Source organism: Peribacillus alkalitolerans, assembly GCF_010882125.1.
GTDB classification, from domain to species: Bacteria; Bacillota; Bacilli; order Bacillales; family DSM-1321; genus Bacillus_BN; species Bacillus_BN alkalitolerans.
In genome coordinates, this window is the sequence record NZ_JAAGVZ010000016.1 from 1 (window position 1) to 57,671 (window position 57,671).

Genomic DNA, 57,671 nt, shown 5'->3' on the forward strand with positions numbered 1-57,671 from the left:
TCCAAAAACGACTAAACCATCGTGCTCCGATTGAGTATCGAATCACGATGGCTGCATAGTCTTTTTTAGAGCTGTCTACTTGACGGGGTTAAGTCCATTCCTGGGGACTTTTTTGTACTTTGAACCGTCAATGCTTGGCGGTAGCCAAGTTACTAATATTATCTTGCTAATATATAACGACATGAATAGGAGATCCGAAAGCTCGCCTTTTTAATAGTCGATGCCCTAGCTTGTCTAGTGTTAAGGTTAAATATTATAAGAATGGTTTCAATGGGTACATGTTTAAGTTGGATAGGACATAAATATGGATAAATAGGGTATAAGGATGTTTACTAATAAACGTAAGAAGCACTCATTAGATAGGGAAAAAGTATCATCTTTTAAAAAAGTGCAATAATCTCTTTTGCATTCCTGTTTTGTTTTATAAGATGATATTACTATAATAATTAATCGTCGATAAGGACTATTGCCTAACGAAAGGAGGAAGCAAATTATTTATGAGACAAAAAGCACGAGTATTTACCAATAAGTTTCCCATCTCCCTAATTCTTTGCTTCCTCTTTTGTTCTTTATTTATAACTGGCTGTGAGTCTAAAACAGGTGGAGAGACACATCGTGAAAACAAAAAAAACGAGAGGGCAGGACATTCTGGAAAATCTTTATCTTCCACAAAAAGTATTAAATTGGTAGGAAAAGAATATTTTGAGAAATCAATTGACTGGTTAGATGATGAAAGGATACTATTTCTCTCTTCAGACGGAAATTCCTCATTTTTGAAATCCTTTCACCTTTATAATGGAGAAATAGAGGAAATAATGGAAACTCATAAACCAATTTTTGATGTTTCTGTAGATCCATCAGGGAAGTATCTTTTGGTGGTACAGTCGTCAGTAGCTAATCAGATGGAACTATCAATTATCACAGTTGAAGGTGAGAAGGTATATACGGTCACCCTGCCTGGTGTAGATTTAATCCATGAATGGAATTTTCATGAGAACGGTAAAGTGTATGTAGGTAGTTTCTATGAAGATTGGTCCTTTAGAAGTTACATTATTGATGTAAATAAAAAATTGCTTGAAGAGTTGGTAATTGATCAACCATTTGCACGTTGGACTGGGGAGAATGAATTAAGTTATATTAATTGGGATTTAGAGAACCCTTCAATATCGGCTCCGCTGATGTCCATAAATAATAGTGGAAAGAAAACTAAGCTACTTGATTCAGTCGTGTCTTTCACTCTAAGCAAAAACATCATAGTTACTGTAAATGAAAAAAACAATGAGGATTCGGCTACTTTTGAAATATTTAATCAAACATTTTCGCCAATAGCTTCGTTTTCATTACCCGTTTTAAAAGGCTATTCAGAATGGATGATTCCTTCAATTGAAATTGATGAATCATACAACAAAGTCATTACAATCGCACCCCATGAAACGGCTATTGCTGATACTTACAAAGATGGTTTTTCATTGATTCAATTCAATTGGAAGGAAGGGAAGAAGAAAGTCATCTTGGATAATGTCGATTTTTCAAATATTGCATGTGCACCAAGTGGGGATTTATGCTTAATAGGAGAGCAATTGGAGTCTGTAGTTGATATTTACGAGTCAAAACAAAGTAAGATTTATTTAGAGTAGTCTAGACGTATATCTTACGAAAATAAAAAACCATTGGCACTGGCCAATGGTTTTTATCATTTTATTAGTGTGCTACCGGTATTCCGTGGTGAATTGCAGTCATAACTGTGAACCAGCCAAATACAGCTAATGTTCCAGCAGCGAAAACCAAACCAAGGAAGTTTTTGTTTTTTAACGTACTAATAGTACCGAATGCTGCAAGGATTGTAACAAGTCCAAAAATTACTACTAAACCCATATATATAGCCCCCTCACTTATTATTTTGATCGCCTTTTTAAATCTAAGTTTAATCAACTACTAAATATGTAGTAAAGATAGCATACAATAACATTTTATAGGTTTTTAGTACATTTGTCGAGGTTAAAAAATGACACTTCTATGTCATAAACCCGAAGGTTTTTTCATGCATTTTGCCATTATTTTGTTAGTTGTATAAACTGGTTCAATCATCAAAATTGTATAATCCTATAATATTGATACAGTTTTACTTAGCTATCCTTACCTATATAGTTTTACCAACTTCGTACATAAAACATGCAAGCTTCATGAAATAGCCAGTGCTTTTAGTGTAAAATAGGAGGTAATAATAATTAAATTGGAGGAAATTAAATTGAATTGGAAACAATTACCTTTAGGTCCCTTACAAACAAACTGTTATATATTATGGAATCAAAAAAAAGAATGCCTTATTTTCGATCCGGGTGGAGATGGAGAAAGACTGATTTCATTTTTAAAGGGTAATCAACTACAACCATTAGCGATTCTATTAACACATGCACACTTTGATCATATCGGTGCATTAGACAGCATTAGATCGCATTACAACATATCGGCATATATTCATAAAAAGGAAACATCTTGGTTGAGCGACCCTGCTTTGAATGGATCAAAGTTTTTTGGTAGTGTGATTTCTGTCCAAGACGCAGAGCAGGTTATTAAAGGTGAAGGGAAATTAAATATTTCCGATTTTGAATTAGAAGTATTGGAAACGCCTGGACATTCACCTGGAAGTATTTCTTACTATCATAAACCAAGTAAGGCTGTTTTCTCTGGTGACGCCCTTTTTTCTGGTAGCATTGGGAGAACTGATTTAAGGGGCGGGAATCAAAGTCAATTACTAGAAAGTATTCATTCTAAGCTTTTAAGCCTTCCTGAAGATACATATGTATTATCAGGACATGGTCCAGTTACGACTATTTCTGTAGAAATGGATCATAATCCTTTCTTGAATGGTTTTTAATTTATTACAATGAAAAAAATCATAAGTGATTTACTTTCGCAGAGTGAGGGGAATACCATCAGTTTCCAGAAATTTATGGAGACAGTTCTATACCATCCAAAAAAGGGTTATTATTCAAGAGCTGAGAATAAAATTGGTTCTGACGGTGATTTTTATACAAGTAGCAATGTTGGTGACATCTTCGGAAGGTTGTTGGGAAGATGGTTTCTCCAAATATTTGAAAAAACTTCCCTTCCCTTAGAAATTTTAGAGATAGGAGGGGGAACTGGTAAGATTGCTGGTGATTTGCTTAGTTTTATCAAGGAGCAATCCCCTGCAATTGCCAATAAGCTTCAATATACGATTGTTGAAAGAAGCCCTTTTCATCAAGATCTCCAAAGACAGAGGCTAAATGATTTTAAGAACGTCCGTTTTGTCCAAGATATTGAAAGCATTAATGATTTCGATGGGATCGTTTTTTCTAACGAATTATTCGATGCCTTTCCAGTTCAAATTATTGAGAAAAAGAATGGACAACTGTTCGAATTATTCGTTGGAATGGATGAGGATTCTTTTATTGAAAAACTGAAAAAACTTGAAGACGAAACTATCCTTACTTATTTGCATAAATACAACGTCAGGTTGAATGAGGGACAAAGGTTAGAAATACCTCTGATGATGGAACACTACTTTTCGAGCCTCTTAGAAAAACTTAACCATGCGGTCTTGCTTACTATTGATTATGGGTACACCTCTGAAGAATGGTCTCTTCCTGAACATCGACAGGGTAGCATTAGGGGTTTTTATAAACATAAGCTGATTGAGCATCCGTTTTCTAATCTTGGGGAAATGGACTTGACCACCCATATTCATTTTGACACTCTATTAGAAATTGGAAAGGAAAAAGGAGTCCATTCAGATAGTTTATTGGAGCAATCGAGATTCCTTCTCCAAGCAGGCATACTAGAAGAATTGCAGGAATGCTTTGATCCAAATCCTTTTTCAGAGATAAGTAAAAGAAATAGAGCAGTCCGAAATATGTTGTTGCCTGGGGGGATTAGTTCTTATTTTAGAACACTCATTCAGGTGAAAGACTTTCCCATTGACGTGGATAACCTTTTTTTCAACAAATCTTGGCTAGATACAAAAATCCCTTGAATCATTTGATTCAAGGGATTTTATGTAGGATATTAATGTCCGCCTGCTCCTGGCACCATCATAAATGTTGTCCAATAAGTAAATCCGGCGAAGAAAACAGTTAAATAAGCACCAAAAACGTATATATACATACGTTCAGATAATTTTAAGTAGCTAAGTAGAATAAAGAATCCTGTTTGGCCAAAGAAAATTAATGATGTTGTATACATATCGCCAAGATAAAACATAATCGCAAAGATACCTGTCCAAAACCCAAGAACTCTGTACATGCGCTCCATTATGTATCCCTCCTTTGTTCCCATTGGTTCATCACTAAATAATTATAAATTAGAATATAAGCCTGTGTAAAGAATAGATTGTTTCTACTTTGTGACAACTGCAAGATATGTGCAAGTATCACACCCAGAAGTCATGTTATCCTTCTCGATTAACTCTACATTTTCGAATAACACTCCGAACATCCCTCTTAAGAAGGAATTATGCATCTTACAAGTGGTATTGTATTGATCGATTGCCACTTCTTTGAACGGACAGTTATGAATTTGAAAGAAAATTTTTGTTTCTTCTTCATCAATCGTGAAATCTGGATAAAACCCTGATATTGTAGAAGCATTTTTTAGTATGTTCAGTTTTTGTTCAAAAGATAACTCATTATGTGTAAAAGGTAATGAATTTAATTGTTGATAGATCAATTCCTCCCCAAACCTTTTACCTGTTTCATACAGGGCTTTCATCCCTGCTTCCCCAAGTGAAGCCATTGTATCTAATGCGATTCTAGCTAATAATTGGTAATCACGATATGGAAAATGCAATTGGATCACGTCGTCGGATAATCGATATTGCCGACTTGGTCTCCCACCTTTTCCAGTTTTCTTCGTTTCTGACACAAGCATGTTCACATCTTCAAGTTTGGATAAATGCAAACGAGCCACGTTAGGGTGAATATCAAATGAATCCGCAACTTCCTGTACAGTCACTTCCTGATGTCTTTCAGTAATGTATTGATAAATATAATATCTTGTTGGGTCGCTTAAAACATTGGTAATCTTTAATGTTTGTTCCAATTCATTCACCTCTGACCGATATTTTGGTTTCATTATAATACAGCCATTTATACATTGGAATGTGAAAGACCGGTACAATTCGTTCATAATCACGATTGTTCACAAATATGTAAAAAATGGTATAAAATAATATACAAAAGTTATACAAATCAAGAGCAATTGATTTAAAAACTTTAGGTGCTGTTGGAGGGAAAATGGTTTTTGAGTATTGGACTCTATTTAAGTGCATATCAATTTTGAAGAATTAAAAAGAATTCTGGAGTAATCTTGACAATCTTTTGTCGGGTTTATTTTATATAAGTTTATATGTACGAGCGGGATAGAAACTTAGGCAGTTTTTTTTGAAATATTTTTGAGAGAAAGAAGGAATGTTGTAGAATGAAGTCGAATTAAGTCTTTGAAAAATATAAAAGAGGTGATGCCCTTGAATTCTACCGAAAAACTGGCGGAAAAAATCTTACAGTATGCTATGAGGTTTTCTGCTTCTGACATCCACATCTTTCCACGAAAAGGAGACCCCTCCATCCAGCTTCGAATCGACAATCGTATTATCCCACTTGATTTTTTAAAAATTCCCAGTATCGAAAGACTTGTTTCTCATTTTAAATTTCTTGGTTCCATGGATATTGGCGAAAAGAGGAGACCCCAATCAGGTTCTTTTACTTACCAATTAGATGGAAAGAGCATCGGCCTTCGTTTATCAACTTTACCTGCATTGAACGCCGAAAGTCTAGTCATTCGACTGATTCCCCAGCAAAATATCATGCCTATCAAGCAACTAACCCTTTTCCCAAATGCCGCATATAAATTAATGTCACTAATGAAGTATTCTCACGGTTTAATTATCTTTACTGGACCGACTGGTTCTGGGAAGACAACCACATTGTATTCGCTTTTGCATTATGCAAAAGAACACATCAATCGGAATATCATTACCCTGGAAGACCCGATTGAGAATCAAACGGATGAAGTATTACAGGTTCAAATCAATGAAAAAGCAGGTATAACCTATTCTGTAGGTTTAAAGGCTGCACTTCGTCACGATCCTGATATTATCATGGTGGGAGAAATACGTGACGCAGAAACCGCCAGAATTGCAGTCAGGGCAGCGATGACAGGTCATCTTATATTGACTACAATGCATACGAGGGATGCAGCAGGTGCAATTTATCGATTGATTGAATTCGGTGTAAGCTGGCAGGAAATCGAGCAAACCTTAATAGCAGTAACAGCACAACGTTTAGTCGAACTGAATTGTCCAATATGTGGAGAGAATTGTTCACACTTTTGTACATTTCACAACAGAGAAAAAAGGGCTGGTGTATATGAACTTCTACACGGAAAGACTCTTTCTTCTGTTTTTTTAAAGGCGAAAGGAGACATTGATATTGTGGCTCCTAGGGGTTTAAGGGAAGAAATGCAAAAGGCTGTCGCACTGGGATTTATTCCTGAAAAGGAATATGAAAGATGGGTAATTAATGATTAAGAAGACAAAGTGGAAAATGGAGCAACAATCCAATTTCCTTATTCGATTAGGGGAACTATTGGAACATGGATATAGCCTTACAGAAGCAATTTCATTTTTATCGACCCAAGAAAGTGCTGAAAAAAAGATTATATTGAAAAAAGGTCTATTAATGTTGAAACAAGGGTATTCCCTCTTGGAAATGCTGGAGGTTACAGGCTTTAATAGGAAATTAATCTCCTATGTACACTATTCAGAACAATACGGAAATCTACCACATGCGTTAAAAGAAGGGGGTACTTTTTGGAAGAATCGTTGTGAAGACTTAAAAAGATTAAAGAAAGTATTTTTATATCCTCTATCCCTATTCATTTTTTTACTTTTCATTCTTCAAATCGTCAACCGTGTTATTCTGCCTAAGTTCTCCGTTTTATTAAACAGCTTAACTTCTTCTGATAATCCGATTCTTGTACTGTTACTTTCATTTCTCAATATCGTTACCTACATTCCATATTTGTTAATCATATTGTTTTTAATCAGTTTGATTTTTTATAAAATTTGGTATTGTAAGTTGATGCCTGAAAAACGAAAAAGGTGGATTTTAGCCATTCCTTTATGCGGTCAACTACAAAGATTGTTGGATACTTATTTTTTATCAGGACAATTAAGCAGTCTTTTATCTGGGGGGCTCTCCATATTAGAGTGTATGGAGTTGCTACAGGTGGAAAGTAGACAACCGTTTTTTACATATATCGGTGAACATGCTTATTCACGTCTATTGCAAGGTTACGAGTTGGGGCAGGTGTTTGATCAACTACCATACTTTGAACAAAACTTTGGCAGTGTCATAGCAAATGGCAACAAAAACGGTAAGTTGGATAAAGAGTTGTTCCACTATAGTCAATTATTAATTCATTTAATAGAAGAAAAAATAGCCATGTATATTCGCTTCTTGCAGCCAATCATTTTTATTTTCATTGGTCTCATGGTCCTAGTGATATATTTGGCGGTATTATTGCCAATGTTTTCAATAATGGAAGCAATCTAAAGGAGAAAAAAGATGAATGAAAAAGGTTTTACACTAATTGAAATGCTAATCGTTTTGTTGGTTATTTCTATATTACTAATTATTACTGTGCCTAATATCGTAAAACAACAAGCTTCTATACAGGAAAAAGGGTGTGATGCTTTTGTGAAAATGGTTCAAGCACAAGTACAGGCTTATCAGTTGGACAATAATAAATTACCTACATCTCTGGATGAATTGGTTACAGGAGGATATATAATCCAGAAATCATGCCCAAATGGAGATTCCCTGGCACTGAGCAGTGAGGGAGAAATCAGCGTTGCTCCATAGAAGTAATGATCCTGTATCAATAAAAGATTCTAAAGGATTCACATTAATTGAAATATTATTCGTAATGATCATCTTTATCACAATATCCTCAATCACCATCGCATTTACTCCCCATGTAATCACTAAGGAACACGCTCCTGATTTTCTAAGACAGTTGGAATCAGATCTGTACTATATCCAACAATTCGCAATCAACCATCAGCAAACGGTTAATTTAACCTTGGACCTTACAAATAATCGATATTTCGCCTCAACACCTTCAGGGGGGAAGTTAGTGGAACAAAAAGTTCCAACAGGTATAAAAATCGAGTATGGCTCATTAAATACTTTCACACTTTTTATTACTTTAAATGGAAACTTTACTCATTCTGGTACTTGGCTTGTAAAGGAAAAAGGGAAAGTTTATTGTTTTTATTTTCTAATCGGAAAAGGAAGGTTTTATTTTAATGAACTCTAAAGGATCAATACTGCTGGATGTATTAGCGGGCTTCTTTACTTGTTTACTGATAGCTGCCTTCCTAATTCCAATGTTGGTTAAAGTGGCAGGAAGCGCTAATGATGCGAATAAACGGCTAACTGGTATACATCTTTTGTACGAGCGATTAAAAAATGATGAAAGCCAAGTAGATCCATTAGAAATCTTTATTCATAGAAAGGGAGCCGTCTATAAATATACGTTACAAATCTATTCGGGAAATCCCGGATATATGGAGGGATGTATCGGGTATGTGGATTCGAGGAATAACCAACAAAAACTATGTGATATCACTCCGAAAAGATAGAGGGTTCACGCTTATTGAATGTTTGATAGCTTTATTTTGTTTATTGATAATAGCTACCCTTTTTTTACAGACTGCAACTACCTTCCGTCTACTGAATAAGCCAAGTCAAAGTTTTCAATACCAAGAATGGGAAGTGTTTTTGAATCAACTCAAAAAGGAGGTTCGTAATGCAAAATCCGTTACTATACAAAATAATAAGCTGAATCTTACATCTGAAAGCAGTCTAATTTTAATTGAAAACTATCAAAACAAAATCAGAAGAAGGGTGAATGGACAAGGGCATGAAGTAATGCTTCAAAATATTATTAATGCTCACTTTGAAATCATGGACTCCATTATTTATATCAAAGTTCAACATGAAAATGGTTTTGAAGAGGGGATCATCAGATTTTATGTTCAGTAAAAGTGTAGGAAATCTCAAAAATCAATCAGGTGTGGTTTTTCCATATCTATTATTGTTGTTGCTTCTAATGTGCTTACTAGTAGAAAATAAGGTAAGACAGTATGTTTCATATCGGAATTTTATAGTCGAAACAGAGTCCAAGTTAGTTGTTGAGCATTTACTTTATATGGCTAGTCACGATCCAGCCCATTATGAAAACATTCAACCAGGTATGAAAGGTAAATGGGATTATCCAGGCGGGGAGGTTTACTTTGGAGTTGAGTCTATAACTCATGGTAAGGCACAAATGTTGATAATTGCATCATCTCATATGGGTGGGAAAGCACAAGCCCAGTTTGGATATGATATGATAGAGAAAAAAATCATCAGTTGGTCGGAAAGATGATAAGGGGTCGGAAACATGAAGACAATTTATTTGACGGGTTTTATGGGAAGTGGCAAAACTTCTGTTGGGAGAGAACTTGCACGATTGCTTCAAACTAATGTGTATGATACGGATGTGCTTATAGAACAGCAGGAAAAATGTTCGATAACAGATCTTTTTTCTGAAAAAGGGGAAGACTATTTTAGGGAACTCGAAGGAAAGATGCTAAAATCGCTACCTACGCAAAATGGAATAGTCACTACAGGTGGGGGCATTGTTTTAAATCATTCAAACCGACAATGGATGAACGATAACGGTATGTGGGTGTACTTGCATTGCGATCCTTCAGTTATTGAGAAGCGATTGGAAAAGGACGAGTCGCGACCGCTTATTGCAGGTGAAAAAAGAAACAAACTAAGGGATCTTTTTGAACAAAGATTGCCTATCTATATGGAAGCGCCTATTATCCTTGATACTACCCATTTATCGATTGAAGAAGCTGCTCAAGGAATCATCACTCGTATAAATCTGTAGTTCCTAGTCAATACTGCAAATGGGTGATGTAAATGAAAACGAATGATTATGTAAAATATTTGACTCAACAATTTGTTAAGTATTACGATCAACCAAAAGACGAGAGGAAAAAAATTCGATTGGAACGAAAAGAAGGTAGACCTGATCTTGTATACCATTGGTTTGGTTTCATTCCCTTTGCGTTTTCCATGCTGTTTAAGAAAAAAGCTTCTAACAATGATAATTGTTAGAAGCTTTTTCAATTGAATTATGAAGTCAAGGAAATACGTTCATTGGATAAATAGAACATACCACCATTAATCACAGAAATTTGTATAGTCGGTGCATATTGTTCCTTTAAAGCATCTTTTTCAGTAAGGTACGTTTCACCTTTGTCTTCCATATCCGCATAGAAATGTTCAAGCAATTCTAAGTCACTATCCCATCGTAATATCGCATTTTCTGCCCATTTATGGTCTTCGTCCTCTAACTGTAAACGAACATATCGATCTAATCTACTTAGTCCACTTTTAGGCATAATTAATGGGGAAAGGGTGAATGATAAGTCAGGAATCTTAGGGGTCAAGGGTAGCTTTACAACTTTCTCGTGAAAGCCCTCCATAATCTGACCAGAAATTAAATTGACACCTAAAGAAAATAATAGTTCTTTTTTGCGATCGCATTGGAAAGATACTTTAATGTTCGCATTCAACCAAGGGTGAAGCGGAGTTTGTGTTGAACTTTTACTACCCGGATTTTCATAGAGTCTGATGTAACTACCTAAATTCTTGGCGGATTGAAAGATTTGATGAAGTCTTGGCGATCCAAAATGAATGACTTCTCCTTTTACATCTTCAGGAACGGAAGTCGGATCGGTAATGAGTGTAAGTCTATTAGGATTTGGGATACCGCCTGTTTTTTCAAGGTAGTGCCAATAAAAAGGACGGTTCATGAGAGCCTTGTCCAAATCAATGGTCAATTGAACGATCATGTATGAAGGGGTGTTCTCCACTATCTCACAAGCATTGCTCTTGAAATATTGAAGTAGAAATTGATGGATTTCATGTTGCTGCACGAGAGTTCCCCTCCTTCATTTCTTGGGCCATTTCAATAATTGAAGACAAGTTTTCCATTTTGATTTTCATTTCTCCTTCACTTCTAGAGGAACCCACTATATCAATGAGATAATCTTCAAGATTGGTTAAATCTAATCTTGTTAAAATATCGTCAAGTTCACCAACAACTTTTTCAAATAGATTGATTTTCTCGTATAAAAGTTTTAAAACATGGTCTTCAATGGTTCCTTTGACCGCAAAATTATAAATGTGGACATCTTTTTCTTGACCAAGACGGTGGACACGGCCAATTCTTTGCTCAAGCCTCATCGGGTTCCATGGTAAGTCAAAATTAATGATATGGTTACAAAATTGTAGGTTAATACCCTCTCCTCCTGCTTCTGTAGCGATAAGAACTTGAATATGCTTCTGGAATAGCTCTCTCATCCAGTCCTTTTTCCCACGTTTAAATCCGCCTCGGAAAGGGACGGAGTTGATGCCATGTTGCTTCAGGAACCATTGTAAGTACATTTGGGTTGCTCTGTATTCTGTAAAGATGATCACTTTATCATTAACCCTTTGGATTAACTCGAGGGCTTTTTGGGCTTTTGAATTAATGGATACCTTATCTACTAATCCTACAAGCTCCTGTACTGTATCCTTCAGTTGAATAGAGGGATTTTCTGCTCTTTCAAGAATGTTTTTTAAGGTGTAAAAAACGGCTTCTCTACTACTGCAAGCCTCTCTTTGTAAGGTTAAGGTAGAGAAGGTGCTGCCAATTGATTCATTGCTATATGGTTTGAATTTTGAAATAGCATCATATAACTGTCTTTCTTCTGGTGTGAATTCTATGACAATGGTTTCAACAATCCGTTTTGTCCATTCAATCCCTGTATCTCCACGTCGATTCCGGATCATGACCTTATTTACTAATTCCTTCAAATATGCATCCTCATTGATGTTTCTGCCTTTTCCTTTAAACTTCTCAGAAAAATAGGACGCATTGCCTAAATGTCCAGGTTTGAGCAAAGATACAAGGTGAAAAATTTCCTCTACTTTATTTTGGATAGGAGTAGCTGTTAGCAATAGGCAAAATTTCTTCTTTAAGCCTTGGACAAATTCATAGTTCTTAGTTTTGTTATTTTTTAGTTTATGTGCTTCATCGATAATGACCAAATCATAGTTTTGATTATAAATAATATCTTTGTGAGGATTACGTTTGGCTGTATCAATTGATGAGACGACAACATCACATGCTTCCCAAACATAGCTTTTTTTCTGTGCAACAGCAGGAATGAAAAATTTACTGTTTAACTCATAAGCCCACTGAGATACAAGGGATGCAGGAACAAGGATCAATATTTTTTTTACTAGACCACGAATCATATATTCTTTTAAAATCAACCCAGCTTCAATGGTTTTCCCTAATCCAACTTCGTCCGCTAAAATCGCTTTGCCGTTCATCCTTTCTACCACTTGTTTAGCAACTTCCAACTGGTGAGGTAAAGGGGTGAGCTGTGGTAAGTGCGAGGGAGCTAACAATCCCTCAAAGGATGGAACCAGTAATTGTTGCTCAATGTTATATGCTAGCTTAAAAACATCCCAGCTACTCCAAGGTCCATCATTGGAAATTTTCTCGTGAAGGCCATCTTCCCATGAAGAATCATATTCTACCTGAATTTTCATAACTGTACTCCTTTACATCATTTCATAAGTAGTGATTTGATGAACAATCGGATTATGTTGGTTAATAGACAATGAATAATAGAAATTCCCCTGATTTATCATTAAAATACGAACAATAACTGTATTTTTTAGTAAAACAATAAGTTTTTTATCTAAATCTACATAAAAAGATTGCAGACATTTCTTAATTAGTGATAGGATGATAATAGATTCATTAATAATAAGTAGTATCACCAATTTACAAGTAAATATAAGCGAATGAAGGCATGGGGAGAGACTACATGATGTGGCGCCGAAGGAGCAAGCAAAACTGCGAATCTCTCAGGCAAAAGAACTCTTGCTGGACGCGACTCTGGAGAGTGCTTCCTAGGGAAGCCACCAAAGGGGAAAGCTCATGATTTAACATCATGGGTAAACTTTCAGGTAACAGGACAGAGATGCACTTTTTCAAGGCGCATCTCTGTCCTTTTTTGTACTATTGAAGCTTGCTTGCTGTAGTCTACACTGTAGAGTGCGCAATCAGGATAGTAGTATATAGGCAACTTGCTAGCCAAGTTTTCTAACGAAAAGAGTCCCTTGAAAAAGTGAAAGGTGAATTTTTGGATTTTTTCGTACTATCTGAAAGCAATCTTGCACATCTTAGGAGCAACCTGACTTAGGAGTCGCAAGTTGGAAGATAGTATAAGTGCAACTAGGCGATCGCCGGCACAATGGCTTGGCACTAGCCAAGTTTTCTAAAAAGCTGATGATGAGGGGGCATTGTTTTGAGCGAACTAAAAAGAACACCTTTATATGAGGTATACAAAGAAAGTGGTGCCAAAACTATCGACTTTGGTGGATGGGATCTTCCAGTTCAATTTGCTGGGATTAAGGAAGAGCATGAAACAGTTCGAACAAAAGCTGGACTATTCGATGTATCACATATGGGTGAAATCGTAGTTAAAGGTTCCGATAGTTTAGCATTCTTGCAAAAAATGGTGACCAACGATGTTTCAAAACTTAAAGATGGTGGAGCACAATATGCAGCCCTTTGCTATGAAAATGGTGGAACTGTCGATGATTTAATCATCTATCGCAAATCTGAAAATGAGTATTTGTTGGTTGTGAATGCCGCTAATACGGATAAGGATTTTGAATGGTTGAATCAACATGTCGAAGGAGATGTTGAACTCACAAATATCTCTCAGAATATTGCACAAATCGCTCTACAAGGGCCATTGTCCCAGGACATCCTTCAAAAGCTGGTAAAAGATATAGATTTAAGCGAAATTGGATTTTTTAAATTTAAAGATTTAGTCAATGTGAATGGAGTAATTTCCCTTGTTGCTCGTACAGGGTATACAGGTGAGGATGGCTTTGAAATTTATTGCAACTCGGAGGAAGGGCCTAAATTGTGGAGAAGCCTTCTAGAAGCGGGTAAAGAAGAAGGAATACTCCCAATTGGTTTAGGTGCCAGAGATACTTTACGCTTTGAAGCTAATCTTCCATTGTATGGGCAAGAACTATCAAAGGATATTACACCAATCGAGGCTGGTATCGGCTTTGCTGTAAAAACAGATAAAGAAGCTGATTTTATTGGTAAAGATGTGTTGAAAGCTCAAAAAGAAAATGGGGCTCCTAGAAAGCTAGTTGGAATTGAAATGATTGATCGAGGAATTCCAAGGCATGGATATCCGGTATTTGTGAATGGAGAAAATATTGGTGAGGTGACCACAGGTACACAATCACCGACTTTGAAAAAAAATGTCGGACTTGCGCTGCTAAATCGTGAGTATACAGAGCTTGGAACCGAAGTCGAAGTAGAAATTAGGTCTAAGAAATTAAAAGCACTGGTTGTTGCCACTCCATTTTATAAAAAGCCTAGAAAATAGAAAGGGGCCTCTCAAATGATAAAACATCGTTATTTGCCGATGACAGAAGAAGATAAGAACGAAATGCTCCAAGCAATTGGAGTAGATTCTATAGATGAGTTGTTCGAAGATATTCCTGAAAGTGTACGTTTTAAGGGAGAATATAACATCAAATCAGCGAAGTCAGAGCCAGCCTTATTAAAGGAACTATCAAAACTGGCTGCCAAAAATGCTGATACAAAGCAATATACTTCTTTTCTTGGTGCAGGAGTTTACGATCATTACATTCCAACAATCGTAGACCATGTAATTTCTCGTTCGGAATTTTATACTGCTTACACGCCTTACCAACCAGAAATTTCCCAAGGGGAACTACAAGCGATCTTTGAATATCAGACTATGATTTGTGAGCTTACAGGTATGGATGTGGCTAACTCTTCTATGTATGATGGTGGGACAGCCCTTGCGGAAGCTGCAATGCTGAGTGCTGGGCAAACGAAAAGAAAGAAAATTTTAGTTTCTGCTACAGTTCATCCTGAATCAAGAGATGTTCTAAAAGCGTATGCTGATGGTCAGTATATTGAAGTAGTGGAGATTCCATATAAAGATGGAACAACAGACCTAGAAGCATTGGCTGGGGAAATGGGTTCAGACGTTGCAGGTGTGGTTGTTCAATATCCTAACTTCTTTGGTAGAATTGAAGATTTGAAGTCCATTGAAAAAATTGTCCATGACCATAAAGCGTTGTTCATCGTTTCAAGCAATCCTTTGGCACTTGGAGCATTAACACCTCCAGGAGAATTCGGAGCTGATATTGTGGCAGGGGATGCACAAGTCTTTGGAATCCCGCAAAGCTTTGGAGGCCCACACTGTGGATACTTTGCTGTCACGAACAAGCTGATGAGGAAGGTTCCAGGTAGATTAGTAGGACAAACAGTTGATGAAGACGGCAAGCGAGGTTTCGTATTGACCCTTCAAGCCCGTGAACAGCATATCCGCCGTGACAAAGCGACGTCTAATATCTGTTCAAACCAAGCCTTGAATGCGCTAGCTGCTTCAGTTGCCATGACAGCCCTTGGTAAAAAAGGTGTAAAAGAAATGGCTACTCAAAACATCCAGAAGACATTTTACGCGAAAAATGCTTTCGCTTCAAAAGGAATCGAAGTAGTCTTTAATGGTCCATCATTTAATGAGTTTGTTGTTAAGCTACCGAAAAGCATCAAGGAAACGAATGCATCGTTATTCCAAAAAGGCATTCTAGGAGGCTACGATCTAGGTCAAACTTATCCAGAATTGCAAAATCATATGTTAGTTGCTGTTACAGAACTTCGCACGAAGGAAGAAATCGATTTGTTCGTAAATGAATTGGGGGATGGACATGAATAAGCAAGATCAACCTTTGATTTTTGAACTAAGCACACCAGGTAGAATTGGATTCAGTCTTCCAGAAATGGATGTCGAAAATGTAGACCTTTCTGAAATCCTGCCAACTGAGTTTATTAGAGAACAAGAAACAGCTCTTCCAGAAGTATCTGAATTGGACATCATGCGCCATTATACGGCATTGTCCAAACGTAACCATGGTGTAGATTCAGGGTTTTATCCTCTAGGATCTTGTACGATGAAATATAACCCAAAAATTAATGAAAACGTTGCTCGTTTCAGTGGCTTTGCTAATATCCATCCACTTCAAGATGAAAGTACAGTTCAAGGTGCACTTGAATTAATGTATGATCTTCAAGAACACTTAAAAGAAATCACTGGCATGGATGAAGTGACATTGCAACCTGCAGCAGGTGCTCATGGTGAATGGACTGGGTTAATGATGATTCGTGCCTTCCATGAAGCAAATGGTGATTTGAACAGAACAAAAGTAGTTGTTCCTGACTCAGCTCACGGAACAAACCCTGCCTCAGCTACAGTTGCAGGCTTTGAAACAATTACGGTTAAATCTGATGAAAATGGCTTAGTCGATCTTGAAGATCTTCGTAAAGTGGTAGGTCCTGATACTGCTGCACTGATGCTAACTAATCCTAACACTTTAGGTTTATTCGAGGAAAATATTCTAGAAATGGCTCAAATTGTCCATGATGCTGGTGGGAAGCTTTATTATGATGGAGCTAATTTAAATGCAGTATTGTCAAAAGCCCGCCCAGGGGATATGGGCTTTGATGTGGTCCATTTAAATCTTCATAAAACCTTTACTGGCCCTCATGGTGGTGGGGGACCAGGTTCTGGACCAGTGGGTGTGAAAGCTGATTTAATTCCTTTCTTGCCTAAGCCAGTTCTAGTGAAAGAAGGAGAAGTATTTACATTCGACTATAATCGCCCTCAAGCAATCGGTCGAGTGAAACCATTCTACGGAAACTTTGGGATTAATGTCCGTGCATACACTTACATTCGTTCCATGGGTCCAGATGGATTGAAAGCTGTTACTGAATATGCAGTGTTGAATGCAAACTATATGATGAGAAAATTAGCTCCTCATTTCGATTTGCCATTCGATCGCCATTGTAAGCATGAGTTTGTATTAAGTGGAAGACGCCAGAAAAAACTTGGTGTTCGTACTCTAGATATTGCAAAACGTCTGTTGGATTTCGGATATCATCCGCCAACCATTTACTTCCCATTGAATGTTGAAGAGTGTATCATGATTGAGCCTACTGAGACTGAGTCAAAAGAAACTCTTGATGCATTCATTGACGCTATGATTCAAATTGCGAGGGAAGCTGAAGAGAATCCTGAAATCGTACAGGAAGCTCCTCACACAACGGTCATCAAGCGTCTAGATGAAACCTTGGCTGCTCGTAAACCAGTGTTACGTTATACAAAAGAAGCAGTATTGACTGAAGTATAATACTAATGAAAGAGGCCGACAAAAATGTGGCATGTTCACATTTACTTGTCGGCCTTTTTTATTATTCCTCACTAAGTAAATGCCTAGTAAATCGTTCTGGGGCATTTAGAAAGTCTCGAGTCAATTGTACATGTTCTAACTCGTCATAGGTAAGTGGTAGGATATCTTGGTCTTGGAAGGAGTATATTGAGGCACCAGGTAATGCCATCAGGATAGGAGAATGAGTGACAATGATAAACTGGCTGCCTTTATTAACATATTCTAATATCAATGACATGAACGCCAATTGCTTAGCTGGAGATAATGGTGTTTCAGGCTCATCCAAAAAATAAAGCGAATTGGCTCTTAAGCGGGAGTGAAAAAAGTCAAGGAATGATTCTCCGTGTGAACGGGTTTCTAATCCGTCACCATACAAATGATTTAATTCTGCTAGTGTTTTTAGGTGAGGGGAACTGGCTAACTGTTTTGCTAAGATCGATTTATTTGAGTAGGTACCTTCAATGGCTTCAAGTTCCATCTTCGCTTCTCGCTTCATGTCTTTAAGTCTGCGAATAAAGGATATGAAGTCATCAGATCGAAGAAAGAATCCATTATTTGATTGATGCTTCCAACTTAATTTTACATGATTAGATAAAGTCAAAACCTCTTTATAATGATCAGCGTCATTCCAATCACTTCCTGCTATTATTCGTGCCTTTGATTTTGCTGCGAGCGTATGTAAAATGGTTGATTTTCCTGAACCGTTATCACCTACAAAAACAGTTATAGGCGAATTGAATTCAAATCCAGTCCATTGATTTAAGATTGGAAGGCTGAATGGGTAACCTTGTTTGTCGGGATGGGAATAGATTGCACTTTTAAGAATCATAATTCACCTGCTCTCATTTTTGATTTGATTATAAAAAAAGGAATCCATAAAGGACTCCTTAATTTTTTGCTTTGATTTTACCAGACCATTGTTTGAATCCACCCTTTAAATGGAACAATTGACGGTAACCTTTGCGGTGTAACATTTGAGCTGCTCTACCACTACGAATTCCACTTTGGCAATAGAAGAAAACGGGCTTATCTGAACGGATTTCTTTCAATCTCGTTTTAAGTTGGGATAATGGGATGTTTCTTGCACCCAGAATATGACCAGCTTCGAATTCGTTTGGTTCACGGACATCGATTAACTGTGATTTACGGTACCCTTCAATGAATTCGTCTTGTGTCAATGTTTTTACGACACGCTTTTGATTCCACCATGTAAAAGCCACATAAGCTATAATGGCAAAAATTACGACTAAAAAGAAATACAGATTCGACACACTGAATAGCTCCTCTCATAACCATAAAAACAGAAAATAATGATTGAAGAATGGCTTGGCCATTTTTCAGTCTAACAATCATTATTATATAATTCATTGACTACAATATCAAAATTAATTTTTGAATTATTTCACAAGTGTTTTTCACTTGCTTTCATTCTAATCTTTGATAATCTAGTACACATACTGAAAAACTTTATACATGAATGAGGGATAGCTTGTGAAAAAGGAAACTTGGGGTTTTATAGATTCAGGATTCAGTTCACCTTCATATAATATGGCTTTGGATGAAATGTTATTGAACTGGCATAGTGAAGGTTTAATTCCACCTACTATTCGATTTTACGGATGGAACCCTGCCACCTTATCGATTGGATATTTTCAAAAGGCTGAAAAAGAAATTAATCTTGAACGGGTGAATGAACTAGGATTGGGATTTGTTCGAAGAGCGACTGGAGGAAGAGCAGTCTTGCATGAGCATGAGCTTACATATAGCGTAATCGTTTCGGAAGAACATCCTGACATGCCGAAGAATGTAACAGAGGCGTATCGTGTCATATCGGAAGGGATATTGAAGGGTTTCCTTAACTTAGGGTTGGATGCTTACTTTGCAGTACCAAATACCGACGAAGACAAGGAAGCGTTAAAATCACCAAGATCATCTGTTTGCTTCGATGCTCCTAGTTGGTATGAATTAGTAGTAGAAGGACGAAAAGTTGCAGGTAGTGCACAAACTAGGCAAAAAGGAGTGATCCTTCAACATGGTTCCATTCTTCTAGATATTGAGGATGAAAAGCTATTTAGCTTATTCAATTTTCCAAACGAAAGAGTAAAGGAACGCATGCTTAAGGGCTTTAAAGAAAAGGCAGTTGCCATGAATGATTTAACAAATCGGAAATTTGAATTAGATGAAGCTAAGAAGGCATTTAAAGACGGATTTGAAACAGGATTGGGGATCAATCTTGAAGCATTAACATTGACACCTGAACAAGTCGAAGCAGTGAATGAACTTGCAAAAACAAAATATGAAAGTAACGAATGGAACTACATGAGATAAATTGCGACTAAAGTGTGTGAACTATATATAGTTTAAGTAATTTATTTATCGACAAATCACTCATTTAGATTTGTCGATTTTTATTTAATAAATAGGTCTTTTGTCACTTGAGACAATTGTTGGATATTATTGGTTATTTATGTGCAAGTGAAAAATTTTTTTTGTTTTTTCAAGAGTTCAGGTTTGGAGTTCAATGATAGCAAGGCTCATCGTTCTCCCCAAAAAAGCAACCTTTAAAAATAGGTGAATTTCGCCAAAATCTCTAGTATTTCGATATTTTTCTCCTGTTTTCTCATTCCTTCAATATGTTTTTTGTTTGACAAAATATTTTTCATTTCAACATAAACACAATATATAGTATTGTCGAAAATAATTGGTACACTATATATTGATTTTAAAATGTTTAATGTGATAAGTTAAGGGTATTATTTTTACACCTATGCTTTTTCATATAAACAAGCACAGGACGTTCTAGTGTTCTAAAGGAGAGGAAACAAATGACTGTTACGTTAAAGCAAACGATGAAACCAAATATTGAAAGATTGAATAAGGATATCTCACTATTCCCTCAAGTCCACCCAATAACCAACGATATGAAGCTAACTCATAAGGGTGTTTCAAGACTTGTCATGATTGATCGCTACTCATTCAAGGATACGGAGAAAATCACTTTAACGAACGGAGATTTTGTTGTACTGACAATCAAAGAAGATCCAAAATTCCCTGCCAGGGGCCTTGGCTACATCCAAGAAATCGATTGGGAATTGAAAAAGGCAAAAGTATTAGTTGAAGACGAGTATCGAGGGGTATTGGACAAGCCAGAAGAGGTGGAAACTGGTATCATCAATCGGTCTCTTGATGTAATCGAAAAGCCACTGGAAATCTACTACGAACAAATTGCAATGCGAAATGCAACAGGCCTTGCATCTGTCGAGGAGACAGAAGAGAAGCGAAAAGAGTGGTTTGAAAAATTCTATCAAGAGTTAGTCCAGATGAATTTTGTCCCAGCAGGACGTGTTTTGTATGGAGCGGGAGCAGATACGGATGTCACATACTTTAACTGCTATGTAATGCCTTTTGTTCAAGATTCAAGAGAAGGGATTTCTGACCACCGAAAACAAGTGATGGAAATCATGAGTAGAGGTGGAGGCGTAGGAACGAATGGTTCTACACTTAGACCCCGCAATACACTTGCCAAAGGAGTCAATGGTAAATCTTCAGGCTCGGTTTCATGGCTAGATGACATTGCCAAATTGACACATTTGGTTGAACAGGGGGGATCCAGACGCGGTGCACAAATGATCATGCTCGCTGACTGGCATCCGGATATTGTTGAATTTATCATTTCAAAGATGCAGAATCCTCGCATTTTGCGATTCTTAATGGAGAATACAAAGGATGAAATGATCCGCAAGCATGCATCCGAAAAATTGAAGTTCAATCCATTGTCAGAACAGGAAAAAGCAATGTACCAAGGGATTTTAAATTATCGCCACATTCCTGGACAGGGTGGATTCAATGAGAAAATCTTTATGGATGCGGAAGAAAAGTTAGCCACTGGAGGCACTTATAGTGTTCATAATTCAGAATTTTTGACAGGTGCAAATATCTCTGTATGTTTAACTAATGAATTTATGCAAGCCGTTGAACAAAATGGTCACTATGAGCTCCGTTTCCCTGATGTGGAGAGCTACGATGCTGATGAGATGTTAGCTTATAATGAAAATTGGCATGAGGTTGGAGATGTACGTGAATGGGAAAAGCTTGGTCATAAAAATCGCGTATACCGTAAAATCAAGGCTCAGGAACTTTGGAACTTAATCAATATTTGTGCAACATACTCTGCTGAACCGGGAATCTTCTTTATCGATAATGCTAATGAGATGACAAATGCAAAAGCTTATGGTCAACAAGTAGTTGCAACGAATCCATGTGGAGAGCAACCATTGGCTCCATTCTCTGTTTGTAACTTGGCAGCGGTCAATTTAGCACAAATGGCAAACAAAGAGGACAAAACTGTCAATTTCGAAAAGCTTAAACGTACTGTAGAAGTTGGAGTTCGTATGCAGGATAATGTTATTGAAGCTACTCCATACTTCTTAGAAGCAAATAAAAAACAAGCACTCGGTGAACGCAGAGTTGGTCTTGGTGTGATGGGATTGCACGACCTCTTGATTTATTGTGAAACAGAATACGGTTCTGAGGAAGGAAACAAGCTGGTAGATGAAGTGTTTGAAACGATTGCAGTTTCTGCTTATAAAGCTTCAACTGAATTAGCGAAAGAAAAGGGAAGCTTCCCATTCTTAGAAGGCAAGGATGAAGATGAGACAATGCATCTTCGAAACAGATTCATAAACACAGGGTTTATGAAGAAAATGCCTGAAGACGTTCGAGAAGCAATTCTCCAAACAGGAATCCGTAACTCCCATCTATTGACTGTTGCACCAACGGGTAGCACAGGAACTATGGTTGGTGTATCGACTGGTTTAGAACCTTACTTCTCCTTCACATATTTTAGAAGTGGTAGATTGGGCAAGTTTATCGAAGTAAAAGCGGATATCGTTCAAGAATACTTGGATCGTAATCCAGAAGCAGATCCTAACAACCTACCTGATTGGTTTATTTCAGCCATGGAATTATCACCTAATGCACATGCTGATGTACAATGCATCATCCAACGTTGGATCGATAGTTCAATCAGTAAGACGGTAAATGCTCCAAAAGGTTATACAGTGGATCAAGTTCAAAAAATTTACGAGCGCTTGTATAAAGGTGGGGCAAAGGGTGGTACGGTTTATGTAGATGGAAGCCGTGACTCTCAAGTCTTAACTTTGAAAGCAGAAGAAAATACCTTTGAACAAGAAGAATTACCTTTAGATTTAGATCAAAAAAAGGTTGTCTTGGTGGATACAATCAATGAACTTCGCAGCACAAATGTCACGATTGGTTCAGAGGTAGGCAACACATGTCCTGTTTGTCGTAAAGGGACTGTAAAAGATATGGGTGGTTGCAATACTTGTACAAATTGCGGTGCTCAATTAAAATGTGGATTATAAATTAGTTTCAAGGGTGTTTTAAAAGCGAATAAGGCTTTTAAAACACCTTTTTTTGTTATTGTTTACTTGCACTTCCAAATACATTTTTAATGATAGTTGATAATCGAAGCACAATAAAGAAGGTCATCCAAAAGTAGTATCCAAAAACAAAGCTGGAGCTTGATGAAGAAAATCGCAAATATAAGTGGGGCAGGTATGGGATTGGAAAGTATGTATATCAAGATGTAGATGCTAATGAGATTGAACAAACCATAAGAGGATACATTGCTCATTTTTTCCCGAATGCTGAAGTCCAATATTTTACTTAAAACAGGAGCTAAATTCCTGTTTTTCTTTTTCTAGAGGGTTATATTTCCTTCTTTCCGCGATTAAAGATGTATCAAGACCGGAAAGAAGGGGATGATCCACTATGCAAATTGACGGAGTTTTTTCCGGAGGTGGAATTAAAGGCTTTGCATTGATTGGAGCCTATCAAGTATTAGAAGAGAGAGGATATTCATTTGTCAGAACAGCTGGTACGAGCGCTGGATCAATTATTGCAGCCTTCATTACAGCAGGATATACAGGGAAGGAAATTGAGAAAATTATGAGCGACGCTGAAATGGATGCATTTCTCGATTCTAGATTCATATTAAAGATTCCATTATTTAGATGGCTATTGTTGTATTGGAAAATGGGTTTGTTTAAAGGTGATTTCCTGGAATATTGGATTAATGATAAACTAGCGAAAAAAGGAATCTCAACATTTGGAGATCTACCGAAAAATAGTTTACGGATAGTCGCATCCGATATTACGAATGGGAAGTTGCTTGTGATTCCTGATGATTTACCAAATTACGGCATCAATCCATCTACCTTTTCAATTGCGAAAGCAGTCAGGATGAGCTGTAGTATTCCATATTTCTTTGAGCCCGTCAAATTGCGTACACCATCCAACGAAAATTTAGTTGTTGATGGAGGAGTTTTGAGTAATTTTCCAATGTGGTTGTTCGATAAAGAAAATGTGAAAAAAGTCAGGCCCGTAATAGGCATTAAGTTAAGTGGGGCTGATCATGAAAGACCGACTAAGGAGATAGATAATGCGTTCGAGATGTTCGGTGCCTTGTTCGAAACGATGAAGGATGCACATGATTCTCGTTACATCTCACGCAAACATGAAAAAAATATCATTTTCATCCCCATTAAAGGAATTATTGGGATAGAACTTCATATGTCCGATGAAAAGAAAAATTTGTTAATTCAACAGGGTAGACAAAATGCAGAAGCTTTTCTAAGAAAATGGGCTTACTAATAAAAAAGAAAAATCGGGCTGGTTAAAAAAATGCCCGATTTTTCTTTTTGCCTTTTTTTCCTTCTATAACAGTCAAATGTGTATCCGATTTGTTTTTGTTTTTTAATTTCCGTGCTTTTTGAGCAAGTGAGAAACTTGCGACCGTATTGGTTTTCTTTTCGTTTTCTCGTTGTTTCAGTCTTTTTTTAGAATTCCGCACTGCTTTCGAATATGCCTTTTGATCTCTTTTATCAGGTTGATTCTTTGTCAATCGTTTAATGACAAAAACAATCACACCCGCTACAATTGCAAAGATAAGCAAGCCCTTTAGAGCTCCGATTGGGTCAGCAAATAATTTGCTTCCAATGCCGATTATTCCTAAAACAATCAAGCTGTATACAATCAATGTAACTGGACGTATCAACAAAGCCACCTCCTTAAGAGAATCGTAAGCAAAGTATAATGTAAGCTTCCTAGAATTAGCCTCAAAGGAAGTTTCTAAGGCGCTATTGCGTTTCTAACAAGTTTACCCAAATTTCTATTTTTTTACACAATCTCTTCTTCGTCTTCGCCTTTTTTTGCTTCTTTTTCAATATCTAGAAGCTTTTCAAATGAAGCGATTGCAACTTCCACTTGATCATCTGAAGGCTGTTTTGTAGTCAATAACTGTAGCCATAACCCAGGATATCCAAGATATTTTAATACAGGGACATCACGAAGTTTGTTTGTCATCTGAAGGACCTCAAACGATATTCCTAATACAACAGGTATTAAAGCGAGACGATTAACTACACGTAACCATAGCGGATCAGTGGGTACTAACATATAAACAAAAAATCCTACGATAACGGTAAATAGTATGAAACTACTGCCACAACGATAGTGCAATCTTGATTGAGCCTGAACATTTTGTACATTCAAGGCCAACCCATTTTCATATGCATTTATGACCATATGTTCGGCACCATGATATTGAAATACCCTTTTAATTAAAGGTGTAAGAGAGACGAAGTAAATATATGCCAATAAAAGCATAAGTTTAAACAAGCTCTCAACAAAAATTTGTTCTAAATCACTGCTGAAAATTGGTTTCGTTAAATTTGCAAGAAATACAGGTATCAACGTAAAGAGAAATTTCCCAAACAAAAATGAGATTACACCAATTGCCGCAACACCTAAAATCATCGACAATTTAGAGGTTTCTTTTTCTAGAACCTGTTCCTCTTCTGTTGGATCTACGTCAAAACGCTCTGTTGAGAATGTTAAATGTTTAGAACCATTTGCGCTAGCTTCCACGATTGCAACGATTCCTCTTAAAAAAGGAATTTTTTTCAATGGTGTTAATATTCTTGAACTTTGTCTAGGAAGCTCATAATATTCTATGCTGCCGTCTTTCCTTCTAATCGCGGTAACGGTATGTTGTTTTCCACCAAACATTACCCCTTCGACAACGGCTTGACCACCATAAACAGGCTTTGTTACCTTACTCATCCCTACACCAACCTATGCTGTTATTCACTGCAACTTTTCCATAGCTTTTATTTTTCTAGAGTTGCTGTGTCTCTTATTCCATATTTTACAGAAAGCCCTTAGAGTTGTCACTTAGCAGTCTGAATATATTCTGCCAAGGAGAAGGAATAATAAAGGAAGGAGGTGCCAAAAATGGACAAACAAGAATTAAATCAAGATGATGGCATGCAGGATAACGAAGGTAATAGTAAAGAGAAGAAAGTTGAACAAGATCACTCAGAAAAACCACAATCTGCGTTATTCAATGCAATGTTAATTGGTTTTTTCGGAGGGGTTCTATGGAGTGCTATTGGCCAATTTACCTATTACTTTAATTTTTCTGAATTTGGACCAAAAATTATAGTGCCAACATGGTTACCAGAAAGCTTTAGTAAGGGATGGGGGGGTGCACTAGTTTCATTTCTTATTATTGGAGTAATTTCAATTATTGTTGCATTAGTATATTATGTATCGCTTCGAAAGGTGAATACTATTTTCGCGGGAGCAGGTTTTGGAATAGCGATATGGGCCATTGTTTTTTTTGCGATAAATCCTTTCTTATCGAAAATGGATAAAGTAGGAAATATGGAAACGAATACTATTATCACAACGCTTTGTCTATACCTATTATATGGAGTTTTTATTGGGTACAGTATTTCCTATGATGAATATGAACGGAATTTTTATAATAAAAAACAAATCAATCAAGAAAAGGATCAATCTTCGTAATGATTGGTTGATTATTAAAAAAGTAGTAAGAATTTTTAAGTATATGTTAGAATGAGTGTATTGGCGCTTGCTATATAAATTAATGGATTAGGTGAATTAAATGGGGAAAATCATGCTTATTAATGGTCCTAATCTAAATATGCTGGGTAAAAGAGAGCCAGACCATTATGGTAGTAAAACTTTATTGGACATAGAAAAGGAAGTTGCTATACTTGCGTCTTCACTTGGACATGAATTGGAATGCATTCAATCCAACCATGAGGGTGTTATCATCGATCAAATACATAAGAGTGGCTCGAGCGGGTTTGGTGGAATAATTTTGAACCCAGGTGCTTTCACACATTATAGTTATGCGATTAGAGATGCAATTTCTAGTATAAATACACCTGTTATTGAGGTGCATTTGTCAAATGTCCATGCTCGTGAAAGTTTTCGTCATACCTCTGTAACAGCTGCTGTTACAAAAGGACAAATTGTAGGTTTAGGGGATTATGGGTATCAGCTTGCATTACTAGCTTTAGATAGGATAATAAGGGGGATTCATTAATGGAGAAACTAGAAAGACTACGCGCTTCATTAGAAAATGCAAATGTAGACGGTATTTTATTGACAAGTAAGTACAATCGAAGATACATAACTGGATTCTCAGGTTCTTCTGGTGTTGTGTTGATTTCTGCAAACGAAGCAAAATTCATTACGGATTTCCGATATGTTGAACAGGCAGAAGAGCAGTGTAAAGGATTTGAAATTGTCCAGCATACAGCTGCTATACATGAAGAAGTGGCTCACCAAGCGAAAAAAATGGGAATCAATCGACTTGGTTTCGAACAGGACCATGTTACATTCGCGACTTTTAATCAATATAATAATGCTTTTGAGGGTGACCTTGTGCCGTTATCAGGTGTAATTGAGAAGTTGCGCTTGATTAAGACACCATCAGAGATTAAGATATTAAAGGAAGCTGCCCAGATTGCAGATGCAGCATTTACGCATATACTTGGTTTTATTAAACCAGGACTGACTGAGCTTGAGGTTTCCAATGAGCTTGAGTTCTTTATGAGGAAGCAAGGAGCAACGTCTTCATCTTTTGATATTATTGTAGCTTCTGGACATCGTTCCGCACTTCCACACGGTGTGGCAAGTGACAAAGTAATTGGTACAGGAGAATTCGTTACTTTGGATTTTGGAGCATATTACAATGGATATGTTTCGGATATTACACGTACTGTCGCAGTAGGTGTGCCGTCAGACGAGTTAAAGAAGATTTATGATATCGTTTTAGAAGCACAATTACGAGGAATGGCTGGTATTAAACCAGGTATGACTGGTAACGAAGCTGATGCATTGACTCGTAATTTGATTGAAGAAAAAGGCTACGGTAAGCATTTTGGTCACTCTACTGGTCACGGAATCGGACTTGAGGTTCACGAAGGACCATCACTTTCATCGAAGAGCGATACGGTGCTTGAACCAGGAATGATTGTTACGGTTGAACCAGGAATTTATATCCAAGGTTTAGGTGGAGTCCGGATCGAGGATGACACAATCATCACGACTGAAGGCAATGAATCACTTACTTATTCAACAAAAGAACTCATTATACTGTAATAGCTTTGGGAGGATTTTAACATGATTTCTGTAAATGATTTTCGTACTGGATTAACGATCGAAGTAGATAACGGGATTTGGCAAGTGTTGGATTTCCAACACGTAAAACCTGGTAAAGGTGCAGCATTCGTCCGTTCTAAGCTTCGGAATTTAAGAACAGGTGCTGTAAACGAAAAAACATTCCGCGCAGGTGAAAAAGTAGCGAAAGCACATATCGAAAACCGTAAAATGCAATATTTATATGCTAGTGGCGATAACCATGTTTTCATGGACACTGAAAGCTACGAGCAAATTGAATTGGCTGCTTCTCAAATCGAGCGCGAATTGAAATTCTTAAAAGAAAACATGGAAGTCTACATTATGACTTACCAAAATGAAACACTTGGTGTTGAACTACCTAATACAGTTGTATTGGAAGTAACTGAAACAGAACCTGGTATTAAAGGGGATACTTCTTCTGGTGGATCTAAGAATGCTATGGTTGAAACTGGATTAAACGTTCAAGTACCATTCTTCGTCAACCAAGGCGATAAATTGATCATCAATACAACTGATGGTTCATACGTTTCTCGTGCTTAATAATTAATAGAAAAGACTGTTATCATTAGGGCTAAAAAGCCTCAAGATAGCAGTTTTTTTATTTGGCTTTTTTAAAAAGCTCTTTTTATATTGATTGTTGTTTTAAGACTGTAAAGTTTGCCCGTTGATTTCCACTCCAGGCACTTGCTTTCCGCGGGGAGGGTGGGAGCCTCCTCGGCGTTACCGCCTGTGGGGTCTCCCACTTCCCTCTTTTTCCCGCAGGAGTCAAGTACCTTCCGCTCCAATCAACTCAGATAGTTAAAATTAAATTAACTAAAATAGCAAAAAACCTTACGAAAACAGCCTTCTATTTAAACAAAATATTAGGAATGAATTCAAATACCCCTTCAACCATATTTATTAACCACTTTCTATTTTTCTTTTTTATTTTTCTATAAAAAAGATCTTCTTTAAGAATAGGATACTCCTTTTCCAGGTCCTTCATTTATTCGATCCCTTATATTCCTTTTAAGCGTGAAAGTTGTTGTAAAAGTTTCATGCTCACTTTAAATTCCCTAGTAGTAATATTGTGGAACTCACGACCATACAAATGAATTAATAGACAGGCTGTTTGGAGGCGTGATGCATGGAAAGGATTTTGTCTATTCTGCCGAAACGGTTAGCAGAGCCAATCCGGCTTCTGCCTGAATCAGTAAAAAACAAGTTAGAAGAGATACGACTTCGTGTCGGTAGACCAATTGAAATAGGGGTGACTGGAAAACCAAGCTTCCTCCCTTTAACCGTAAATGAGGAAGATGCACTTCAGTTAATAAACAATGTAAGTCAGTTTTCCTTCTACACAATCGAAGAAGAACTGAGAAGGGGATATATCACGATTCAAGGTGGCCATAGAATTGGACTAGCCGGAAAAGTCATCCTTGATAAAGGACAAGTTAAATCGATCCGGGATATTTCATCCTTCAATATAAGGATAGCAAGGGAAAGAATAGGTGTATCCCAAGGGCTTCTTCCTTTTTTATATGATGGCAGATGGCAAAATACATTAATATTAGGGCCGCCACAAACAGGGAAAACCACTTTGTTAAGAGACATTGCAAGAATTTTATCCTCAGGTATTCCATCGCTTGATTTACTGCCTGTTAAAGTTGGTATTGTTGATGAACGATCAGAATTAGCAGGATGTGTAAACGGTGTACCCCAATTAAGCTTTGGTCCAAGAATAGACGTCCTGGATGGATGTCCTAAAGCTGAAGGAATGATGATGCTAATACGTTCAATGTCACCTGAAATTATCATCGCTGATGAGATTGGGAGGCCAGAAGATACCGAAGCAGTACTAGAGGCTGCCAACGCTGGCATCACATTGATGGTTACAACCCATGGATATTCTTTTAGCGATGTAAAAAAACGCCCGACTTTAAAAGAAATCCTTCAATTAGATATATTTACAAGAATACTAGAATTGAAAAGAAATGATGCAACAGGGATGGAAATAAGGATCCTAGATGGACAGGGTAATCAAATAACGATATTAACTAAGGAAATGAGCGTGAATTAAGTGATGAAATTGGTTGGAGCAGCACTAATATTGATCGCCTCCACGTGGATTGGTTTTGAATTAGCACGACAATTCAGCCAACGCCCAAGACAGTTGCGGCAAATGAAGACGGCATTGCAATCTTTAGAAGCTGAAATCATGTATGCTCATACGCCCTTAAAAGATGCTGCAAAGAAATTGTCCAAGCAATTGCCTAAGCCAATTAATTGGCTGTTTGATTCTTTTGCTAAAAAACTAGAACGAACGGATACAAACGTCAGTGAAGCCTGGGACGATTCGTTGAATGAAATATGGAAATGGCTTTCATTAAAGCAAGGGGAGTATGAAATTCTTTCCCAATTTGGCGTGACACTTGGAAAACATGACCGATACCAGCAGCAAAAGCAAATTTTGTTAACGATGACCCATTTGGAAAGAGAAGAACAGGATGCGATTGAAAGACAGGGAAAATACGAAAAAATGGTTAAAAGTCTAGGTTTCTTATCAGGGTTATTACTTATCATTTTATTGGTGTAAGCATTAGGAGGAGGCATATACGAAATGGGAATTGAAGTTGGATTAATATTCAAAATTGCTGGGATAGGGATCGTTATTGCTTTTATCAATACACTACTGGAACAAATAAACAAAAAGGAATACGCACAATGGGTCACTTTATTTGGGTTCATTTATATTTTATTCATGGTTGCTAATGTTATGGACGACTTATTCCAGAAAATTAAATCAGTGTTCCTTTTCCAAGGGTAGGGAGGGGTTTACAATCGAGATTCTAAAGATTGTCGGAATAGCGTTGATTGCAACATTTCTTGCTTTATTGGTAAAAGAACAGAAGCCTAATTTCGCTTTTTTATTAGTTGTATTTGTCGGATGTTCTATTTTTTTATTCTTAGTGGGTCAAATCCAGGAAATTATTTCAATGTTAAAAAAGATTGCAGAAAGTGCAAACGTGAATATGGTCTACTTAGAGACTATTCTTAAAATCATAGGAATTGCTTATATTGCAGAGTTTGCCGCACAAGTCACAAAGGACGCAGGACAAGGAGCAATCGCATCAAAAATCGAACTAGCTGGAAAAATTCTAATACTAGCAATGGCGATTCCGATTCTTACTGTCATTATTGAAACGGTTATTAAAATGATTCCAAGTTAGTGTAAAGGAGAGTTAAGGAGGTGAAATGATTTTGAAGCAATGGATAATCCATATATTGATAACAAGTACTCTACTACTTTTTTTCACTTCAACCGTAGAAGCCGAAAGTGATATAAACAATCAAGAACAGGAACAAGTCCAGCAAGATATCAATCTACAATCAGCTCAAAAGGAACTCGTGAAATCCCAAATGGATAAACTTGGTCTTGATGAACTAAAAGCTTATTGGGATGGGATAGTTACCGAATATGGGGGATTTCTACCAGAAAGTCAAAAGGGAAGTTTTTTTGATTTTGTAAGCGGTGAAAAGCAATTCTCCTTTTCGCAGTGGTTTAAGGGAATTACCAAATTCATATTCCATGAATTATTAGTAAATGGAAAACTTTTAGGAACCCTCATCTTATTGACGATTTTCAGTATGTTTCTTCAATCCTTACAAAACTCCTTCGAAAATAGTTCCATCAGTAAAGTTGCCTACGCAATTGTGTTCATGGTCCTGATCATCATTGCTTTGAATAGTTTTCATGTCGCAATCACTTATACAAAAGAAACGATTTCATTGATGATATCGTTCCTCCTTGCCTTAATACCATTATTGCTTGCGCTCATTGCGGCATCGGGAGGAGTCGTTTCAGCTGCATTTTTCCATCCTGTTTTACTATTTTTAATGAATACGAGCGGTGTACTCGTTCAGAACGTGGTCTTACCACTATTATTTTTGGCGGCGCTATTAAATATTGTCAGTACATTATCTGATAACTACAAGGTTACTCAATTGGCACAGTTGCTTCGAAATTGGAGTATCGGATTGTTAGGGGTATTCATGACAGTATTCTTAGGTGTCATCTCTGTCCAGGGGGCATCTTCAGCAGTAGCGGACGGGATTACGATCCGGACTGCAAAGTTTGTGACAGGTAATTTCATCCCAGTAATTGGTCGTATGTTCACGGATGCTGCTGATACTGTGATCAGTGCTTCAGTACTTTTAAAAAATACTGTAGGTTTAGCAGGTGTCATAATCCTTCTCTTGATCACGACCTTTCCGGCTATAAAAATATTGGTTGTAGCTTTTGTCTATAAATTTACCGCAGCATTGTTACAGCCCTTGGGTGGGGGAACTGTTATTAAATGTTTAGACATTATTAGCAAAAGCATGATTTACATATTTGCGGCTCTTGCTATCGTTTCTTTCATGTTTTTTTTAAGTATTACCGTAATCATTGCTGCAGGCAATGTGACACTTATGGTTCGGTAGGAGGGTGACAAATGGATTTTATTACTGGTTGGATCACCAATATTATACTGTTTGTTTTACTTGCTACCGTCATTGACATGCTATTGCCGAGTTCCAGCTTTCAGAAATATGCAAAGATGGTCATTGGTTTACTTTTGATAGCCATTATAATCACCCCGATTTTTCAACTTCTATCGAGTGATTTTGAACAGATTTTATCAATGACAATGGATCAGAAGGATCTTGAAAAAAATAGATTGATAGAAAATTCTACAGAATTTAAGAAAAAAGAAATACAAGCCCAAATGGATGCATATATTTTAGAACAGATGGCTGTCCAACTTAGGACAGGGGTGGAAGAGGAGTTGATGGATGAGTTCAAAATGCAAATCAAATCAGTCGAGTTACAATTATTAGAAACAAACCAACCAAAAATTCCAGAAGATTTACACAGCGTTTCCATTACACTTGCTCCCGGGGACACTCAGCAAATAGATGCAATAGAGACTGTATCTACAGTTGATATTGATACTAATCGAACGCTCCAAGAGCCAACCCATCAATGGAACGACATAAAAGGGTTCTTAGCATCTAAATGGGGCATCGAAGAAAATCAGATTCAAATTGAAGGGGAAAGGAGGGACGGTAAAAAGTGAATAAGGATAAAGGACCTCTTTCCTGGCTTCAAAGCCTGATAATGAAAAAGAAAGATGAGGAAGGCCGTCCTGAACAAGAGAAAAAGCCATCCATGCACTTATATGTGTTAGTAGTATTGGTGATAGGTGCAGCTATTATGATGGCAAGTAATTTCATAACTAAAAGTAGCCAGGATGCATCCAAAAGTTCATTACCGGTATTTAAAGAAGAGCAGTCACAAGATGTAGAGGTTTTTGGACGCAGTGGTCAAAAGGCTGATCCAACCATAGCAGACTATGAGAGAACATATGAGAACCAAATCAAAGAGGCATTGGAAACTATTACAGGTGTAGATGACGTAACAGTTGTCGTTAATGTTGATTCCTCTGAACGAAAGGTATACGAAAAGAACTTGGTAACCCAAAAACAAGTTACTGATGAAACCGATCGGGAAGGTGGAAAGAGAGTCGTAGAAGACTCCTCCAAGGATGAAAAACTGGTCATTATTCGTAATGGTGAAAAAGAAGTTCCTATTGTTCAAGAAACGAAAAAACCAAATATTAGAGGTGTCCTAGTAGTAGCAAAGGGCGCAGATAATATACAAATCAAAAAATGGATTGTTGAAGCAGTTACAAGAGCCTTGGATGTACCAAGCCATCGAGTTGCTGTAATGCCGAAAAAATAGGGAGGAATTTTTAATGTTATTAAAAAAGCAAACAGTTTGGTTATTAACTATGTTAAGTTTGGTCGTGGTTCTATCCGTTTATTATGTAACAACGCCAGAGAAGACTACAACAAACATAACAGCAACTGAACAAAAAGAAAGTGTTAAAAAAGAGGTTGAAAAAACGACTACAGCCAAAGAAGGACAAGCGAAAGCGGTTGTTACACCTGCTGACGATGAAACTTTTGAAGTAGCTCGTATGGAAATTACAGACCAACGTAATAAGCTAATGGAAGAATTAACGGTATTGATGGCAAATACAGATTTAACCAATGAGGAACGCAATGAAGCTTATGAAACTGTAAAACAATTAAGCGAGTTAAATACAAAAGAAGGAATTTTAGAATCTTTAATCGTTTCCATGGGCTTTGATGCTGCGCTAGTAAGGGCAGATGGAGATAATGTAAGTGTCACTGTAAAGGCAGACAAACTTTCTCAAAGCAAAGCTAACGATATTATCCGCCTTGTTAGCGATGAAATGGAAGGCGTTCAAAACGTAGCGGTTGAGTTCCATCCAAAAAAATAGTGAGCTGAAAAAACCTTGTCGGGCTCGACAAGGTTTCAGATTATCGACAAAAGGTATCGAGAGTACGCTCTCTCGATACCTTTTGTCATTTTTGATATGTATGGTAGGCGAAAAGGTTGATTTCCGCTCCAGGCACTTGGTTTCCGGGGGGCGTTCGCCGAGCCTCCTAGTCGCTACTGCTCCTGCGGGGTCTCGCCTGTAACGCTAATCCCCCAGGAGTCAAGCGCCTTCCGTTCCAATCAACCAGTGTCCTTGAATAATCAACTTAAACACCTGTTCATTAAGCTTTATAAATCATCCTCAAGCAACTTTCCTTGTCCAAGTTGCCAGTGTCTTTACAAACGTAAGCATCGCCTGCATGGACAATTTTTTTAATTCTCTTAGGGTTGTCCAACGCATACCATGCTTTTCCATCGCATCCGCAAAGACCCGTTGAATCGTTTCCTAACGCTTTGCATATATTTGTTTAATTTCATCAAAATGTCTTAAATTGTTCACGTTCATTGATTTGATTTTTCGTCATCATCGCTTATCACCTCATAATTATGTACAAACACCGTTGATTGGAGTGGAGGGCGACGACTCCCGCGGAAAGCTTTCGCCCTTCGCTGAAATCAACTTCTCTAGTTCTTAGTTACCTTCTTTCATTGTAAAAGAAAAAAGACTGTAGACAAACTCGAAATTCTTCGAGTTTGTCTACAGTCTGAAACCTTGTCGGGATCGACAAGGTTTTTCAACTTTATTTTTCTTTCAGGATCGATGTACCAATAGAATTCTGTAAGCTACGGTAGTAGCCAATCCATAATTCTAGCCATTACATGCCTCAAGCCTTTACTTTAGGAGAGTTGCCTGCTTCATTTTGTTCATATAAGTGGATGATATTTTCTAATGAATCATGTGCATCTTCCACTGATTTCAATAGGTACGTGTTTTGTTGACTTTGGGAACACGTATTTGAAGCCAGTTCTTCTAATTGTGCGCTAGCTTCCTCAATGATTGCACTGTATTCATTAACTGAATGACTGACACTTTTGGAAATTCCATCAATGGATTGAATGACTGAATGCGAGCTTTGAATCTTTTCCTTTAAGGAAACGATATGTTCATAAATATCGTGAAAAGCGGCTTTTGAATCCTGAGCTAAATGAACATTTTCATTAATGATTTTTGTAGCCTCATGAATTCTTTCGTTCGTTTCTTCCGTTTCTTTCTTTACGGATTCAAGATTACTGGATATTAGGTTTGCGGTTTGACTTGTAATTTCAGCTAGCTTTCTTACCTCTTCTGCAACAACTGCAAATCCTTTTCCACTGTCTCCTGCGCGAGCAGCTTCTATTGATGCGTTCAACGCCAATAAGTTTGTCTGTTGAGAAATCTGTTGAATGTTTTTTACATATGTTACTGCCTCTAAGACTTCACCTTCTAGCACTTCAGTTCTTTCAACAATTTGTTTATTTAGCTCTGAATATTGTTCAAGTTGTTTTTCTAATGATTCAATTGTATTTTGTCCTATGAAACTTGCATTTTCGGTCTCTACGGAATCATTCAATAAATGCATGGATAACTCTGATAAGCGTCGAACCATTTCAGTCGTTTGCATAAATGCTTCATTTATATCTTGAATAGAGTCTCCCTGAATTTGGACACCCGATGCAAGTTCATTTATTGATAAGGTCATTTCATTTGCTGAAGCGTTGTTTTCATAGCTTTTTGATTTCACAATTGACATCATTTTATTTAAGACTATTGTATTTTCTTTTAACACCTTTTTAGTTTCTTGATCCTTTTTCAATAAATGCTCTGTTTCTTGCTGAATCTCGGTCAGGCTACTTGCCATTTTATTGGAAATGGAAAATTGGAAGCTTAGCAAAATACTAACTAAAGTATGTAAAAGGAAAATGGTTACATAATTTTTTGCTTCTAGTGGCAAAGCCTCGTGATGGAAAAATACAAATAATCCTAAAACTATTAATCCGGAAATAAAGCCAAGCAGTAAAATCTTTTTGTCCATATAAATAGCAGAAGTCGCGATAACAAAATAAACGAGTACCATTGCAGTAGGAGATACGCTATTTTCCATGATAATAAAAATTACTGTTGATACGAGAAGTACAGCCAAATATGGAATGGCCTTAATCCAACGGTTCGTATAATGAAGAAAAGCAATGATTCCAACCCCCATTACCCCACCGATGACTATAGAAAGGATAACCGCTAAATCCTTTTTCATAATAATATCTACCACCGTTGCCAAAATAACAGAAACTAAAGTTGCTTTGACTACGAGGCTGTTCTTTTGGATTAAATTATCCCTCTTCACTTTTTCTACTTTATTCAAAGTTACCCCACCTTTTCCTGACTAAAACCTATGATAATTACTAATAATTAATATAATGATATATTTGTCCTATTACTATAGTTTCGATATCTAAATTGTTTTTCCTTTCTGAATATTCACAAACCTATTATAAATTATTAAAATGATTTATTATAGATATAACTAAAGAGGATTAGGTTGAATTCTCACTAGATATTATCGTATGATATTAGTATCTAGTGCTAATTTTCTTTAAAGAGAGTACTATTGAATAAAGTTTCGCCCATCTAAAATGGATGGATTGTGGAAACTACTAACTCAAGTCAAGACCAATTAACCTATATAACATCGAACAGGGGTGCAAGGTAATGTTAAAGGTACAAGAAATTAGAGAACTTATTAAGTTAGTTGATCACTCAAATATTGATGAATTTGAATTTGAAACTGAAGGCACTAAAATCAAAATGAAGAAAACAGGTGCTGAACAAGTGGGTGTAATGGTTGCTTCTCAGCCAGTTGTTGAAAAGCAAGTTGCTGTGCAAACGCCAGTCGTTCAACAAGCACCAAGCGTTGAAAGTACTGTTGTAAATGAAGTTCCAATTAAAGAAGAAAACCAAGCTATTAATGAAAACTTACATAAAATTGTTTCACCTATGGTTGGTACATTCTATCAGTCACCATCTCCAGATACTGATGCTTACGTTAAGGTTGGAAGTAAAGTGAATAAGGATACTGTAGTATGTATCGTCGAGGCTATGAAGCTATTCAATGAAATAGAATCAGAAGTTTCAGGTGAAATCGTGGAAGTATTAGTGAAAGACGGTCAATTGGTTGAATACGGTCAGCCTTTATTTTTGGTAAAAGCTTAAGTGAGGAGCGAAAAGCAAATGATCAAAAAACTGTTGGTAGCAAACAGAGGGGAGATTGCGGTACGTGTCATCCGAGCTTGTAAAGAGCTTGGAATAGAAACGGTAGCAGTCTTTTCAGAACCGGATCGGGATGCCCTTCATGTTCAATTGGCTGATGAAGCGTATTGTATTGGGCCTAAAACATCTAAGGAAAGTTATTTGAACTTCACTAATATTATTAGTACAGCAAAATTGACCGGATCGGATGCGATTCACCCTGGTTACGGATTTTTAGCTGAAAATGCCGATTTTGCTGAACTTTGTAGAGAATGTTCTATCACATTTGTAGGGCCTTCCCCAGAGGCAATTTCTAAAATGGGAACAAAGGACGTAGCACGGGAAACCATGCGTGAAGCGGGGGTTCCTATCGTTCCAGGTTCAAAAGGAATTGTAAAGGATATTGATGAAGCCCTAGAATTAGCTGAAAAAATTAACTTTCCAGTCATCATCAAAGCGACTGCTGGTGGTGGTGGAAAGGGAATTAGGGTAGCACGGACAAAAGAAGAATTGATAAAAGGTATCCAAATGACCCAGCAGGAAGCGATGACTGCTTTTGGTAATCCTGGAGTCTATCTTGAAAAATTCATTGAGGATTTCCGTCATGTTGAAATCCAAGTAATGGCTGATAATTTCGGAAATACCATCCACCTTGGTGAACGTGATTGTACAATCCAACGTAGAATGCAAAAACTTCTAGAAGAAACTCCTTCACCTGCAATCGATGGTGAAATACGAAAAGAAATGGGTGAAGCTGCGGTTAAGGCTGCCCTTGCTGTAGAGTATACTGGTGCAGGTACAGTAGAATTCATTTACGATTATAAAGAACGAAAATTTTACTTCATGGAAATGAATACCCGCATCCAAGTGGAACATCCCGTTACAGAGATGGTTACGGGTGTTGACTTAATCAAGGAGCAAATAAAAGTTGCATCTGGAGAAAAACTTTGTTTAACTCAAGATGAAGTAACTTTTAATGGTTGGGCAATAGAATGTAGAATTAACGCTGAAAATCCAGAGAAAAACTTTATGCCTTCACCAGGGAAGATCAATATGTATCTTCCACCAGGTGGTTACGGCGTAAGGATTGATTCTGCTGCATATCCAGGCTATTCGATTCCTCCATACTATGATTCTATGATTGCGAAGGTAATCACCTATGGAAAGACACGTGAAGAAGCAATTGATCGAATGAAACGTGCTCTTGGGGAATTTGTGGTAGAAGGCATTCATACTACGATACCTTTTCACTTGAAGTTACTTCAGCATGAGAGGTTTGTAGAAGGAGAATTTAATACAAAGTTCCTCGAATTGTATGATGTTATGAATTCATAAATGTAATTGGGAGGTACTGTATATGACTGAAAATAATATGTTAGAAATGACTACTAACAATGATGGATTGGGCAAAGTAGAGATTGCGCCTGAAGTTATTGAGGTAATCGCTGGGATTGCAGCTTCAGAAGTAGAAGGCGTTGCTCAAATGCGTGGGAATTTTGCTGCAGGTGTTGTTGAAAGACTTGGAAGGAAAAACCATGGTAAGGGTGTAAAAGTCGAACTTACTGAAGAAAGCATCAAAGTGGATGTTTACTGTGTAATGAAATTCGGTGTATCTATTCCTAAGGTTGCCCAAGAAGTACAAGACAATATCCGTCAAGCATTATTGAACATGACTGCATTAGAAGCTGATGAAGTGAATGTACATGTTGTAGGCATTCAATTTGAAACTACTAAGCAAGAAGTGGAAATAGATTCGGAAGTGTAATAAAAAGCCCCAAAAGCCATTAATAGCTTTTGGGGCTTTTTTGCTTTTGAAAAAATGTTAAGACCAGATTAAAAGCATTATATTCGGAATAAACCTCATTAAGTCAGGAAAACATGATTTCAAGTTAGGATTATTCACTTACTCAAGAATAGTGATATTAGTGAGTAGTTGAAGTTCATACACATTAGCATTACAATAAGATGATGCTTCCCCATACATGATGTAATGATCATATGTTGATATTTAGGAAAGTGAAAAACGTGGTACCCACTCTCTCTTGACTTCGTTTTTCTCTTGCATCCGGAAATTGACATATATTTTTAATGATTTATATAAAAAATTAAATAAAAATAGAAATTTCGTGAACGTTTCAAAAGGATATTCCGTTGAATGTTCGTTTATGATATCATGTTTATATTAGTTGATTTTCATCATTAGGGGAAAGAGTAGGATAGAAGGAGTAATAAAATGAAGCGTAGAGAAGCAAGAGAAAAGGCTTTGCAAGCTCTTTTCCAAATTGATTTAGCAAAAGCCGAAATAGATGAAGCGATTACTAGCGTACTTGAAGATCAGAAATCTGATGAGTATTTTGAATTCCTTGTAAAAGGGACGGTCGAAAAGCAAACAGAAATTGATTCATTATTAAAGGAAAACCTAGAAAAATGGAAGATTGAACGTTTGGCAAATGTAGACCGTAATATTCTACGAATGGCAGTATTCGAAATGATGGAAGTCAACGATACACCTATTAATGTTGTATTGGATGAAGCGATTGAGATTGCAAAATTGTACGGCGATGACCAGTCACCTAAATTTATCAATGCAGTTTTGTCCAAGGTTAAATCAGCTTTAAACAAATAAGAAAATGTGGGCGTTTTAATAGCGAGAGAGAGGGAGTATATGATGACTGCACAAATTATTGATGGTACAAGCATTGCTCAGGAAGTTCGCCAAGAAATCGCGGATGAAGTTAAAAAGCTAAGAGAACATAATATCGTTCCAGGTTTGGCTGTTATATTGGTTGGTACTAATCAAGCTTCAAGACGATATGTCACTATGAAGACAAAAGCATGCAATGATTTAGGGATGCATTCAGTTTTGATAGAGTACCCTGAAAATTTGACACAGGAAGAATTATTATTGAAGATCGAAGAATTAAATCAAGATGCATCCATCCATGGTATTTTGGTTCAACTTCCTCTTCCTTCTCAAATTGAAGAAATGGCTGTAATTGATGCTATTTCACCTGAAAAGGATGTCGACGGATTCCATCCAATCAATATTGGGAAAATGATGATAGGGCAAGATACTTTCTACCCTTGCACCCCTTATGGTGTGATGGTGATGCTTGAAAAGATCGGTTTCAACCCAGAAGGTAAGCATGCTGTTATTGTTGGACGTAGTAATATTGTTGGAAAACCACAAGGTCAATTACTGCTAAACCGGAATGCGACAGTTACATACTGTCATTCCAAGACAGAAAATCTTGAAGCATTTACGAAAAATGCCGATTTATTGGTTGTGGCTGTTGGGAAAAGGAATGTAATCCGACGCGAGCATGTAAAGCAAGGAGCGGTCGTTATCGATGTAGGAATGAATACGGATGACGATGGCAAGTTATGTGGTGATGTGGATTTCCAAGGTGTTAGAGAAATCGCATCTTACATCACTCCAGTCCCAAAAGGGGTTGGTCCTATGACAATCACTATGCTTTTATTTAATACATTAAAATCTGCAAAAAACATATACTCACTTAAACTTGATACTTTGAAATGCTGATAAACTTGACTTTCTTTTAACTAGAAAACTTTGTGGCACCGTGCTTAGAGCAGGTGTTGCGGAATTACACTAGGATTATCTTCCTTTTTTGAGACTCCTAAGTCGAGTTACATTTAGTTGTCGCAATAAAATAACACTTATAGTGAATGTATTGGCCCACTTGTTTATAATAAACAAGTGGGCTTTTATATAGAGCGCTTTTTCTTTTCGTGTTACGATAAGTAGACTATGCACTGGTTAAAAGGAGTTTTTTTATTGGGAATACAACAATATTTGACAATAACGGCCTTGACTAAATATATAAAAAGAAAATTCGATGTAGACCACCACTTGCAAGATGTATATGTGAAAGGGGAAATATCCAATTTCAAACGGCATTCAAGTGGTCATATGTATTTCACATTAAAGGATGAAAAAAGCAGATTACTGGCAGTCATGTTCCATCATCATAATTCTTCATTGGCATTTGTGCCTGAGAATGGAATGAATATCCTAGTCAGAGGTGAAATATCTGTTTATGAGCAGAGTGGCAATTATCAAATTTATGTTAAAGAGATGAATACCGATGGTATAGGAGATTTATTTGTTCGATTTGAACAACTGAAAAAAAAGCTATCTGACGAAGGATTATTTTCTACTCAATATAAAAAACAAATTCCAAAATTTCCGAAAGCAATTGGTATCATTACTTCTCCAACAGGTGCTGCAATTCGTGATGTATTAACAACAATTGAACGTAGATATCCGTTAGTAAAGGCTGTTGTGATACCAGCATTGGTTCAAGGGCCGAATGCCCCTGATTCCATTTGTAAAGGGATTGAAAAAGCAAATTCAATGGGAGATTTAGACGTATTAATTGTAGGTCGAGGCGGAGGATCCATTGAAGAACTATGGGCCTTTAATGAAGAAGTAGTGGCAAAGGCGATTTTCCAGTCAAAACTACCAATCATTTCAGCAGTCGGCCATGAAACGGATACCACGATAGCGGATATGGTTGCTGATATAAGAGCTGCCACTCCAACTGGTGCTGCTGAGATGGCAGTCCCTTCAAAGGATGAACTTTTAAATAGGATTCAGGTCCTTCAAAAAAGGAATAAAGCCGTCATGAACAAAATATTTGTACAAGCTGAATCTAAAGTCATTCAATTGGAGAAATCATATGCTTTTCGTTATCCTAGAAAGCTATATGAGCAAAAATTAGAACAACTTGATAAAGAAATGGAACGGTTAAAAAAAGGAAGTACAAGATATTTTCAACAACAAAATGAGCAATTTGAATCTCTTAAAACATTATTAAAACGTCATCATCCACTAGCATCAGTTGAAAGTGCCTTGCAAAATGTTGAAACGCTTGGGAGAAATTTAGATAAGCACTTTAAATCAATTACTTCTGAAAAAGAAAAGGATTTAATTCATGCAATGAGTAAGTTATCAACTCTAAATCCACTAAGTATTATGGCAAGAGGATATAGTGTCGTTTTTAATGAAAATGAAGAATTAATCAAAAGTAAGTCACAAATCTCAAAAGGTGATACAATCCAAGTGGTATTAAAAGATGGGAAACTTGAGTGTGAGGTAAAGGATATAAAGGAGAGTGCAATAAATGAGTAAGGAAAAGGAATTAACATTTGAAGAAGCATTGAAAGAGTTAGAAACAATTGTTGATCACTTAGAAGATGGAGATGTTCCATTAGAAGAAGCGATTGCCATTTATAAAAAAGGAATGGATTTATCCAAGCTATGTCATCAAAAGCTTCAATCCGTACAAAAGCAACTTGTTGAAATCATGAATGAAGATGGTGAATTACAGCCATTTGTAATGAACGAGGAGGGAAAGTAGTGAGCTTTTCTTCTTTTTCTGATTTTGCAAACCAATGTAAAGATACGATTGACCGGGAATTAGTCGACATCGTAGGCGAGCTTTCCATTCCTAATACACTTAAAGAAGCCATGCTTTACTCACTGGAAGCTGGGGGAAAGAGGATTCGTCCATTATTAATATTTGCAGTCCTTGCTTCTTTCCAAAAAGATGTAAAAATTGGGATTCCAGCTGCATGTGCTATTGAAATGATTCATACATATTCCTTAATACACGATGATTTGCCTAGCATGGACAATGATGATTTAAGAAGGGGGAAGCCGACAAACCATATTGTTTTTGGTGAGGCTATGGCAATCCTTGCTGGAGATGCATTGCTGACACATAGTTTTGAGGTATTATCAAAAGAAATTGGCAATGTATCACCAGAAATTCAAATCAGTCTAATTCGTCTAATTTCCAACGCTGCAGGAGCTTCAGGTATGGTGGGTGGACAGGTTGCTGATATTGAAGGCGAAAATAAACAGCTTTCTTTAGAAGAATTACGCTATGTCCATAATCATAAGACTGGTAAGCTTCTTGTGGCTTCAGTAATGGCTGGTGCAATACTTTCAAATACATCTAGCGAACAAGCTTATCACTTAGAACGCTTTGCAGAACATGTAGGGATAGCTTTTCAAATCAAGGATGATATCCTTGATATTGAAGGAAAAGAAGAATTGATTGGAAAAAAGGTCGGTAGTGATATTGCCAATCAAAAGAGTACCTACCCTTCATTGCTTGGTTTAGAAGGTGCCAAGGATATGCTCGCTAGAGAAGTATCATCTGCTAAGGACCATGTAACAAAAACAGGTTTAAATGCACCGTTACTTCATGCCTTAATCGATTTGATCGCCAAACGAAATCATTAAACAGGCATGGTTTGAGAAGAAATCTTTTATATGTTATATTAATAAATAAATTTCCCTTTTAGGCTTGCAATATAGCAAGCCTTTTAGTTTACTCTATCAAACTAATGTAATAAAGAATAAAAGGGCCTAACATATAAAAAACTTCTTACATATTAAGAAATATAGAAAGTGAGTGATCCTATTGGATCTTCTGTCGATAAAAGACCCACGCTTTTTAAAGGAAATGAATATAGAACAGCTTGAAAAATTAAGTGAGGAAATTCGTCAGTTCCTAATTGAAAAGTTATCTGTTACAGGCGGTCATATCGGTCCAAATCTTGGAGTTGTAGAACTGACGGTAGCTCTTCATAAGGTATTTTCAAGTCCTCGAGATAAGATTATTTGGGATGTAGGGCACCAATCATATGTTCATAAAATACTCACGGGTCGTGCATGTGAATTTGATACTCTTCGACAATATAAAGGGTTATGTGGATTCCCGAAACGGAATGAAAGTGAGCATGACGTATGGGAAACGGGGCATAGTTCCACTTCCTTATCTGCTGCGATGGGTATGGCGATTTCAAGAGATTTGAAAAAAGAAAAGAGCTATGTATTACCAGTGATCGGTGATGGTGCTTTGACTGGTGGGATGGCCTTAGAAGCTTTAAATCATATTGGGCATGAAAAGAAGGATATGATTGTCATTTTGAATGATAATGAAATGTCAATTGCGCCGAATGTCGGAGCCCTCCATAATATACTCGGCCAGCTAAGGACTGCTGGTAAATACAATTGGGTGAAAGATGAACTTGAATATTTGTTGAAGAAAATTCCTGCTGTAGGTGGAAAACTTGCTTCAACTGCCGAACGTGTTAAGGATAGTTTAAAATATTTATTTGTCTCAGGGATGTTTTTTGAAGAGTTAGGGTTTACCTATCTAGGTCCAGTCGATGGGCATAACTATGAAGACCTGATTGAAAACCTTCATTATGCTAAGAAAACATCTGGGCCTGTGTTATTGCATGTTATCACAAAAAAAGGCAAGGGTTATCATCCTGCTGAATCGGACAAGACAGGCACTTGGCATGGCACAGGACCATACAAAATCGAGACGGGAGCTTTTGTTAAACCTAAACAGGCACCGCCTGCATGGAGCTCTTTGGTAAGTGAAACCGTTCGAAATCTAGCGCGTGAAGATGAAAGAATAGTTGCCATTACACCTGCAATGCCTGTTGGATCCAAACTTGAAGGCTTTGCTACTGAGTTTCCAGACCGTATGTTCGATGTTGGGATTGCTGAACAGCATGCAACTACAGTGGCAGCAGGACTGGCCACCCAAAATATGAAACCATTCTTGGCTATTTATTCTACATTCCTTCAAAGGGCATACGACCAGGTGGTTCATGATATCTGTAGACAAAATTTAAATGTATTCATTGGAATTGATCGCGCGGGTCTAGTAGGAGCTGATGGAGAAACGCATCAAGGAGTATTTGATATCGCGTTTTTGCGCCATCTTCCCAACCTGGTCCTTATGATGCCGAAAGACGAGAATGAAGGTCAACATTTGGTCAACACTGCTGTTAAATATGATGCCGGTCCTATTGCTCTTAGATTTCCTAGAGGGAATGGCTATGGCGTGAAAATGGATGAGCAATTAAAGGAAATCCCGATTGGTTCATGGGAAGTGTTGAAAGATGGTTCTGACGTAGTCATTCTTACCTTTGGAACAACTATTCCAATGTGTATGGAGGCAGCTGAAAACCTTGAAAAACAAGGGTTTTCCGTCAGGGTCGTAAATGCAAGGTTTATTAAACCGATGGATGAAGCAATGTTAACACAAATATTTGCTGAAGGTTTGCCAATTCTGACAGTTGAAGAAGCGTGCCTACAAGGTGGTTTTGGAAGTGGTGTACTAGAGCTTGCAGAAGAAATGGGAGTTTACAGCCATCCAATCAGAAGAATGGGTATCCCAGATCGTTTCATCGAACATGGCAACGTAGATCAGTTGTTGGAAGAAATTGGTCTTACAACTGAAGGGATAACTGAAAAAATTATTTCTATGGTTCCAAAGAAAAAACAACAAAGGGCTTAATTAAATGAAAGCAAAAAAGGAACGAATTGATATTTTACTTGTAGAGCAAGGTCTTGCTGAAACAAGAGAAAAAGCTAAAAGAGCTATTATGGCTGGGTTAGTTTATTGTAATGAAGAGCGCTTGGACAAACCTGGAGAAAAAATACCTGCAGATTCGCTTCTAACCGTAAAAGGTCAAGTGATGCCGTATGTTTCAAGAGGTGGATACAAGCTTGAAAAAGCTTTAAAAGAATTCGATTTAACCGTCGATGGCAAAGTACTTTTAGATATAGGAGCATCTACAGGCGGATTTACTGATTGTGCTTTGCAAAACGGTGCAAAGATGTCTTATGCATTAGATGTAGGATATAACCAGCTAGCTTGGAAATTAAGACAAGACGAACGCGTTGTTGTCATGGAACGCACGAATTTCAGATATGTTACTCCAGCAGATTTAGCAGGAGAAATGCCTAATTTTGCTAGCATAGATGTTTCTTTTATTTCCTTAACCTTAATTCTCCCAGTCTTGAAGACATTACTTGTTTCAAATAGTGATGTTGTCGCGCTCATTAAACCTCAATTCGAAGCAGGTAGGGAGCAAGTAGGGAAAAAGGGGATTGTCAGGGATAAAAAAGTTCACCGTCAGGTTATTGATAAAATTGTCACATTTGCTATCGGTTTAGGGTTTGATGTGAAAAATCTTTCTTTTTCTCCTATTACAGGTGGAGATGGCAATATTGAATTTTTATTGCACCTTTTATGGACGGGTGAAAAAGAACAGGGGTCAATTTTAATGTCGACTTCTATTGAGGATGTTGTTGAAAGCGCTCATGTTCAATTAAAGAAAGAGACAAACGAATAGTTTTGTAAAATGGGGCCTGATTCTTAGTTGAGTCAGGCTTTTTCGATTATTAAATGGCCTTACAGGTAAACTTATTTGTGCAGGATTTACAGAAAAAATATCGAATAATATTCTAACCCAGTTGTATGAATATGACGTTTAAGGTCGAATCTTGTATAATTACATATACAACATATAAAAAAAAGGGTATCATTTTTATGCGATACAAGATTATTTTTTTCAAACATGCCATATTTAGAGGTGCTTAATGAACAAAGGACAACGACATATAAAAATACGTGACATAATTGCCAATAACGATATTGAAACACAGGATGACTTAGTGGATGAACTGAAGAATGCGGGGTTTAACGTTACTCAAGCAACGATTTCTCGGGACATAAAAGAACTCCATCTTGTTAAAGTGCCATTAATGGATGGTAGATACAAATATAGTCTTCCTGCTGATCAAAGATTCAATCCGTTGCAAAAATTAAAGAGGTCTTTAATTGATGCTTTCATTCGCATCGATTCAGCAAGTCATTTATTAGTGATGAAAACGTTGCCAGGTAATGCTCAGGCGATAGGGGCTTTGATTGATAATTTGGATTGGGAAGAAATCCTTGGGACCATCTGTGGGGATGATACTTGTTTAATCATTTGTAGAACTCCAGAAGATACAGAGATTATCTCACAACGTTTCTTAAACATGCTCTAATAATAGAGGTGATGTATTTTGCTAATTGAACTATCAATAAAAAACTTTGCAATTATTGAGGCCCTTTCGCTTTCCTTTAGGAAGGGCTTAACTGTATTGACTGGTGAAACAGGCGCTGGGAAATCGATTATCATTGATGCCATAAATTTATTAGCTGGTGGAAGGGGTTCTTCTGAATTTGTTCGTCATGGTGAAGATAAAGCCGAATTAGAAGGTCTATTTTCTATAGATGAATCCAAGCACCCAGTAAAAGAAAAGGCTGAGGAATTCGGTATTGATATCTCTGAAGGTATGATAGTTTTACGTCGAGATATTTCCGAATCTGGAAAAAGCATTTGCCGTGTTAACGGAAAGCTGGTTACACTAGCGATATTGCGTGAAATTGGCCGATCCTTGATTGATATTCATGGCCAGCATGAACACCAAGAATTAATGGACAATAGCTTTCATCTGCCACTTTTAGACCAGTTTGGTGGGGAGAAAATCACGAAAGCCCTCCAAGATTACCAGTCTTTGTATAAGAAATATGATGAATTGACAAAACAATGGGAAAAACTCAATCAAAATGAACAACAAATGGCCCATCGTCTAGATCTAATTAAATTTCAGGTAGAAGAAATTCAAAGAGCTGACTTGAAATTAAATGAAGATGACGAGCTTTTGGAAGAAAAAAAGAAAATTAATAATTTCGAACGAATCTACGAAGGATTGACGACAGCATATCAATCTTTACGAGGTGAACAACGTGCAATGGATTGGCTTGCCCGTGCAATGGATGAACTTGAAGAGGCTGCAGCTCTAGACCTGAATTATAAAAGTTCTTCAGAGCAAGTTTCCAATAGCTTTTATATCCTAGAAGAGGTTGCTTCTTCGATCCGATCCAACTTAGATTTGCTTGAATACGATCCGGAACGTCTGGAAATGATTGAAAGTCGTCTGAATGAGTTAAATGGATTAAAAAGAAAATACGGGAAGAATATCGAAGACATTCTCGACTATTTCCATAAGATAGAGGCAGAAATGGAAACAATTCAAAACCGAGAAGTTCATGTCAATCAACTTGAAAAAGAGATGGACAAAGTTAAAAGTGGGTTACTGTTAAAAGCAGCCACTTTATCGAAGCTAAGACAGTCTTTTGCAAATAAATTAACAACGTATATCCACCAAGAACTAAAAGAACTTTATATGGAGAAAACGGTATTTGAGGTACGCTTCCTCCAAATGGGTAATGATTCAAATGTCGAGACAGTAAACATAAGAAAAAATGGATTAGATGAAGTAGAGTTTTATATTTCTACCAATCCTGGTGAACCATTAAAACCTTTGTCAAAGGTTGCTTCAGGTGGAGAACTTTCCCGGATCATGCTTGCATTAAAGAATATTTTCTCCAAACATCAAGGCATTACTTCTATTATTTTTGATGAAGTCGATACAGGTGTTAGTGGTAGAGTGGCTCAGTCAATAGGAGAGAAAATATATCGCGTGGCAGTGGATTCACAGGTTCTTTGCATATCACATTTGCCACAAGTTGCAGCACTGGCGGATACTCATTTATTTATATCTAAAGAAATGGAAAAAGGCCGTACACGAACCAGTGTTAAAGCTTTAAATGAAGAAGAACAAATTAAGGAAATTGGTCGTATGATTTCTGGTGTAGAGATAACAGAATTGACAAAACAGCATGCAAAGGAACTTCTTGAACAAGCTGGACTATTAAAAGAACGTTTTGTAAATCTCTCCGTATAAAAGTTTGGTCCAGAATAACGATTTTATACTAATGATTAAAATGAAAAGCTATCCAAAAACGGATAGCTTTTATTTATTTCTAGGGTTATAAATGATGTTTTGGAAGGCAAGATTAAAAATGTAGCCATAAACAGTGTGTGTGGATTAGAAGCGAGGAGAGTGAATAGATTGAAATATGCTTGGATTAAAAAAATCATCGGTGGAGTTCTCCTTGTTTCGCTCCTTTTATTAGGTTTTTATAAACCATTTCAACAATATATTAGTATTCCGAAAAAATTGGTTCTATTTGAAGGAGAGACGATTCAATTTCCTAAAGCAGTTCCTGTATCCGCTTCACTCACTACTGGCTCTGGCCTAGCCATTCAAAGTGGTGGTGATTCTTTAACCCTTGATGCAGAGGCACCTGGCACGAATCAACTACTTCTTGATTTTGCAGGTTTTCCGGTTAAAAAAGTAGATGTTGAAGTCCTTAGAGATTTCAAAGTTATCCCAGGAGGTCAATCTATAGGGGTTAAACTCAATACGAAAGGTGTTTTAGTTGTTGGTCATCATTTGGTTGACACAATTAAAGGCAAAAAATCCCCTGGTGAAATTGCAGGCGTGCAAATCGGAGATATGATAACAGAAATAAATCATCATCAAGTAAAAAGAATGAATGAAGTTACCGAGTTCGTACAAAAATCTGGTGAGGATGGAAAACCGCTTGATCTTGTCATCTCAAGAGAAAATAAGACAATTGAAACAAAATTAACCCCGCTAAAAGATAAAAATGAAAACATTTATAAACTTGGTTTGTATATCCGTGATTCAGCAGCTGGAATCGGAACCATGACATTTTATCATCCCCAAACGAAAAAATATGGCGCACTTGGCCACGTCATTTCAGATATGGATACAAAAATGCCAATTGTAGTAAAAGATGGTGAAGTAGTTAGATCTACAGTCACATCAATAGAAAAAGGAAGTAATGGTGACCCAGGTGAAAAATTAGCAAGGTTTTCCTCTGATAAGGAAGTCATTGGGGACATAAATAGGAACAGCCCTTTCGGTATTTTTGGAAAATTAAATAAAACAATCCCGAATGGTATTATGGATGAACCCATGCCAATCACACTTTCCCATCAAGTCAAAGAGGGGCCAGCCCAAATACTGACAGTCGTAGATGGGTCGCAAGTAGAGAGATTCGATATAGAAATTGTGAGCACGATTCCGCAAAAATTCCCAGCAATAAAAGGTATGGTCATTAAGGTTACTGATCCAAAATTATTAAAGAAAACGGGTGGCATCGTTCAAGGTATGAGTGGGAGCCCCATTATTCAAAATGGAAAACTTGTTGGGGCAGTTACACACGTATTCGTAAATGATCCAACAAGTGGGTATGGTGTCCATATAGAATGGATGCTGAATGAAGCAGGTATCAATATTTATGAAAAATCAACTGGAATTCCTAAAGCAAGTTAAAAACTCAAAGGGTCGTTTTCCGACCTTTTGGGTTTTTTCTTCTTCCACTCAATCAACCATAGACCAGACATGATGAAAATCAAATAACGGTAATTCTATATTGAGCCAGATAGGTTATGACTAAATATCGATTATTGAAATAATCGATTCCCCTTCAATATTTGAAGTAAGGATATGTTACAATAGGAATAATGATTATTCGACATGAAGCCTTGATATAAGCGTAATTGGGCGAATTTCGTCGAAAAATAAAGGAAAACAGAGATATTTTAAGATTTTGGATATTTTTTAAAAAATAAAGAGGAATTATTCCGGCGTTGTCGAAAATTTTATACACAGACAAAAAAGAAAAAAGTATGAGCTTTCGAGGAGGAAATCTGGGTGAACAAAGTTAAAGTTTGCATTGTTGATGATAATAAAGAGCTAGTAAGCTTATTAGAAGAATACATATCTTCTCAGGATGATATGAATTTCATTGATGAAGTGAAAAAAGGTGACTTTTTAGGTGAAAAGCTATCTCCAACAGAAGGCAAGCCTGGGAAAACCGTAACAGGTGAAATAATTGTACCGAAGAGAGGAACGGACAAAAAACTTTTTTATGATCCAAATTCCGTAGGAGAGTATCAAGAAGGAGGAAGGGTAGTCCTTCGTGCGCTTCTTAATGGTGTAGTTGAATACCGGGCAGGGCGTTTACATGTAGGCGACCATCTAGTGATAAATGGTGATGTAGGAGTTGAAACTGGAAACATCGATTTCCAAGGAAGTATCACAATAAAAGGCATTGTCAAAGAGGGATACTCTGTAAAGGCAACAAAAGATATTTCAATCATGAGTGAATTAGGTGTAAGTGGAATCAACAGAATAGAATCCTTAGATGGGGATGTTTTTATTAAAGGCGGCATATTTGGAAAAGGTACTTCAGTCGTAAAAGCCGCAAAAAATATTTTCGTGAAGTACACGAACGAAGCGGTTTTAGAGGCTGGGGAGAATATTAATATAGGTTATTATTCTGTCGGAAGTGTACTAAAGGCAAAAAATATTCTGACTGATGATAAAAACGGAAAATTAATAGGTGGTATTATTGAAGCTACTGGAAGAATTCGGACAGGGGTTATCGGTAATAAATTGGAAAGAAAAACGATACTCAATGTTCATGGATTCGATAGAGAAAAAATGCAACTGGAGTTAGAAAGTATCATCTCCGTGTATAAAGAAAAGCTACAAACTGTTGAAAGGCTTAAGAGAAAATTAGATATTTTTGAAAGTTTTTTGGAACAATTGAATGCACTCCAATACAGTCAATACATAGAAGTTAAAAGAGAATTCGATAAAATCATGATTGAGATCTTTCAGTTCGAAGAACGAAAAAAATCGTTATTAGAGTTACTTGAAACAAAAGGAGAAGGGGAAATTTCAATTGGGTTGATTGCATTTCCTGAAACATTATTTAATATTAAAAACCTTAATAAAAGATTAAACCAAGCGACTAAAGGAACGTTTTATGCGCAAGGAAATTCATTACATTATGAGTAGAATGGAGGAGGTAAAGATGATGAAACAGGAAGATACAAAGGAAAAATACACCATTATCCTGGATGCGATTGAATTCTTTACCCAGCGTTTCCATTTAGATCTGATATTGGAATACAGTCTATCATTCATGAAAAGATTATTGGATCTCGACAAAGCAATTCTTTTTATACGTCAAGATGAGAGGCTGGTTCCCTTTTGTAATGAGCAATCGCTGGAAGGAGAAACCTTCTTAATTAACCAAAAGCTTAATGAATTACCCCTATACTACGGAAGAATCCTTACAAATGATATCGAATCTTACCTACCGGCTGAAATGATACATCTCTACGAAGTGCAGATTGCCATTCCCCTAATCAATGATACCCACCTTACTGGACTCATCATATCAAATGGAAAAACGGATGGAGCGATATCTGAACAAGATTTAATATATGCGGATACACTTATGAAATTAATTAATGTATCAATAGAAACTAATCAGCGACTGATGGATTTCAGGAAAGTTTGTAGTAATCTAGATAATAAAATCTTTAACTTGTTCGTTATTAACCAAAGTACTAAAGCTCTTCTTTCTGAATTGAATTTAGAAAATCTTTGTAGTATAGCAACAGATGTTTTTAGTGAAGTGTCAGGAAGTAACATTACCTCATTCGGCCTCTATGATCCAATCATTGAGAAAATAAAAATTATAGGTTATAGGAATGTTAAATCATTCAATAAGATTTATGCGGAAATTTCGTTAAAGAAAAATGTGTACCACCAACATAAAATTGTCCTACATATTAAAAAGGATAAAGAAATTATTAAAGATTTATTTTCTAATTGGGAACTATTCGAGGAATTAGAAACAGAATATATAATTCTTATCGTTAAGGATACCATTTTAGGGTTAGTTACAATAGGAAAGTCGAGGAATGGAGAGCCATATGATGAATCAGTATTTGAATTGATTGAGACTTTAGCTGCCTCGACTTACATCGGCATTACAAATGCCATGCTATTTGAAGAAATTTCATCTAAACAAAGGCAAGCAGAGAAGAAATTTGAGTTTTTAAATTTATATAATCATCTCTCTAGAACGATCAATGCATGTGAAGATTTATCTGAGTTATTCGAGCTTTCATTGCAGACATTAGAAGTTGGATTTGGGATAGAGCAAGCATTTTTTGCAAAAAGAGACGAAAATATGTCTTATTTAATTGAGCATTCCATTTCACCAGATTTGATAGGGAATCGTTTTTACTATAAGTCTGATCTGAATCAAACCATCGTAGAATATCAACCATCTTATATCAATCGTTATATAGAAGGACAATGGATTGTCAATCGTCTAAATGGAATGAATTGTTTTATCTCTGTTCCTTTCTCAAGTAATCTAAATATCTGTCATGCAGAAGAAATGGGTGGGAATCATTACGTATTGGTTATTACAGAAACCTTAAAAGTGGTGAATGAAGAAGAACTTTTGATTTTAGATACTCTAATTCAAAATATGAGACCAATCATTTATCAAATGGAGCTTGCTTCTGTATCCAAAAGAAGTGAAAAAGACTTATTTCTAGAAGATTTATCCTCATCCTTAAAGCGAAGAAAGGCTAATGGAGATGAATTATGGATCTTTTGGAGAAGGAATCAAAATTCACCGTTTGAAGAAACAAGTTTAATGGGAACAAGAAATTATTGTTTTTCTGGTTATGAATTTTCAATCCGGTCTAACAATCAGCCTCCAACTGGTGAAGGTTGGAATGCAATCATAAATCCTAATCACCAATCGGAAGTTCTTCAATATCACTTTACGGAAATATAATTTAGTGTTTAGGAAACGTGAAGACCTTTTAAGGAGGGATCCGATGAACACTACAATGGTTTTCGCCCATAGAGGCTCAGCAGGAACACATCCGGAGAATACGATGCTTTCATTTCGGGAAGCAGAACGTGTAGGTGCTGATGGTATTGAGTTAGACATCCAACTAACTAAAGATAATCAAATAGTTGTTATTCATGATGAGACGATTGACAGAACAACCAATGGAAAAGGGTTTGTGAAAGATTACACAGTAATGAAGCTAAAGCAATTTAACGCTAGTTTTTCATTTACTTCAAAATGGGGAGAAAGCTCCATCCCAACTTTAGAAGAAGTACTGCAATGGATGCAAGGTAATAGATTACGTTTAATTATTGAATTGAAAAACACACGTTTTCTCTATCCTGGAATGGAAGAAAAAGCAATTACGATGGTCAGGAAATATTCCATGCAAGATAGGGTGATTTTAACATCATTCAACCATTATAGTCTGGTGTACTGCACCCAACTTTCTCCCGATATTGAAACAGCCCCACTATATAGAGATGGACTTTTCATGCCGTGGATTTACGCCCAGTCCATTAGAGCTGGGTCAATCCACCCTTCTATTAAAGTGGCTCCAGATAATATCATTAAGATGGCAATGGATGCTGGCATTAAAGTAAGGCCATACACTATCAATGATGCAAATCAAATGAAAGCTCTTTTCGATATTGGTTGTTCTGGAATTATCACTGACTATCCCAAAAAAGCTATCGACTTAAGGAAAAAATTATAGTAAGTAATAACAAACAGAAAAAAAGCTGTGTCTAAAATCCTGTAGGGATCATAGACACAGCTTTTTTACTTTTTAAATCTATCCTGGACATTATTTCGTTTTCGGTCGCGGTGTAAAACAAAACCAGCTATAAACCCTATCCCTCCGATACAGAAAAAAAGACCGAAGAGAAATTGAATCCATAATGCGGGGAAGGGACTTTGTAAAATTCCAAAAAGCATATCCCTCATCAGTTTTATTCCTAAAGCAGCAAATGCACCAGGAATAAATAAGATTAAAAATGCTAGAAATCGGTTCATATTCATTTCCTTTCGACAAACTACCTATTCGAAATTTTAAATTATTATCTAGATTTGTCAAGGAACCTGACTTGCTATATAGTTATAGTGCTATGAAAAAAAATTCATAAACTGTGTGCAATTTTTTTCAATACCCGATTTTGGAGGGGTGTATGATGCAAAAAGTAATGATTGTGGGTGCCGGAAAAGGAGGCACTGCAATATTAAAAATATTGTTAGAGACAGACTTTTTAAAAGTTGAAGCGGTAATAGATAGGAATCAAGATGCAGAGGGAATCATACTGGCCAATAGTTTAGGCATATGTACAAATGTGGATTGGAAAGAAATACTGGATGATAGCTTTGATATAGTCATAGAAGTGACTGGAAGTACGGTTGTATTTGATGAAATCCGTGCTGCCAAAAGCAAGAATACAGTCTTAGTACCTGGCACTGTGGCCTTTATTCTAGCGAGGCTTGTGGAAGAAAAAGAAGGCTTGATTGAGAAGTTGAAAGAAGAATCACATAAACGTGATCTAATATTTAATTCAACAGAAGATGCAATGGTCGTTATTGACGAGCATGGGAAAATCATTCTGTTTAATAAAAGCGCTGCCAGAATGATAGGACAAAATCAAAATGATGCAATGGGTAAGAATATCTTAGATATCATACCAACCAGTAAACTGCCAAGGATTTTGGAAACTAAAAGAGTTGAGGCTAATCAAGAGCAAGTCCTCGATAATGGATTGAAAATTATTACGACCAGGTTCCCAATATTGAATGATGATGGAGCAGTAATCGGTGCTTTCGCAGTATTTAAGGATATTACAGAAGTCGTCAACCTTGCAGAAGAAATTACAAACCTTAGAGAAATCCAGACGATGCTTGAGGCAATTATTCAATCGAGTGATGACGCCATTTCAGTTGTAGACGAACAAGGGCGAGGAATTTTGATCAATCCTGCTTATTCTAGGATAACAGGACTTACACAAGAAGAGGTCATAGGTAAACCGGCGACAGCGGATATTTCCGAAGGGGAAAGTATGCATATGCAGGTCCTGCAAACAAGAAGGGCTGTTCGTGGAGCGAAGATGCGGGTTGGACCAAACAAAAGAGAAGTTATCGTAAATGTAGCACCTGTTATTGTGGATGGAAAGCTAAAAGGAAGCGTCGGTGTCGTTCATGATATGTCAGAAATTAAAGAACTGACTCAAGAACTTAACCGTGCAAGGCAAATCATTCGCACATTAGAAGCCAAATATTCGTTTGAAGATATTGTTGGGGATTCTGAAGAAATGCAATTAGCAAAAGACCAAGCTAAATTAAGTGCTAGGACACCGGCAACCGTCTTATTAAGAGGGGAATCAGGAACAGGGAAAGAATTGTTTGCCCATGCCATCCACAACGGAAGTGACCGGAAATTTAACAAATTCGTCAGAGTGAACTGTGGCGCGATTTCAGAAACTCTACTAGAGAGTGAATTGTTTGGGTATGAAGAAGGAGCCTTTTCAGGAGCTAAAAGAGGCGGTAAACGAGGTTTATTTGAAGAAGCCCATAATGGAAGTATTTTTCTAGATGAGATTGGTGAAATGTCCTTAACCATCCAAGTAAAATTACTAAGAGTTTTACAAGAACATGAAATTGTACGTGTTGGTGGAACTAAACCAGTTCCCGTCAATGTAAGGGTGATTGCCGCTACAAACGTGAACTTGGAAAAAGCGATTATGAACGGCAGTTTTAGAGAAGACTTATATTATCGTCTAAGTCGAATGCCCATCCATATTCCCGCATTGCGCCAAAGAAAAGATGACATTCCTTCTTTGTGTACTCATCTATTGCACAAGCTAAACCAAGAATATGGAAGGAATATTGAAGGCATGACAGAGCTGGCATTGCAAAAACTAAAGGCATATGATTGGCCAGGAAACGTTCGGGAACTTGAGAATGTTTTAGGAAGAGCAATGATTTTCATGAAGTTTAATGAGATGGTGATTGATGATCACAACATTCCTAATTTCCTGCCCACAGCAGACACTAAACACAAAAAAGAATCCGTTGGTTTTGAACCAAATGGTCATTCTTTAGCGGATTTAGTTGAAAACTATGAAAAAAGGATCATCCAACAAGCCTTGTTGAAAAATCTTGGTAATAAAACAGCAACAGCTAAAGAACTATCGTTATCCTTGAGAAACCTATATTATAAGCTTGAAAAATTTAACATTGAAGAAATTAGCGTGCAATAGTTTGCATACCATGCAATTTTTTTCAATAAAAAACCTTGTTTAAGTTATGAAAACGCTTTATTTTATCGAATTTCCACTTTGGCACGATACTTGCATATGTATAACGTGTCGAAAAAGTACCATTCCTAGAAAGGGTTGATGTCATAACATGGATTTACAACTGCTAGTAGAACAAGCAACCCATTTTGAAGAAAAAGTTGTTGCAGTAGCAGCAGCTGAAGATGAGGAAGTAATTGATGCGGTTGTTCAGGCAGTGAACTTTGGCATTGCGAGTTTTAAGCTTTTTGGAGAAAAAGAAAAAATCACTGCATTATTGGATGAAAAACAATCTGGTATCTCAAAACACGAAAAGGTTGAGATTATCCATGCCCATTCCGCTCCATTAGCCGCCGAACT

General features: G+C 36.9%; 59 protein-coding genes, 2 pseudogenes and 2 riboswitches (1 of these 63 running past the window's edge). Of the genes and pseudogenes, 49 read left to right on the forward strand and 12 right to left on the reverse strand.

Going from position 1 to position 57,671, the window contains the following annotated elements; translation table 11 throughout:
* Positions 1-497 precede the first annotated feature (497 nt).
* Positions 498-1,637 carry a YqgU-like beta propeller domain-containing protein gene (locus G3O09_RS16665; RefSeq protein ID WP_163102600.1) on the forward strand — a complete coding sequence of 380 codons (1,140 nt, stop codon included), beginning with the start codon at positions 498-500 and terminating at the stop codon, positions 1,635-1,637.
* Between the two features lie 64 nt (positions 1,638-1,701).
* Here the strand turns inward: G3O09_RS16665 and G3O09_RS16670 are convergent, their stop codons facing one another.
* Entirely contained in the window at positions 1,702-1,875 is a 174-nt protein-coding gene (locus G3O09_RS16670; protein WP_163102601.1) for a DUF2759 domain-containing protein, read from the reverse strand.
* A gap of 373 nt (positions 1,876-2,248) precedes the next feature.
* On the opposite strand from G3O09_RS16670, the gene G3O09_RS16675 reads away from it, so the two are divergent.
* Positions 2,249-2,878 carry an MBL fold metallo-hydrolase gene (locus G3O09_RS16675; protein WP_163102602.1) on the forward strand — a complete coding sequence of 210 codons (630 nt, stop codon included), beginning with the start codon at positions 2,249-2,251 and terminating at the stop codon, positions 2,876-2,878.
* 9 nt (positions 2,879-2,887) lie between these two features.
* Positions 2,888-4,015: a class I SAM-dependent methyltransferase gene (locus G3O09_RS16680; protein WP_163102603.1), complete on the forward strand. Its 1,128-nt coding sequence runs from the start codon at positions 2,888-2,890 to the stop codon at positions 4,013-4,015.
* Positions 4,016-4,047: 32 nt separating this feature from the next.
* On the opposite strand, the gene G3O09_RS16685 is transcribed toward G3O09_RS16680, so the two are convergent.
* Both G3O09_RS16685 and G3O09_RS16690 read right to left on the reverse strand, forming a co-directional pair.
* Positions 4,048-4,293, reverse strand: a complete 246-nt coding sequence (locus G3O09_RS16685; protein ID WP_108670810.1) for a DUF2626 domain-containing protein — start codon at positions 4,291-4,293, stop codon at positions 4,048-4,050.
* Between the two features lie 84 nt (positions 4,294-4,377).
* Entirely contained in the window at positions 4,378-5,079 is a 702-nt protein-coding gene (locus G3O09_RS16690) for a helix-turn-helix transcriptional regulator (protein ID WP_163102604.1), read from the reverse strand.
* 424 nt (positions 5,080-5,503) lie between these two features.
* On the opposite strand from G3O09_RS16690, the gene comGA reads away from it, so the two are divergent.
* From comGA to G3O09_RS16740, 9 genes are read left to right on the forward strand one after another with little or no spacing between them, the layout of a single operon-like run.
* Positions 5,504-6,565 carry a competence type IV pilus ATPase ComGA gene (gene comGA, locus G3O09_RS16695; protein WP_163102605.1) on the forward strand — a complete coding sequence of 354 codons (1,062 nt, stop codon included), beginning with the start codon at positions 5,504-5,506 and terminating at the stop codon, positions 6,563-6,565.
* Complete coding sequence (gene comGB / locus G3O09_RS16700) at positions 6,558-7,592, forward strand: competence type IV pilus assembly protein ComGB (protein WP_163102606.1); 1,035 nt, start codon at positions 6,558-6,560, stop codon at positions 7,590-7,592. The genes comGA and comGB overlap by 8 nt, the downstream gene beginning before the upstream one ends.
* 12 nt (positions 7,593-7,604) lie before the next feature.
* Positions 7,605-7,901 carry a competence type IV pilus major pilin ComGC gene (gene comGC, locus G3O09_RS16705; RefSeq protein WP_163102607.1) on the forward strand — a complete coding sequence of 99 codons (297 nt, stop codon included), beginning with the start codon at positions 7,605-7,607 and terminating at the stop codon, positions 7,899-7,901.
* Positions 7,891-8,358: a competence type IV pilus minor pilin ComGD gene (comGD, locus tag G3O09_RS16710; RefSeq protein ID WP_163102608.1), complete on the forward strand. Its 468-nt coding sequence runs from the start codon at positions 7,891-7,893 to the stop codon at positions 8,356-8,358. Before comGC ends, comGD begins: the two co-directional genes overlap by 11 nt.
* Positions 8,348-8,683: a hypothetical protein gene (locus G3O09_RS16715; protein ID WP_163102609.1), complete on the forward strand. Its 336-nt coding sequence runs from the start codon at positions 8,348-8,350 to the stop codon at positions 8,681-8,683. Before comGD ends, G3O09_RS16715 begins: the two co-directional genes overlap by 11 nt.
* A complete protein-coding gene (gene comGF, locus G3O09_RS22795) occupies positions 8,628-9,086 on the forward strand; it encodes a competence type IV pilus minor pilin ComGF (RefSeq protein ID WP_205439674.1) in 459 nt (152 codons plus the stop codon). Before G3O09_RS16715 ends, comGF begins: the two co-directional genes overlap by 56 nt.
* On the forward strand, positions 9,076-9,471 hold the full coding sequence (gene comGG / locus G3O09_RS16730) for a competence type IV pilus minor pilin ComGG (RefSeq protein ID WP_163102610.1): 396 nt from the start codon (positions 9,076-9,078) through the stop codon (positions 9,469-9,471). The genes comGF and comGG overlap by 11 nt, the downstream gene beginning before the upstream one ends.
* Positions 9,472-9,486: 15 nt before the next feature.
* Entirely contained in the window at positions 9,487-9,984 is a 498-nt protein-coding gene (locus G3O09_RS16735; protein ID WP_163102611.1) for a shikimate kinase, read from the forward strand.
* A 32-nt stretch (positions 9,985-10,016) separates the two neighbouring features.
* Positions 10,017-10,214, forward strand: coding sequence for a YqzE family protein (locus G3O09_RS16740; RefSeq protein WP_163102612.1), 198 nt, complete (start codon positions 10,017-10,019; stop codon positions 10,212-10,214).
* Between the two features lie 17 nt (positions 10,215-10,231).
* Here G3O09_RS16740 and G3O09_RS16745 read toward each other — a convergent pair whose 3' ends face one another.
* Together G3O09_RS16745 and G3O09_RS16750 are read right to left on the reverse strand one after the other, a co-directional pair.
* Positions 10,232-11,038, reverse strand: a complete 807-nt coding sequence (locus G3O09_RS16745; RefSeq protein ID WP_163102613.1) for a YqhG family protein — start codon at positions 11,036-11,038, stop codon at positions 10,232-10,234.
* The gene (locus tag G3O09_RS16750; protein ID WP_163102614.1) at positions 11,025-12,704 is read right to left on the reverse strand and encodes a DEAD/DEAH box helicase; all 1,680 of its coding nucleotides are present in this window, start codon (positions 12,702-12,704) and stop codon (positions 11,025-11,027) included. Before G3O09_RS16750 ends, G3O09_RS16745 begins: the two co-directional genes overlap by 14 nt.
* A gap of 258 nt (positions 12,705-12,962) precedes the next feature.
* Positions 12,963-13,051, forward strand: a riboswitch (glycine riboswitch).
* A 3-nt stretch (positions 13,052-13,054) separates the two neighbouring features.
* Positions 13,055-13,141, forward strand: a riboswitch (glycine riboswitch).
* A gap of 327 nt (positions 13,142-13,468) precedes the next feature.
* On the opposite strand from G3O09_RS16750, the gene gcvT reads away from it, so the two are divergent.
* The 3 genes from gcvT to gcvPB are packed head-to-tail and all read left to right on the forward strand — an operon-like array spanning position 13,469 to position 17,411.
* Positions 13,469-14,575 carry a glycine cleavage system aminomethyltransferase GcvT gene (gcvT, locus tag G3O09_RS16755; RefSeq protein WP_163102615.1) on the forward strand — a complete coding sequence of 369 codons (1,107 nt, stop codon included), beginning with the start codon at positions 13,469-13,471 and terminating at the stop codon, positions 14,573-14,575.
* Positions 14,576-14,593: 18 nt separating this feature from the next.
* Positions 14,594-15,940, forward strand: coding sequence for an aminomethyl-transferring glycine dehydrogenase subunit GcvPA (gene gcvPA, locus G3O09_RS16760; protein ID WP_163102661.1), 1,347 nt, complete (start codon positions 14,594-14,596; stop codon positions 15,938-15,940).
* Positions 15,933-17,411: an aminomethyl-transferring glycine dehydrogenase subunit GcvPB gene (gene gcvPB, locus G3O09_RS16765; protein WP_163102616.1), complete on the forward strand. Its 1,479-nt coding sequence runs from the start codon at positions 15,933-15,935 to the stop codon at positions 17,409-17,411. Before gcvPA ends, gcvPB begins: the two co-directional genes overlap by 8 nt.
* Positions 17,412-17,472: 61 nt before the next feature.
* Here gcvPB and G3O09_RS16770 read toward each other — a convergent pair whose 3' ends face one another.
* Together G3O09_RS16770 and G3O09_RS16775 are read right to left on the reverse strand one after the other, a co-directional pair.
* Complete coding sequence (locus tag G3O09_RS16770) at positions 17,473-18,279, reverse strand: AAA family ATPase (protein ID WP_163102617.1); 807 nt, start codon at positions 18,277-18,279, stop codon at positions 17,473-17,475.
* A 58-nt stretch (positions 18,280-18,337) separates the two neighbouring features.
* Positions 18,338-18,721, reverse strand: coding sequence for a rhodanese-like domain-containing protein (locus tag G3O09_RS16775; protein ID WP_163102618.1), 384 nt, complete (start codon positions 18,719-18,721; stop codon positions 18,338-18,340).
* Between the two features lie 220 nt (positions 18,722-18,941).
* Between G3O09_RS16775 and G3O09_RS16780 the strand changes: the two genes are divergently transcribed.
* The 4 genes and pseudogenes from G3O09_RS16780 (at position 18,942) to G3O09_RS16795 (ending at position 24,125) form a co-directional block, all read left to right on the forward strand.
* The gene (locus G3O09_RS16780; protein WP_163102619.1) at positions 18,942-19,778 is read left to right on the forward strand and encodes a lipoate--protein ligase family protein; all 837 of its coding nucleotides are present in this window, start codon (positions 18,942-18,944) and stop codon (positions 19,776-19,778) included.
* Positions 19,779-20,275: 497 nt separating this feature from the next.
* Entirely contained in the window at positions 20,276-22,834 is a 2,559-nt protein-coding gene (locus G3O09_RS16785; protein ID WP_163102620.1) for a vitamin B12-dependent ribonucleotide reductase, read from the forward strand.
* A 110-nt stretch (positions 22,835-22,944) separates the two neighbouring features.
* Positions 22,945-23,142, forward strand: a pseudogene (locus G3O09_RS16790) (spore photoproduct lyase family protein); the annotation flags it as partial.
* 101 nt (positions 23,143-23,243) lie between these two features.
* The gene (locus tag G3O09_RS16795) at positions 23,244-24,125 is read left to right on the forward strand and encodes a patatin-like phospholipase family protein (protein WP_163102621.1); all 882 of its coding nucleotides are present in this window, start codon (positions 23,244-23,246) and stop codon (positions 24,123-24,125) included.
* Between the two features lie 22 nt (positions 24,126-24,147).
* Here G3O09_RS16795 and G3O09_RS16800 read toward each other — a convergent pair whose 3' ends face one another.
* Together G3O09_RS16800 and G3O09_RS16805 are read right to left on the reverse strand one after the other, a co-directional pair.
* Positions 24,148-24,528, reverse strand: coding sequence for an SA1362 family protein (locus tag G3O09_RS16800; protein ID WP_163102622.1), 381 nt, complete (start codon positions 24,526-24,528; stop codon positions 24,148-24,150).
* A gap of 122 nt (positions 24,529-24,650) precedes the next feature.
* The gene (locus tag G3O09_RS16805; protein WP_163102623.1) at positions 24,651-25,595 is read right to left on the reverse strand and encodes a DUF1385 domain-containing protein; all 945 of its coding nucleotides are present in this window, start codon (positions 25,593-25,595) and stop codon (positions 24,651-24,653) included.
* Positions 25,596-25,766: 171 nt separating this feature from the next.
* On the opposite strand from G3O09_RS16805, the gene G3O09_RS16810 reads away from it, so the two are divergent.
* The 12 genes from G3O09_RS16810 to G3O09_RS16865 all read left to right on the forward strand — a co-directional run bounded on the left by G3O09_RS16810 (position 25,767) and on the right by G3O09_RS16865 (position 34,318).
* Positions 25,767-26,342: a YqhR family membrane protein gene (locus G3O09_RS16810; protein WP_163102624.1), complete on the forward strand. Its 576-nt coding sequence runs from the start codon at positions 25,767-25,769 to the stop codon at positions 26,340-26,342.
* Positions 26,343-26,442: 100 nt separating this feature from the next.
* Complete coding sequence (aroQ, locus tag G3O09_RS16815) at positions 26,443-26,889, forward strand: type II 3-dehydroquinate dehydratase (RefSeq protein WP_163102625.1); 447 nt, start codon at positions 26,443-26,445, stop codon at positions 26,887-26,889.
* Positions 26,889-27,950, forward strand: a complete 1,062-nt coding sequence (locus G3O09_RS16820) for a M24 family metallopeptidase (protein WP_163102626.1) — start codon at positions 26,889-26,891, stop codon at positions 27,948-27,950. The genes aroQ and G3O09_RS16820 overlap by 1 nt, the downstream gene beginning before the upstream one ends.
* Positions 27,951-27,971: 21 nt before the next feature.
* Complete coding sequence (gene efp / locus G3O09_RS16825; protein ID WP_163102627.1) at positions 27,972-28,529, forward strand: elongation factor P; 558 nt, start codon at positions 27,972-27,974, stop codon at positions 28,527-28,529.
* 586 nt (positions 28,530-29,115) lie between these two features.
* Positions 29,116-30,048 carry a stage III sporulation protein AA gene (spoIIIAA, locus tag G3O09_RS16830; protein WP_163102628.1) on the forward strand — a complete coding sequence of 311 codons (933 nt, stop codon included), beginning with the start codon at positions 29,116-29,118 and terminating at the stop codon, positions 30,046-30,048.
* Positions 30,049-30,564: a stage III sporulation protein SpoIIIAB gene (gene spoIIIAB / locus G3O09_RS16835; RefSeq protein ID WP_163102629.1), complete on the forward strand. Its 516-nt coding sequence runs from the start codon at positions 30,049-30,051 to the stop codon at positions 30,562-30,564.
* A 24-nt stretch (positions 30,565-30,588) separates the two neighbouring features.
* On the forward strand, positions 30,589-30,795 hold the full coding sequence (gene spoIIIAC, locus G3O09_RS16840) for a stage III sporulation protein AC (RefSeq protein ID WP_108670834.1): 207 nt from the start codon (positions 30,589-30,591) through the stop codon (positions 30,793-30,795).
* Between the two features lie 13 nt (positions 30,796-30,808).
* The gene (gene spoIIIAD / locus G3O09_RS16845) at positions 30,809-31,198 is read left to right on the forward strand and encodes a stage III sporulation protein AD (protein ID WP_240338477.1); all 390 of its coding nucleotides are present in this window, start codon (positions 30,809-30,811) and stop codon (positions 31,196-31,198) included.
* Between the two features lie 31 nt (positions 31,199-31,229).
* A complete protein-coding gene (spoIIIAE, locus tag G3O09_RS16850; protein ID WP_240338476.1) occupies positions 31,230-32,453 on the forward strand; it encodes a stage III sporulation protein AE in 1,224 nt (407 codons plus the stop codon).
* A gap of 11 nt (positions 32,454-32,464) precedes the next feature.
* Entirely contained in the window at positions 32,465-33,088 is a 624-nt protein-coding gene (gene spoIIIAF / locus G3O09_RS16855) for a stage III sporulation protein AF (RefSeq protein WP_163102632.1), read from the forward strand.
* Positions 33,085-33,753 (forward strand): stage III sporulation protein AG, encoded by a 669-nt coding sequence (spoIIIAG, locus tag G3O09_RS16860; protein ID WP_163102633.1) that lies wholly within the window; start codon positions 33,085-33,087, stop codon positions 33,751-33,753. Before spoIIIAF ends, spoIIIAG begins: the two co-directional genes overlap by 4 nt.
* A gap of 13 nt (positions 33,754-33,766) precedes the next feature.
* The gene (locus G3O09_RS16865) at positions 33,767-34,318 is read left to right on the forward strand and encodes a SpoIIIAH-like family protein (protein ID WP_163102634.1); all 552 of its coding nucleotides are present in this window, start codon (positions 33,767-33,769) and stop codon (positions 34,316-34,318) included.
* Positions 34,319-34,618: 300 nt separating this feature from the next.
* Here G3O09_RS16865 and G3O09_RS16870 read toward each other — a convergent pair.
* Positions 34,619-34,810 (reverse strand): annotated as a pseudogene (locus tag G3O09_RS16870) (transposase); the annotation flags it as partial.
* A 331-nt stretch (positions 34,811-35,141) separates the two neighbouring features.
* Positions 35,142-36,656: a methyl-accepting chemotaxis protein gene (locus G3O09_RS16875; RefSeq protein ID WP_163102635.1), complete on the reverse strand. Its 1,515-nt coding sequence runs from the start codon at positions 36,654-36,656 to the stop codon at positions 35,142-35,144.
* A 347-nt stretch (positions 36,657-37,003) separates the two neighbouring features.
* On the opposite strand from G3O09_RS16875, the gene accB reads away from it, so the two are divergent.
* The 16 genes from accB to G3O09_RS16955 all read left to right on the forward strand — a co-directional run bounded on the left by accB (position 37,004) and on the right by G3O09_RS16955 (position 54,751).
* Complete coding sequence (gene accB, locus G3O09_RS16880; RefSeq protein ID WP_163102636.1) at positions 37,004-37,504, forward strand: acetyl-CoA carboxylase biotin carboxyl carrier protein; 501 nt, start codon at positions 37,004-37,006, stop codon at positions 37,502-37,504.
* Between the two features lie 18 nt (positions 37,505-37,522).
* On the forward strand, positions 37,523-38,875 hold the full coding sequence (gene accC / locus G3O09_RS16885) for an acetyl-CoA carboxylase biotin carboxylase subunit (protein ID WP_163102637.1): 1,353 nt from the start codon (positions 37,523-37,525) through the stop codon (positions 38,873-38,875).
* A gap of 22 nt (positions 38,876-38,897) precedes the next feature.
* On the forward strand, positions 38,898-39,305 hold the full coding sequence (locus tag G3O09_RS16890) for an Asp23/Gls24 family envelope stress response protein (RefSeq protein WP_163102638.1): 408 nt from the start codon (positions 38,898-38,900) through the stop codon (positions 39,303-39,305).
* 468 nt (positions 39,306-39,773) lie between these two features.
* The gene (gene nusB / locus G3O09_RS16895; RefSeq protein ID WP_163102639.1) at positions 39,774-40,166 is read left to right on the forward strand and encodes a transcription antitermination factor NusB; all 393 of its coding nucleotides are present in this window, start codon (positions 39,774-39,776) and stop codon (positions 40,164-40,166) included.
* Between the two features lie 42 nt (positions 40,167-40,208).
* Positions 40,209-41,084, forward strand: coding sequence for a bifunctional methylenetetrahydrofolate dehydrogenase/methenyltetrahydrofolate cyclohydrolase FolD (gene folD, locus G3O09_RS16900; protein ID WP_163102662.1), 876 nt, complete (start codon positions 40,209-40,211; stop codon positions 41,082-41,084).
* A 228-nt stretch (positions 41,085-41,312) separates the two neighbouring features.
* A complete protein-coding gene (gene xseA / locus G3O09_RS16905) occupies positions 41,313-42,695 on the forward strand; it encodes an exodeoxyribonuclease VII large subunit (protein WP_205439675.1) in 1,383 nt (460 codons plus the stop codon).
* Positions 42,688-42,924 carry an exodeoxyribonuclease VII small subunit gene (locus G3O09_RS16910; RefSeq protein WP_163102641.1) on the forward strand — a complete coding sequence of 79 codons (237 nt, stop codon included), beginning with the start codon at positions 42,688-42,690 and terminating at the stop codon, positions 42,922-42,924. Before xseA ends, G3O09_RS16910 begins: the two co-directional genes overlap by 8 nt.
* Complete coding sequence (locus G3O09_RS16915) at positions 42,924-43,814, forward strand: polyprenyl synthetase family protein (protein ID WP_338048418.1); 891 nt, start codon at positions 42,924-42,926, stop codon at positions 43,812-43,814. Before G3O09_RS16910 ends, G3O09_RS16915 begins: the two co-directional genes overlap by 1 nt.
* Positions 43,815-43,995: 181 nt before the next feature.
* Positions 43,996-45,891, forward strand: a complete 1,896-nt coding sequence (dxs, locus tag G3O09_RS16920) for a 1-deoxy-D-xylulose-5-phosphate synthase (RefSeq protein ID WP_163102642.1) — start codon at positions 43,996-43,998, stop codon at positions 45,889-45,891.
* A 4-nt stretch (positions 45,892-45,895) separates the two neighbouring features.
* On the forward strand, positions 45,896-46,732 hold the full coding sequence (locus tag G3O09_RS16925) for a TlyA family RNA methyltransferase (RefSeq protein WP_163102643.1): 837 nt from the start codon (positions 45,896-45,898) through the stop codon (positions 46,730-46,732).
* Between the two features lie 247 nt (positions 46,733-46,979).
* Complete coding sequence (ahrC, locus tag G3O09_RS16930; protein WP_163102644.1) at positions 46,980-47,429, forward strand: transcriptional regulator AhrC/ArgR; 450 nt, start codon at positions 46,980-46,982, stop codon at positions 47,427-47,429.
* An 18-nt stretch (positions 47,430-47,447) separates the two neighbouring features.
* On the forward strand, positions 47,448-49,175 hold the full coding sequence (recN, locus tag G3O09_RS16935; protein WP_163102645.1) for a DNA repair protein RecN: 1,728 nt from the start codon (positions 47,448-47,450) through the stop codon (positions 49,173-49,175).
* 168 nt (positions 49,176-49,343) lie between these two features.
* Complete coding sequence (spoIVB, locus tag G3O09_RS16940) at positions 49,344-50,636, forward strand: SpoIVB peptidase (protein ID WP_163102646.1); 1,293 nt, start codon at positions 49,344-49,346, stop codon at positions 50,634-50,636.
* A gap of 381 nt (positions 50,637-51,017) precedes the next feature.
* Positions 51,018-52,169 (forward strand): FapA family protein, encoded by a 1,152-nt coding sequence (locus G3O09_RS16945; protein ID WP_163102647.1) that lies wholly within the window; start codon positions 51,018-51,020, stop codon positions 52,167-52,169.
* Between the two features lie 16 nt (positions 52,170-52,185).
* Positions 52,186-53,976 carry a GAF domain-containing protein gene (locus tag G3O09_RS16950; protein WP_163102648.1) on the forward strand — a complete coding sequence of 597 codons (1,791 nt, stop codon included), beginning with the start codon at positions 52,186-52,188 and terminating at the stop codon, positions 53,974-53,976.
* 43 nt (positions 53,977-54,019) lie between these two features.
* A complete protein-coding gene (locus G3O09_RS16955) occupies positions 54,020-54,751 on the forward strand; it encodes a glycerophosphodiester phosphodiesterase (RefSeq protein WP_163102649.1) in 732 nt (243 codons plus the stop codon).
* 65 nt (positions 54,752-54,816) lie between these two features.
* Here the strand turns inward: G3O09_RS16955 and G3O09_RS16960 are convergent, their stop codons facing one another.
* Positions 54,817-55,050 (reverse strand): DUF2627 domain-containing protein, encoded by a 234-nt coding sequence (locus tag G3O09_RS16960; RefSeq protein WP_163102650.1) that lies wholly within the window; start codon positions 55,048-55,050, stop codon positions 54,817-54,819.
* A gap of 155 nt (positions 55,051-55,205) precedes the next feature.
* On the opposite strand from G3O09_RS16960, the gene G3O09_RS16965 reads away from it, so the two are divergent.
* Both G3O09_RS16965 and yqiS read left to right on the forward strand, forming a co-directional pair.
* Positions 55,206-57,275 (forward strand): sigma 54-interacting transcriptional regulator, encoded by a 2,070-nt coding sequence (locus tag G3O09_RS16965; RefSeq protein ID WP_163102664.1) that lies wholly within the window; start codon positions 55,206-55,208, stop codon positions 57,273-57,275.
* A gap of 148 nt (positions 57,276-57,423) precedes the next feature.
* Positions 57,424-57,671 carry the 5' end (the start) of a phosphate butyryltransferase gene (gene yqiS / locus G3O09_RS16970; RefSeq protein WP_163102651.1) on the forward strand. 667 nt of this gene lie beyond the right edge of the window, so 248 of the gene's 915 nt are visible here — the first part of the coding sequence; it begins with the start codon at positions 57,424-57,426; its stop codon lies off the right edge, out of view.

Bases quoted from the DNA above. Each gene is read 5' to 3' on its own strand.
- spoIIIAF (WP_163102632.1), top strand. From the start codon at position 32,465: ATGGATTTTATTACTGGTTGGATCACCAATATTATACTGTTTGTTTTA.
- gcvPB (WP_163102616.1), top strand. From the start codon at position 15,933: ATGAATAAGCAAGATCAACCTTTGATTTTTGAACTAAGCACACCAGGT.
- G3O09_RS16955 (WP_163102649.1), top strand. From the start codon at position 54,020: ATGAACACTACAATGGTTTTCGCCCATAGAGGCTCAGCAGGAACACAT.
- G3O09_RS16805 (WP_163102623.1), bottom strand. From the start codon at position 25,595: ATGAGTAAGGTAACAAAGCCTGTTTATGGTGGTCAAGCCGTTGTCGAA.
- G3O09_RS16735 (WP_163102611.1), top strand. From the start codon at position 9,487: ATGAAGACAATTTATTTGACGGGTTTTATGGGAAGTGGCAAAACTTCT.
- G3O09_RS16715 (WP_163102609.1), top strand. From the start codon at position 8,348: ATGAACTCTAAAGGATCAATACTGCTGGATGTATTAGCGGGCTTCTTT.
- folD (WP_163102662.1), top strand. From the start codon at position 40,209: ATGACTGCACAAATTATTGATGGTACAAGCATTGCTCAGGAAGTTCGC.
- G3O09_RS16670 (WP_163102601.1), bottom strand. From the start codon at position 1,875: ATGGGTTTAGTAGTAATTTTTGGACTTGTTACAATCCTTGCAGCATTC.
- G3O09_RS16820 (WP_163102626.1), top strand. From the start codon at position 26,889: ATGGAGAAACTAGAAAGACTACGCGCTTCATTAGAAAATGCAAATGTA.
- accB (WP_163102636.1), top strand. From the start codon at position 37,004: ATGTTAAAGGTACAAGAAATTAGAGAACTTATTAAGTTAGTTGATCAC.
- xseA (WP_205439675.1), top strand. From the start codon at position 41,313: ATGCACTGGTTAAAAGGAGTTTTTTTATTGGGAATACAACAATATTTG.
- accC (WP_163102637.1), top strand. From the start codon at position 37,523: ATGATCAAAAAACTGTTGGTAGCAAACAGAGGGGAGATTGCGGTACGT.
- G3O09_RS16680 (WP_163102603.1), top strand. From the start codon at position 2,888: ATGAAAAAAATCATAAGTGATTTACTTTCGCAGAGTGAGGGGAATACC.
- comGG (WP_163102610.1), top strand. From the start codon at position 9,076: ATGTTCAGTAAAAGTGTAGGAAATCTCAAAAATCAATCAGGTGTGGTT.
- comGF (WP_205439674.1), top strand. From the start codon at position 8,628: ATGTGGATTCGAGGAATAACCAACAAAAACTATGTGATATCACTCCGA.
- spoIIIAA (WP_163102628.1), top strand. From the start codon at position 29,116: ATGGAAAGGATTTTGTCTATTCTGCCGAAACGGTTAGCAGAGCCAATC.
- G3O09_RS16770 (WP_163102617.1), bottom strand. From the start codon at position 18,279: ATGATTCTTAAAAGTGCAATCTATTCCCATCCCGACAAACAAGGTTAC.
- spoIIIAC (WP_108670834.1), top strand. From the start codon at position 30,589: ATGGGAATTGAAGTTGGATTAATATTCAAAATTGCTGGGATAGGGATC.
- G3O09_RS16865 (WP_163102634.1), top strand. From the start codon at position 33,767: ATGTTATTAAAAAAGCAAACAGTTTGGTTATTAACTATGTTAAGTTTG.
- G3O09_RS16750 (WP_163102614.1), bottom strand. From the start codon at position 12,704: ATGAAAATTCAGGTAGAATATGATTCTTCATGGGAAGATGGCCTTCAC.
- G3O09_RS16960 (WP_163102650.1), bottom strand. From the start codon at position 55,050: ATGAACCGATTTCTAGCATTTTTAATCTTATTTATTCCTGGTGCATTT.
- nusB (WP_163102639.1), top strand. From the start codon at position 39,774: ATGAAGCGTAGAGAAGCAAGAGAAAAGGCTTTGCAAGCTCTTTTCCAA.
- G3O09_RS16925 (WP_163102643.1), top strand. From the start codon at position 45,896: ATGAAAGCAAAAAAGGAACGAATTGATATTTTACTTGTAGAGCAAGGT.
- G3O09_RS16910 (WP_163102641.1), top strand. From the start codon at position 42,688: ATGAGTAAGGAAAAGGAATTAACATTTGAAGAAGCATTGAAAGAGTTA.
- efp (WP_163102627.1), top strand. From the start codon at position 27,972: ATGATTTCTGTAAATGATTTTCGTACTGGATTAACGATCGAAGTAGAT.
- comGB (WP_163102606.1), top strand. From the start codon at position 6,558: ATGATTAAGAAGACAAAGTGGAAAATGGAGCAACAATCCAATTTCCTT.
- aroQ (WP_163102625.1), top strand. From the start codon at position 26,443: ATGGGGAAAATCATGCTTATTAATGGTCCTAATCTAAATATGCTGGGT.
- G3O09_RS16950 (WP_163102648.1), top strand. From the start codon at position 52,186: ATGATGAAACAGGAAGATACAAAGGAAAAATACACCATTATCCTGGAT.
- G3O09_RS16795 (WP_163102621.1), top strand. From the start codon at position 23,244: ATGCAAATTGACGGAGTTTTTTCCGGAGGTGGAATTAAAGGCTTTGCA.
- G3O09_RS16665 (WP_163102600.1), top strand. From the start codon at position 498: ATGAGACAAAAAGCACGAGTATTTACCAATAAGTTTCCCATCTCCCTA.
- G3O09_RS16890 (WP_163102638.1), top strand. From the start codon at position 38,898: ATGACTGAAAATAATATGTTAGAAATGACTACTAACAATGATGGATTG.
- G3O09_RS16785 (WP_163102620.1), top strand. From the start codon at position 20,276: ATGACTGTTACGTTAAAGCAAACGATGAAACCAAATATTGAAAGATTG.
- comGC (WP_163102607.1), top strand. From the start codon at position 7,605: ATGAATGAAAAAGGTTTTACACTAATTGAAATGCTAATCGTTTTGTTG.
- G3O09_RS16810 (WP_163102624.1), top strand. From the start codon at position 25,767: ATGGACAAACAAGAATTAAATCAAGATGATGGCATGCAGGATAACGAA.
- G3O09_RS16685 (WP_108670810.1), bottom strand. From the start codon at position 4,293: ATGGAGCGCATGTACAGAGTTCTTGGGTTTTGGACAGGTATCTTTGCG.
- G3O09_RS16740 (WP_163102612.1), top strand. From the start codon at position 10,017: ATGAAAACGAATGATTATGTAAAATATTTGACTCAACAATTTGTTAAG.
- G3O09_RS16965 (WP_163102664.1), top strand. From the start codon at position 55,206: ATGCAAAAAGTAATGATTGTGGGTGCCGGAAAAGGAGGCACTGCAATA.
- ahrC (WP_163102644.1), top strand. From the start codon at position 46,980: ATGAACAAAGGACAACGACATATAAAAATACGTGACATAATTGCCAAT.